Origin of the sequence: Lacunisphaera limnophila, assembly GCF_001746835.1 — a bacterium.
Taxonomy (GTDB): domain Bacteria; phylum Verrucomicrobiota; class Verrucomicrobiia; order Opitutales; family Opitutaceae; genus Lacunisphaera; species Lacunisphaera limnophila.
On sequence record NZ_CP016094.1, the window covers coordinates 3,297,855 to 3,355,525 of the forward strand.

The 57,671-nt window shown below is 66.2% G+C and carries 49 protein-coding genes (2 of these 49 cut by a window edge); 9 read left to right on the forward strand and 40 right to left on the reverse strand.

Going from position 1 to position 57,671, the window contains the following annotated elements; genetic code table 11:
• The 5 genes from Verru16B_RS13765 to Verru16B_RS13785 form a co-directional block, all read right to left on the reverse strand.
• On the reverse strand, window positions 1-387 hold the beginning of the coding sequence (locus Verru16B_RS13765) for an MBL fold metallo-hydrolase (RefSeq protein ID WP_069962819.1). 435 nt of this gene lie to the left of the window's left edge; the window shows 387 of its 822 coding nt (coding positions 1-387); its start codon is at window positions 385-387; the stop codon falls past the left edge of the window.
• A gap of 121 nt (window positions 388-508) precedes the next feature.
• The gene (locus Verru16B_RS13770; RefSeq protein ID WP_069962820.1) at window positions 509-1,036 is read right to left on the reverse strand and encodes an SLOG cluster 4 domain-containing protein; all 528 of its coding nucleotides are present in this window, start codon (window positions 1,034-1,036) and stop codon (window positions 509-511) included.
• Window positions 1,033-1,329, reverse strand: coding sequence for a hypothetical protein (locus Verru16B_RS13775; RefSeq protein WP_069962821.1), 297 nt, complete (start codon window positions 1,327-1,329; stop codon window positions 1,033-1,035). The genes Verru16B_RS13770 and Verru16B_RS13775 overlap by 4 nt, the downstream gene beginning before the upstream one ends.
• Before the next feature lie 10 nt (window positions 1,330-1,339).
• Window positions 1,340-2,569, reverse strand: a complete 1,230-nt coding sequence (locus Verru16B_RS13780; RefSeq protein WP_069962822.1) for an RsmB/NOP family class I SAM-dependent RNA methyltransferase — start codon at window positions 2,567-2,569, stop codon at window positions 1,340-1,342.
• 111 nt (window positions 2,570-2,680) lie between these two features.
• Complete coding sequence (locus tag Verru16B_RS13785; RefSeq protein ID WP_069962823.1) at window positions 2,681-4,774, reverse strand: LPS-assembly protein LptD; 2,094 nt, start codon at window positions 4,772-4,774, stop codon at window positions 2,681-2,683.
• A gap of 247 nt (window positions 4,775-5,021) precedes the next feature.
• Between Verru16B_RS13785 and glgB the strand changes: the two genes are divergently transcribed.
• A complete protein-coding gene (glgB, locus tag Verru16B_RS13790) occupies window positions 5,022-7,256 on the forward strand; it encodes a 1,4-alpha-glucan branching protein GlgB (RefSeq protein ID WP_069962824.1) in 2,235 nt (744 codons plus the stop codon).
• A 134-nt stretch (window positions 7,257-7,390) separates the two neighbouring features.
• Window positions 7,391-8,041, forward strand: a complete 651-nt coding sequence (locus tag Verru16B_RS13795) for a 3-keto-disaccharide hydrolase (protein ID WP_069962825.1) — start codon at window positions 7,391-7,393, stop codon at window positions 8,039-8,041.
• A gap of 93 nt (window positions 8,042-8,134) precedes the next feature.
• On the opposite strand, the gene Verru16B_RS13800 is transcribed toward Verru16B_RS13795, so the two are convergent.
• The 8 genes from Verru16B_RS13800 to Verru16B_RS13835 form a co-directional block, all read right to left on the reverse strand.
• Window positions 8,135-9,565: a TolC family protein gene (locus Verru16B_RS13800; protein WP_069962826.1), complete on the reverse strand. Its 1,431-nt coding sequence runs from the start codon at window positions 9,563-9,565 to the stop codon at window positions 8,135-8,137.
• A gap of 239 nt (window positions 9,566-9,804) precedes the next feature.
• Window positions 9,805-10,209 carry a YciI family protein gene (locus Verru16B_RS13805; RefSeq protein ID WP_083270352.1) on the reverse strand — a complete coding sequence of 135 codons (405 nt, stop codon included), beginning with the start codon at window positions 10,207-10,209 and terminating at the stop codon, window positions 9,805-9,807.
• An 83-nt stretch (window positions 10,210-10,292) separates the two neighbouring features.
• Window positions 10,293-10,649 (reverse strand): sulfite exporter TauE/SafE family protein, encoded by a 357-nt coding sequence (locus tag Verru16B_RS13810; protein WP_069962827.1) that lies wholly within the window; start codon window positions 10,647-10,649, stop codon window positions 10,293-10,295.
• A gap of 108 nt (window positions 10,650-10,757) precedes the next feature.
• A complete protein-coding gene (locus tag Verru16B_RS13815) occupies window positions 10,758-11,501 on the reverse strand; it encodes a nuclear transport factor 2 family protein (RefSeq protein WP_069962828.1) in 744 nt (247 codons plus the stop codon).
• 91 nt (window positions 11,502-11,592) lie between these two features.
• Entirely contained in the window at window positions 11,593-12,255 is a 663-nt protein-coding gene (locus Verru16B_RS13820; protein ID WP_069962829.1) for an ABC transporter ATP-binding protein, read from the reverse strand.
• 81 nt (window positions 12,256-12,336) lie between these two features.
• Window positions 12,337-13,338, reverse strand: a complete 1,002-nt coding sequence (locus Verru16B_RS13825) for a small ribosomal subunit Rsm22 family protein (RefSeq protein ID WP_069962830.1) — start codon at window positions 13,336-13,338, stop codon at window positions 12,337-12,339.
• 129 nt (window positions 13,339-13,467) lie between these two features.
• Entirely contained in the window at window positions 13,468-14,646 is a 1,179-nt protein-coding gene (locus tag Verru16B_RS13830) for a class I SAM-dependent methyltransferase (protein WP_069963758.1), read from the reverse strand.
• Between the two features lie 32 nt (window positions 14,647-14,678).
• Window positions 14,679-16,274 carry a lipase maturation factor family protein gene (locus tag Verru16B_RS13835; protein ID WP_069962831.1) on the reverse strand — a complete coding sequence of 532 codons (1,596 nt, stop codon included), beginning with the start codon at window positions 16,272-16,274 and terminating at the stop codon, window positions 14,679-14,681.
• A gap of 410 nt (window positions 16,275-16,684) precedes the next feature.
• Between Verru16B_RS13835 and Verru16B_RS13840 the strand changes: the two genes are divergently transcribed.
• The 4 genes from Verru16B_RS13840 (at window position 16,685) to Verru16B_RS13855 (ending at window position 23,747) form a co-directional block, all read left to right on the forward strand.
• On the forward strand, window positions 16,685-19,327 hold the full coding sequence (locus Verru16B_RS13840) for a TonB-dependent receptor plug domain-containing protein (protein ID WP_069962832.1): 2,643 nt from the start codon (window positions 16,685-16,687) through the stop codon (window positions 19,325-19,327).
• A gap of 66 nt (window positions 19,328-19,393) precedes the next feature.
• Window positions 19,394-20,809 (forward strand): hypothetical protein, encoded by a 1,416-nt coding sequence (locus tag Verru16B_RS13845; RefSeq protein ID WP_157772415.1) that lies wholly within the window; start codon window positions 19,394-19,396, stop codon window positions 20,807-20,809.
• Window positions 20,810-20,829: 20 nt separating this feature from the next.
• Window positions 20,830-22,272 carry a hypothetical protein gene (locus tag Verru16B_RS13850; protein WP_069962834.1) on the forward strand — a complete coding sequence of 481 codons (1,443 nt, stop codon included), beginning with the start codon at window positions 20,830-20,832 and terminating at the stop codon, window positions 22,270-22,272.
• Between the two features lie 20 nt (window positions 22,273-22,292).
• Window positions 22,293-23,747, forward strand: coding sequence for a hypothetical protein (locus Verru16B_RS13855; protein WP_069962835.1), 1,455 nt, complete (start codon window positions 22,293-22,295; stop codon window positions 23,745-23,747).
• A 319-nt stretch (window positions 23,748-24,066) separates the two neighbouring features.
• Here Verru16B_RS13855 and Verru16B_RS17930 read toward each other — a convergent pair whose 3' ends face one another.
• The 5 genes from Verru16B_RS17930 to Verru16B_RS13875 are packed head-to-tail and all read right to left on the reverse strand — an operon-like array spanning window position 24,067 to window position 30,850.
• Window positions 24,067-24,552: a molybdopterin cofactor-binding domain-containing protein gene (locus Verru16B_RS17930; protein ID WP_083270354.1), complete on the reverse strand. Its 486-nt coding sequence runs from the start codon at window positions 24,550-24,552 to the stop codon at window positions 24,067-24,069.
• A complete protein-coding gene (locus Verru16B_RS13860; RefSeq protein WP_083270355.1) occupies window positions 24,483-26,324 on the reverse strand; it encodes a xanthine dehydrogenase family protein molybdopterin-binding subunit in 1,842 nt (613 codons plus the stop codon). Before Verru16B_RS13860 ends, Verru16B_RS17930 begins: the two co-directional genes overlap by 70 nt.
• Window positions 26,321-26,803, reverse strand: coding sequence for a (2Fe-2S)-binding protein (locus tag Verru16B_RS13865; RefSeq protein WP_069962836.1), 483 nt, complete (start codon window positions 26,801-26,803; stop codon window positions 26,321-26,323). Before Verru16B_RS13865 ends, Verru16B_RS13860 begins: the two co-directional genes overlap by 4 nt.
• 13 nt (window positions 26,804-26,816) lie before the next feature.
• On the reverse strand, window positions 26,817-29,927 hold the full coding sequence (locus Verru16B_RS13870; protein WP_069962837.1) for an efflux RND transporter permease subunit: 3,111 nt from the start codon (window positions 29,925-29,927) through the stop codon (window positions 26,817-26,819).
• Window positions 29,928-29,932: 5 nt separating this feature from the next.
• On the reverse strand, window positions 29,933-30,850 hold the full coding sequence (locus Verru16B_RS13875; protein ID WP_157772416.1) for an efflux RND transporter periplasmic adaptor subunit: 918 nt from the start codon (window positions 30,848-30,850) through the stop codon (window positions 29,933-29,935).
• Between the two features lie 317 nt (window positions 30,851-31,167).
• Here Verru16B_RS13875 and Verru16B_RS13880 point away from each other — a divergent pair, with 317 nt between their 5' ends.
• From Verru16B_RS13880 to Verru16B_RS13890, 3 genes are all read left to right on the forward strand, one after another.
• Window positions 31,168-31,854, forward strand: coding sequence for a hypothetical protein (locus Verru16B_RS13880; RefSeq protein ID WP_069962839.1), 687 nt, complete (start codon window positions 31,168-31,170; stop codon window positions 31,852-31,854).
• Window positions 31,855-32,249: 395 nt separating this feature from the next.
• Entirely contained in the window at window positions 32,250-32,567 is a 318-nt protein-coding gene (locus tag Verru16B_RS18360) for a hypothetical protein (protein ID WP_157772417.1), read from the forward strand.
• An 87-nt stretch (window positions 32,568-32,654) separates the two neighbouring features.
• Window positions 32,655-33,671, forward strand: coding sequence for a LysR family transcriptional regulator (locus Verru16B_RS13890; protein ID WP_083270357.1), 1,017 nt, complete (start codon window positions 32,655-32,657; stop codon window positions 33,669-33,671).
• A 166-nt stretch (window positions 33,672-33,837) separates the two neighbouring features.
• On the opposite strand, the gene Verru16B_RS13895 is transcribed toward Verru16B_RS13890, so the two are convergent.
• From Verru16B_RS13895 to Verru16B_RS14000, 22 genes are all read right to left on the reverse strand, one after another.
• On the reverse strand, window positions 33,838-35,217 hold the full coding sequence (locus tag Verru16B_RS13895) for a dihydrolipoyl dehydrogenase family protein (RefSeq protein WP_069962842.1): 1,380 nt from the start codon (window positions 35,215-35,217) through the stop codon (window positions 33,838-33,840).
• A 60-nt stretch (window positions 35,218-35,277) separates the two neighbouring features.
• Window positions 35,278-36,741, reverse strand: coding sequence for a hypothetical protein (locus Verru16B_RS13900; protein WP_157772418.1), 1,464 nt, complete (start codon window positions 36,739-36,741; stop codon window positions 35,278-35,280).
• Between the two features lie 46 nt (window positions 36,742-36,787).
• Window positions 36,788-38,158, reverse strand: a complete 1,371-nt coding sequence (locus Verru16B_RS13905) for an exopolysaccharide biosynthesis polyprenyl glycosylphosphotransferase (protein WP_069962844.1) — start codon at window positions 38,156-38,158, stop codon at window positions 36,788-36,790.
• Window positions 38,159-38,202: 44 nt separating this feature from the next.
• The gene (locus Verru16B_RS13910; protein ID WP_069962845.1) at window positions 38,203-39,405 is read right to left on the reverse strand and encodes a glycosyltransferase family 4 protein; all 1,203 of its coding nucleotides are present in this window, start codon (window positions 39,403-39,405) and stop codon (window positions 38,203-38,205) included.
• Window positions 39,402-40,244 carry a glycosyltransferase family 2 protein gene (locus tag Verru16B_RS13915; RefSeq protein ID WP_069962846.1) on the reverse strand — a complete coding sequence of 281 codons (843 nt, stop codon included), beginning with the start codon at window positions 40,242-40,244 and terminating at the stop codon, window positions 39,402-39,404. The genes Verru16B_RS13910 and Verru16B_RS13915 overlap by 4 nt, the downstream gene beginning before the upstream one ends.
• Before the next feature lies 1 nt (window position 40,245).
• Window positions 40,246-41,688: an O-antigen ligase family protein gene (locus Verru16B_RS13920; RefSeq protein WP_157772419.1), complete on the reverse strand. Its 1,443-nt coding sequence runs from the start codon at window positions 41,686-41,688 to the stop codon at window positions 40,246-40,248.
• 26 nt (window positions 41,689-41,714) lie between these two features.
• Entirely contained in the window at window positions 41,715-42,836 is a 1,122-nt protein-coding gene (locus tag Verru16B_RS13925) for a glycosyltransferase (RefSeq protein ID WP_157772420.1), read from the reverse strand.
• A gap of 8 nt (window positions 42,837-42,844) precedes the next feature.
• Window positions 42,845-43,411: an LbetaH domain-containing protein gene (locus Verru16B_RS13930; RefSeq protein ID WP_069962849.1), complete on the reverse strand. Its 567-nt coding sequence runs from the start codon at window positions 43,409-43,411 to the stop codon at window positions 42,845-42,847.
• Between the two features lie 30 nt (window positions 43,412-43,441).
• Window positions 43,442-44,587 (reverse strand): glycosyltransferase family 4 protein, encoded by a 1,146-nt coding sequence (locus Verru16B_RS13935; RefSeq protein WP_169829295.1) that lies wholly within the window; start codon window positions 44,585-44,587, stop codon window positions 43,442-43,444.
• Window positions 44,588-44,630: 43 nt separating this feature from the next.
• A complete protein-coding gene (locus tag Verru16B_RS13940; RefSeq protein ID WP_069962851.1) occupies window positions 44,631-46,181 on the reverse strand; it encodes a hypothetical protein in 1,551 nt (516 codons plus the stop codon).
• A gap of 48 nt (window positions 46,182-46,229) precedes the next feature.
• Window positions 46,230-47,540, reverse strand: a complete 1,311-nt coding sequence (locus Verru16B_RS13945; RefSeq protein ID WP_157772421.1) for a glycosyltransferase — start codon at window positions 47,538-47,540, stop codon at window positions 46,230-46,232.
• Window positions 47,541-47,556: 16 nt separating this feature from the next.
• On the reverse strand, window positions 47,557-48,186 hold the full coding sequence (locus Verru16B_RS13950) for a class I SAM-dependent methyltransferase (protein WP_069962852.1): 630 nt from the start codon (window positions 48,184-48,186) through the stop codon (window positions 47,557-47,559).
• Window positions 48,187-48,190: 4 nt separating this feature from the next.
• Window positions 48,191-49,018, reverse strand: a complete 828-nt coding sequence (locus Verru16B_RS13955) for a PIG-L deacetylase family protein (RefSeq protein ID WP_069962853.1) — start codon at window positions 49,016-49,018, stop codon at window positions 48,191-48,193.
• Window positions 49,019-49,053: 35 nt separating this feature from the next.
• On the reverse strand, window positions 49,054-50,178 hold the full coding sequence (locus tag Verru16B_RS13960) for a glycosyltransferase family protein (RefSeq protein ID WP_069962854.1): 1,125 nt from the start codon (window positions 50,176-50,178) through the stop codon (window positions 49,054-49,056).
• A 2-nt stretch (window positions 50,179-50,180) separates the two neighbouring features.
• Window positions 50,181-51,422, reverse strand: a complete 1,242-nt coding sequence (locus tag Verru16B_RS13965; RefSeq protein WP_069962855.1) for a glycosyltransferase — start codon at window positions 51,420-51,422, stop codon at window positions 50,181-50,183.
• The gene (locus tag Verru16B_RS17935) at window positions 51,419-51,937 is read right to left on the reverse strand and encodes a glycosyltransferase (RefSeq protein ID WP_083270360.1); all 519 of its coding nucleotides are present in this window, start codon (window positions 51,935-51,937) and stop codon (window positions 51,419-51,421) included. Before Verru16B_RS17935 ends, Verru16B_RS13965 begins: the two co-directional genes overlap by 4 nt.
• Before the next feature lie 481 nt (window positions 51,938-52,418).
• On the reverse strand, window positions 52,419-53,411 hold the full coding sequence (locus Verru16B_RS13975; protein WP_069962856.1) for a glycosyltransferase family protein: 993 nt from the start codon (window positions 53,409-53,411) through the stop codon (window positions 52,419-52,421).
• The gene (locus Verru16B_RS13980; RefSeq protein WP_069962857.1) at window positions 53,408-54,439 is read right to left on the reverse strand and encodes a hypothetical protein; all 1,032 of its coding nucleotides are present in this window, start codon (window positions 54,437-54,439) and stop codon (window positions 53,408-53,410) included. Before Verru16B_RS13980 ends, Verru16B_RS13975 begins: the two co-directional genes overlap by 4 nt.
• Entirely contained in the window at window positions 54,423-55,514 is a 1,092-nt protein-coding gene (locus tag Verru16B_RS13985) for a glycosyltransferase family protein (protein ID WP_069962858.1), read from the reverse strand. The genes Verru16B_RS13980 and Verru16B_RS13985 overlap by 17 nt, the downstream gene beginning before the upstream one ends.
• A gap of 5 nt (window positions 55,515-55,519) precedes the next feature.
• Window positions 55,520-56,614 (reverse strand): glycosyltransferase, encoded by a 1,095-nt coding sequence (locus tag Verru16B_RS13990; RefSeq protein ID WP_069962859.1) that lies wholly within the window; start codon window positions 56,612-56,614, stop codon window positions 55,520-55,522.
• Complete coding sequence (locus Verru16B_RS19170) at window positions 56,611-57,192, reverse strand: acyltransferase (protein WP_069962860.1); 582 nt, start codon at window positions 57,190-57,192, stop codon at window positions 56,611-56,613. Before Verru16B_RS19170 ends, Verru16B_RS13990 begins: the two co-directional genes overlap by 4 nt.
• Window positions 57,189-57,671, reverse strand: the 3' end of a protein-coding gene (locus tag Verru16B_RS14000; RefSeq protein WP_069962861.1) for a glycosyltransferase family 2 protein. The gene runs 600 nt beyond the window's last position; 483 of the gene's 1,083 nt are visible here — the last part of the coding sequence; its start codon lies beyond the right edge, outside the window — the gene reads right to left on this strand; the stop codon is at window positions 57,189-57,191. The genes Verru16B_RS19170 and Verru16B_RS14000 overlap by 4 nt, the downstream gene beginning before the upstream one ends.

Consider the following 57,671-nt stretch of genomic DNA (forward strand, 5'->3'; position numbering starts at 1 on the left):
CTCGGCGGCGATCGTGTCGAGCATCGACACGGCGCTGGCCCCGGTGTCGAAGGCGGCGGCGTGGCGGGTTTTGACGTCCCAGACGAGATAGGAGTTCACGGTCATGTCCTCGTGCGGGGTGTTGAACATGACGAATCCGCGCGGGAAGATGGGCTGCTCGGGATACCACTCGCGCCGGGCGTGGGCGAGGAGGCTGTCGCGTCCGAGATTCAGGGCCTTGGCAATGGCGCGGAGGGCTGGTTCGCGGATCTCGCCGCCCTTGACGGCCTGCACATCGGCCAGGGGGATGCCGGCCTTCTGGGCGAGGGCGTCGTCGGTGAGTTGGTGGCCGCGTTGGGCCTTGCCGATGACGTCGGTGAAATTGTCCTCCAGGGGGATGCGGGGCATCCGGTCAGCCAATCGGCCCGGCGCGGGTTCGCAAGCGCGGGGTTCGGGAGGGGTGAATCAGTCCGCGACGCGCTGGCCGATGGGGCGGGGTCGCCCACGCTCCAGAAGGAGATGAAATTTTCTACTGCGTCACCAAGCCGAGCGCCCGGAGCTGGCTTTCGAGGGTGGCGACAGAATTCCAGGGCAGGATGGGGGAGTTGCCGCGCTCGTCGGGCGGGTCCTGATCGAGGCGGTCCGACCAGCCGCCGCAGCCGGTGAGAGGGAGGAGCGGGCGACGGTGGAGCCAGGCGAGGCAGACCTCGGATTTCGTGCCGGCGCGGCCGCCGATCACGAGACAGGCGTCGCCGGCCAGGGCCATCAGCAGGTTGCGGGCGTCGCCCATGCCGCAAGGGATCAACACGGTGCAGGGCCAGTCCTTGAGGCCGATGTCGTCGGAGGGCACGATGCTGACCACCGTGCCGCCGGCCGCGAGGGCGCGCTCGGCGGCCACGCGAGTAGCCGGGCTGCCGCAGCCGCTGACGAGCGTGAGGCCGAGTCGTGCGATGAGCTCGCCGGCGGAAGCGGCCAAGTCATACGCCGGGGAACCGGGTTCGGCGCTGCCGAGGACGCAGACCTGGCGGGGGCGAGCGGAAGCGGGAGGGGTGGTCATTTCTTGAAGTAGTAGGTGAGCCCCGCGACGACCGCCATGAAAAGCACCGTCCAAAAAGCGGGGTGCTTCAGGGGCCAGGTCAGGGCAACGATCTTCACGCAGCGGTCACACCACGCGCCGGTGTAGGGCAGCGGACCGGGGAAGTGTTGGGTGTGGCCCGGCTGGCCGCAGCGCTCGCAGATGCCGCAATAGCCGACGGGGATGTGTTGCTTCTGTCGGAAATCGGCGTCGAGCGAGGCGCAGTAGCACTGACGTGGGGGCTTGGCGGGCTCGCTGGCGGGCTTTGCGTCCATATCGGAGGGGTTACGTTGAGCGCCGGAGCGTGGCGGCGTAGAAGCCGTCGGTGTTGCGGGTGCCGGGGAGCAGGGTGGTGCCGAGGCCGTCGAAGGTACCGCCGTGGGTGTCGGCCGCGGGCTCGGGCTTGAAATCCGGTTGGGCCTGGAGGAACGCGGCGACCACGTCGTGGTTCTCGTGGCGGCTCATCGAGCAGGTGGCGTAGATCAGGAGTCCGCCGGGCTTCACGCGCGGGGCCTGGGTGGTGAGGATCTCGAGCTGGGTCCGGGTGAACGAGGCGATGGTCTCGGGCTTCACGTACCACTTGAGGTGCGGCTGGCGGCGCCAGGTGCCGGAGCCGGAGCAGGGGGCGTCGACCAGAACGCCATCGTAGGCAGCATCGGGGCTGTTCGTAATCCGGACATTCGTCAGGCGGGCACGCTGGGCGCGGTCGCGGAGTTCCTCGAGGATTTCCAGGCGGATGTCGGTGGCGTCGACATGGCCGTGGTCGCCGAGCAGGCGGGCGAGTTGCAGGCTCTTGCCGCCGGCGCCGGCGCAGGCATCGAGCCAGCGGCCGCCGGGCGGGATGGGCGCGGTGGCGAGCACGAGTTGCGAGCCGAGGTCCTGGATCTCGATGAAACCGCGGCGGTAGGCATCGGTGTTGGCGACCTCGGCGTTGGGCGGCAGGCAGAGGGCGTCAGGGAAATCAGGGGCGGTTTCCCAAGTCCACTGCTTGCCGCGGAACTCGTCGAACACGAGGTTGCGGTCGATGCACTGGAGGCGCACCCAGACATTGGCGCGGGCGTTGAGGGCGTCGAGGTGGGGCGACGTGAAGGCGGCGGGGCAGTGGTCAGCGAACCAGGAAGGAAGCAACTCAGAGACCTGAAACTTCAGACCTGAAACCTGAGAGGTTAAGAATTCGGCTTTCTCGGCGAGCGTGGCCGGGACGGCGGGCCAGTCGGCGCAGAAGGCGGCGCGGTAGGGCGACGTGGGTTTCAGCTCGGGCGCGAGCCAGGCGATGACCTTGGCCGCCGTGACCGGATCGGAATCGAGGAGCGGATCAGTCCACGGCAGGAAGCGGAGCCAGGTGTAGATGAGCTCGCGGTAGAGCTTGCGGTCGCGGGAGCCGATGGCGCGCTGGCGGGCGAGGAGTTCCTTGATCCGCCGGGGCAGGGCGCTGTCGCGGCGAACATGGGGACGCAGCTCGGCGACGAAGGCGAGGAACAGGCGCTGCTGGTTGGCCGCGATACCGGGATGCATGGGATTAATTGAACCACAGAGACACGGAGGACACAGAGCAAGGCCGGGAAATGGTCGCGGAGCTCACGTAGCCCGCCGTGTCCTCTGTGTCTCTGTGGTTCAAAACGGATCTCAGAATTTCAGCAGCTCGACCTCGACGCTGAGGGAGAAGGAGCTTTCCCGGCGGGGGCCGTCGTAGAAGGAGACCTCGTATTTCGCCGCCCAGGTCTGGCCGATGCGGTGCCACACGCCGTAGCTTTGCTCGTTCAGGCGGCTGTTGCGGGCATCGTAGCGCCAGAGAGCCTCCACGTCGAAGGTTTCGTTGAGGCGACGGCGGTAGGTGACCAGGTATTCCTCGTAGTTGGATTTCAGGAAATGCGTGCTGAGGCGCAGTGACCACCACTCCTGGTCCATCAGCACAATGCCCGTGTTCAATTCCTGGGTGCTCGGCTGGTGGGGATTGAGCCGGTGGTAGGCCTCGAAGCGCAGCCACGGGGCCGGCGTGAGCGCGAGTTCGGTGTGCACGTCGGACAAGCTCCGGACCCCCGGCGCCGGGTCGAGGGCGTAGTCGGCGGCAAAGGTCAGGGCCGCGAGGTTGCGCGAGCCGTACGCGGCGTCGCGGGTCTGCAGCACGTTGCCGAGGGAGAGACGGGCGGTGTTCAGCGCGGACAGATCGTCGATGAACCGGGAGTCGGCGATCGAGAGCGGCTGCAGGTAGGTGGAGAAGGCGCGGCGGTCGATGGGCGGGATGTAGGCCCGGCCGCGGGCGGCCTCGGGGGCGTAGCGGTAGGAGAGGCGGGGCTCAACGAGGTGGCGCAGGCCGTTGATTTCCCAGATCGCGTTGTCGTAGTCGAAGGTGCGGCTGGCGAGCAGGCGGGAGTCGAAGCCGACCTCGCCCAGGGAGCGGGTGTAGTCGCGGCGGGCGCCTAGGGCGTCGGTGTAGTGGGTCACGCGGGCACCGGCGACCGGAGTGAAGGTGAACCAGGGCGTCGGGGCGATGGGCCGGGCCAGGCCGTAATACGCGTCCAAACGCGACGTGCGCAGCGCCGGGTCGGTGCCGAAGGCGTCGGATTCGAGCACCGCCGCACTGGCGTTCAGGCGCTGGATCACGCCGAGGGCGGCGGGCGAGGGCAGGAGGTCGAAACGAAACTCGGGCAGGCGTTCCTGGACGCGGTGGTAGCGGTTGGGGTGGAAGCGACCGAAAAGGCTGAGGGAAGTGTTGTCCGTGGTGTAGGCGGCCTCGAGGAAGGAGTCGGGCTCCTGGATGCGGCGGAATTCCTTGCCGCGGAAATCGCGCAGCACCTCGGAGTCGCTCCAGTAATTGAAGGTGCCGTCGAGGGTGAAGTGTTCCCCGACGGTCTGGCGGTGTTCCCAGGTGAGGAACTCGCGGTCGCGGGGCACGGGCCGGCCGAGTACGTCGGTGCGGCGGGCGCCGCTGTCGTTGATGTAACCGGAGCGAAAGAAGCCGCGGAGCGTGCCGTCCGCGTCGTTGTGCCGGTAGCTGCCGGCCGGCCCGATCATGACCCCGCGGGCGGAATAGAGGCCGACATCGGCGCCGAGTTTCACGCCCTCGGCCACGGGCAGGTCGAAGCCCAATTCGGCGAAGACCCCGAGGCGTCCGCGGTAGCCGACCTGGGCGGTGACGTAGGAAAGGAAGTCGGTGTCGAGCGAGTGCTCAAAGCGGGGCAGGCTGAAGATCTGGCGGCCGCGCAGGCCGACGCCGAGACCGTCGGCGCTGACGATGCGGTCCTTGGTGTAGGTCAGGCGCGAGGCGGTGATGGCCGGGGTGTAGGCGGCGTCCTCGCGGAAGAATACGGTGGCGTTGGTGAAGACGAGGGCGTCGAACGTTCCCTCGACCGTCTCGCCCGTCACATAGACCGGGAACTGGCCGACGCGGAGGTTGCGCGCGGAGATCTGGCCGGTGGTGGTGTTGTAGGTGCCCTCATCGGCCACGAGCCGCCGGGAGTTGGCGGTGAGGACGAGATGGCCGCGGGCGGTCGCGGTGCGGGTGCCGGTGTTGAAACGAATCTCGTCGGCGGTGAGCACGACCCCGGGGTAGGTGAGCCGGGCGTCACCGGTGAACACGGCTTCCTGGGTCGTTGCGTCGAAGGTGAAATCCCGGCCGGTCAGGTCGGGTTGCGCGGCCTGCCCGAACGCGGCGGCCGCACCTAGGAACAGGGTGGTCCCGAGGAGGAGCAGGCGGTGGACGGCGCGGACGGATGGCATGGAATGGAAGTGGCGGCGGGGGCGGGCTGGTGCAATGAGATTTCCGGGAGCGAAGGCAGGACAATTTTCCGGTCGCGCGGCCCCACAAAGACACAGAAAAAGGGAAAGTGTTCGCCGCCGGGCAGTCCCCGGGAAGCCGTGCTCGAAAGTGTCGCCGAGCCGGGTGTCGGGACTGGTGGACTGAAGCTCCGCAGATTTTGTCCTGCGCTCCTTTCGGCTAGACGCGGGGGGGGATCGGGTCAGTGTAATGTCCTACCCCGTGATCATTCCGGAAACAGAACTCAAAGCGTTCCTCCACAATCATCAGGCCAACCCCCACGGGTGGCTGGGGATGCACCCGGCGAAGGTCAAACGGAAGGCCGGCGTGATCGTGCGCGCCTTCCGGCGCGACGTCGCGCGTTGCTCCGTGATCGAGCTGGATGCCCCCGGGCAGCCGGCCTGGCCGATGGAGCGACTGGCGGACGAGGGCTTCTTCGAGGTGTTTATCCCGGGGAAGAAGATTTTCCGTCACCAACTGCGCTACGAGACAACCTGGGGTGACATCCACCAGATCTACAACGCCTATTCTTTCCTGCCGACGCTGTCGGAGCAGGACCTGTATCTCTTCAACGAAGGCAACGAGCACCGCATCTACGAGAAGCTGGGCGCGCATCCCCGGAAGCTGGGCGATGTGCCGGGCACAGCTTTCGCGGTCTGGGCGCCGGCAGCGTCGCGGGTGTCCCTGGTGGGCAATTTCAACGGCTGGGATGCGCGTTATCACCCGATGCGCCCGCTGGGCGGCTCGGGCGTGTGGGAGCTCTTCGCCCCCGACGTCGGCGAGGGCGAACTCTACAAGTTCGCGATCTGGGACCAGCAGGGCAACATGCGGCTCAAGACCGACCCGTATGGCACGCGCTTTGAGGGCCCGCCGAACAACGCCGCGATCGTGCACGCCACCAACCGCCACCAGTGGGGTGACGGGGACTGGATCGCCCGCCGCGCCGCCCTGGCCGGGCAGGCCGACCGGCCGATGTCGATCTACGAGATCCATGTCGGCTCGTGGAAGCGCAACCTCGACGAAGCGGGCCGCGCCTACAATTACCGCGAACTCGCGCCGTTATTGGCGGACTACGCGGTGGAGATGGGCTTCACGCACATCGAGGTCATGCCGGTGGCGGAGTTTCCGTTCCCCGGCTCATGGGGTTACCAGGTCACCGGTTACTTCGCGCCCACGCACCGCTGGGGCACGCCGGAGGATTTCCAGTTTTTCGTCGACCACCTGCACCAGCGGGGCCTCGGCGTGATCGTGGACTGGGTGCCGGCGCATTTCCCGCGCGACGCCTTCGCCCTGGCGGAGTTTGACGGCACGCACCTCTACGAGCACGCGGATCCGCGGCTGGGGGCGCACCAGGACTGGGGCACGCTCATCTTCAACTACGGCCGGCACGAGGTACGCTGTTTCCTGATCGCGAGCGCGCTCTCGTGGCTCGACCGCTACCACATCGACGGCCTGCGCGTCGACGCCGTCGCCTCGATGCTGTACCTCGACTACTCCCGCAAGGAGGGCGAGTGGATCCCGAACCGCTACGGCGGCCGCGAGAACATCGAGGCCATCAGCTTCCTGCGCCAGGTGAACGACCTCGTGCACCATTATTATCCGGGCGCGCTGACGATCGCCGAGGAGTCCACCGCGTTCGCCAAGGTCAGCCATCCCACGGCCGAGGGCGGCCTGGGCTTCGACTACAAGTGGAACATGGGGCTGATGCACGACACGCTGCTCTATTTCCAGAAGGACCCGATCCACCGGAAGTGGTCGCACGACAAGCTGACCTTCGGGATGATCTACCAGTATTCGGAGAAGTTCATCACGGTGTATTCCCACGACGAGGTCGTGCACCTGAAGGCCTCGATGCTGGGCAAGATGGGCGCCGGCACGCTGGCGGACAAGGCCGCGACGCTGCGCGCCCTGTACGGCTACGTCTGGATGTACCCGGGCAAGAAGCTCCTCTTCATGGGCAGCGAGTTCGGCCAGCGCTCCGAGTGGAACTACGACACCGGCCTGGAGTGGCAGTTGTTGCAGCACCCCGAGCACGAGGGCCTGCGGGTGCTGGTGCGCGACCTCAACCGGCTCTACACCAGCGAACCCGTGCTGAGCACGACGGATTACCGGCCGGAAAGCTTCCGCTGGGTGAACGCCAGCGACGGCGACCACAGCACGATCAGCTTCCTGCGCACGGATCCCTCCGGCCGCACGGCTTGGCTCGTGGTCTGCAATTTCACGCCGCTCACCCGGACGCGGCATCACGTCGGCGTGCCGCACCGCGGCTACTGGCGCGAGGTGCTCAACACCAATTCCGCCTACTACGGCGGCGCGGGCTTCGGCAACCATGGCGGCCGCACGGCGTCGACGATCCCGGCGGATGGCTTCGAGCAATCGCTCAGCCTGACGCTGCCGGGCCTGTCAGTGCTGGTGTTCAAGTGGGCGGCCGAGCTGCCGGGCTGAGGGTGGGGGTTGTAGGGCGGGATCGCCGAATCCCGCCTCGCCTGTGGCATTGTGATCGAACCTAGGCGGGATTCGGCGATCCCGCCCTACAGCCAGGCATTGACCGGGCAGGATAGGGCGAACATATTCCTCGCATGAACTACCCCCGGCTGTTGCTCGCGGCCTGCGCCCTACTGGGCGCGACAGCGGTCGCGCAGGAAAAACCGAAGATCACGGCGGTCGAGCGGTCCCAGGGCTGGCGTTTTCTCTTTGATGGCGGCTCGCTCGCCGACTGGCGCGGCTACGGGCAGAACCGGGTGCCGAAAAACTGGACGGTGCTTGACGGCTGGCTGACCTCGACTGGCGGACCGGCGCTGGTGTCGGAGGAGGAATTCAAGGATTTCGAACTGCTCTTTGATTGGAAGGCCGACGAGGGCGGCGTGTGCGAGGTCTACCTGCGGGCCGACGAGGATCGCGCGATGCCCGAGGAATCGGGCCTGCTCGTAGAGCTGGCCGGCGGGACCGGCATGGGCGGCAACGGCGGGCTCACCGAACTTTGGCGCACGATCACCCCGCAGCCCGGACTCTGGCATCGCAGCAAGGTGACCGTCTACGGCAACCAGGTGGAGCACTGGGTGGATGGGGAGCGGGTGCTGACCTACATGGTCGACACGGCTGCCTGGCGCGCTGCGGTGGCCGCGAGCCGGTTCAAGGATGTCCGGGCCTATGGCATGCACCGCGAGGGTCGCATCGTGTTGTCGGGCAAGAACGCGTCGTTTCGGAATATCAAGATCCGGCCATTGTGAGTTGTAGGGCGGGATCGCCGAATCCCGCCTCGGCTGTGATGGAGTTGTCGGGCAAGGGGGATTTGAAAATCCCGCCCTACACGCCTAGCCCCGTTACTTTGGCGTATCCAGCGTGACGTTGAGCTTCTCGAGGGTGAGGCCGAGCTGGCGGTCGTATTCGGCGAGGGCTTTGTGGTAGTCGGACATCGCGGCGGCCTCGCGGACCTCGGCGATGGAAAGGAGCTCCTGTTGCTGGGCGACGAAGAAGGTGCTGCTCTGGCCGACGCGCAGGCGCTTCACCTCGGCGTCGAGGGTGGCTTGGGCGAGTTCACGCGCTTCGCGGTTGGCCGAGATGCGTTTCTGGGCGGTCTCGATCTGGCCGGCGGCGTTGCCGACGGAGACGACGATGGCCTGCTCCACCTGCTCAAGCGAGGTCGCGGCCTGGCGCTGCTGGAGTTTGGCGGCGCGGTAGCGGCCGCGTTCGGTCGTGAAGGTGAGCGGGACGGAAACGACCACGCCCCAGCTGTAACTGCGGTAGTCCTTGTCCTCGACCTGCCGGCGGCTGGCGGAACGGTCGGCGTCGAGGCCGTTGTACCCGTAGCTGCCGACGAGGTCCACGCGGGGGAGGAGCTGATTGCGCTGGAGGCGGGAGTTGAGGTCGCTGCGCCTGAGCGAGAGCTTCGCCTGCTGGTAGTCGGGGCGCTTTTCCAGCGCGACGCGGAAGTCGGCGGCGGCGTCCACCACGACGATCGGCGCCGGGGCGGGCGGCTCCAGGGCGAGGCGGCGGCCCAGCAGGGCGGGGGTGCGGTCGTCCGAGATGAGCTGTTTCAGGAAGTTCTCGGCGTTGCGCACCTGGCGCTCGGCGGAGAGGAGATCCTCCTCGCGGCCGGCCACGCGGGAGCGGGCGGCGGTGACGTCGTACTCGGACATGGAGCCGACCTTGAAGCGCTTCTCGTTCTCGTCGAGCAGGCCGGCGGCGAGATCGCGGGAGCGGGTGGCGGTGCGCAGGGCGGCGTAGGCGAAGTTGAGGTCGTGGTAGGCGTAGGTGACGCCGGTGATGACATCGATGACGGTCTGGCGGTATTGCCATTCGCTGATGGCGCGGTTGGTGCGTGCGATGCGGATCGAGGCGAGGGTCGGGCCGAAACCAAAGTCGCGCAGCAGCGGTTGGGTACCGGAGAAGCCGGCGAAGGAGTCGTAGTTGTCGGCGTAACCGTTGAAGGTCCCGCGGGCGTTGGTGGTGCTGGCGCCGAGCCGGTAGGTCAGGCCCCAGGGAAGGAGTCCGCTGACGCCGACGTCGTACGAATCGGCGGTGTCGTAGGTCGTGTTGCGATCACCGGAGGTGGGATCGAAGGTGAGCAACGGGTTCCGATTGCCGCTGGTGGTATAGGCCCCGCTGAGGACCGGGTCGAATTTGCCGAGCGACTCGGTCACGCGCGCGGAGGCGATGGCGGCATCGTAGCCCTCGACCTGGATGGAAAAGTTCTTGGCGAGGGCCAGTTCGATCGCGCGGGCCAGGGAGAGGGGCTCCGCGTTGGCCGGCATATCATCGGCCGCAGCCAGGGACAGACAGGTTCCAATCGAGAGGCAAAGGGCGAAAATTAAACTCCGGAGGTTCGACATCGAGAATAGGGATGCCGCCTCTTTGCAACCCTTGTGCCAGCCATCCGAATAAATGCAGCTAGCTATCTATCAGTGAGTAACGATAAATCAAAGCCGGCGCGCAGGGGGTGGTTTGGTCGGGGTCGGGATTTCGCCATCCCGAAAATGGGAACGCCGGGTGGCTACATTTTCCGCATCAGGACCAAGGCGAAGGGGCGCACTTCGACGGTCATGATGCCGCCGGTGACGGCCGGGTCGCTCTCGGCGAAGGTTTGGGCGGCCTCGGGGCTGTCGGCCTCGAAGATCACGAGGCCGAAAGTCTTGTCGCCCGCCTCGAGGGTGCGGCCGACGACGATGGCCTGGCCTTGTTCGGTGGCGGCCTTCAGGTGGCGGAAGTGGCGGCTGATGATCTCCTCATCGGCCTTGGTCCAGCCGGCGTCCGTGTGCAGGCGCTCGACGAGGCTCAGCAGGTAGATGAAGCGGGGGCGCTGGGTTTGGGCGGCTTCCTGGGCCGGGAGGGCCGGCAGGGTGACCGAGGCGAGCAGCAGGGAGAGAACCAGGGCCAGGCGGGGTAAGGGCGGGGTCATGCCGCACCAGCCAAGCCGGCGGCCGGACGCAGCACAATTCCAATTCCTCGGGTGGGGCCCGGGCCAGGTGGCGTCAGGCCGGTTTACTTCGTCCACAACCGCGCGGCGGCGTAGAGCAGGAAAACCGCGAAGGCGCGCTTGGCGTACAGGGGCGGGATTTTCTGGATGAACAGGGAGCCGAGCACCGCGCCGACGGCACCGGCGACGGCGCAGGCCCAGAAGATCGGCCAGTTGATCTTGCCGAGGCTGAAATTGGCGGCGCTGCCGGCCAGCGAGATCGGGATGATCATGGCCAGGGAGGTGCCGACCGCCACATGGTAGTCGACCTTGAAGGCCAGCATCAGCACTGGCACGATCACGATGCCGCCGCCGATGCCAAAGCAACCGCTGGCGAAACCGGCGACAAGGCCGAGAAGAATGTAGCCGAGGGTCGGAATCATGGAAGAGGAGCGTGACCGGCGGGACGCATCGCCACAAGCCGCAGTTCGGAAATGTAGCGCGGGGTTTCCGAACCCCGCCAGCCGGCATGCGGAGACGCCGACCGACAGCTACTTGGCTGAGGCGGCCCCGGGCGCGTCCTTCACCGAGGGAAAATACCAGACGCGGCGTATGTGGTTGTCGCGGATCTCGTAGACGCCATGGGCCTGCTGGGAGACGCGTTTGCCCTCCTTGTCATCCCACGAGGGGCGCTCGCGGACGGTGAGGTAGGGCCCGGTCTGTTCGACGGAGAGAAATTCGGAGCGCACGGTCGGGAAGGATTTGAAGTAGCCGACGAGCCAGTCGCGGAGCTGGGCGCGGCTGGTGGCATCCGTCGAGGTCTGGCCGCCATCCACCGAATAACACGTGAAATCCTCCGCGCAGAAGGCGGCGACGGCGACGGCGTCGTGGCGGTTGAAGGCCTCGAGGTAGGCGCGCAGCAGGACGGCCTCGGGCGTTGTGAGCCAGGCGGTGGTGCCGTGGGCGAAGGGGGTGAAGACGTCGATCTGGACCTTGAACACCCCGGCCGCGATGGCCGGGTCGGGTGCGAGCTGGGACTGGACGGCCGCCTCGTCGGGCAGGCGCAGGACCAGCAGGCCGAGTTCGCCGAAGCGGGCGCCGAGAACGAGCAGGCTCTCGCGGCGCAGGCGGGCGATGTTGGCGGAATGCTCGCGCATGCCGGCTTGGTCGTGGGGCGGTTTGGCGGCATCCCAGGCCGGCCCGGTGGTGAGGCGCACGGCGTAGAGCGTCGGGGGAGTGGCGGGCTGGGCCAGGAGGAACAGTGGGAGCAGGATGAGGAGGAGCAGCGGTTTCATGGGCGGGCGCGGGTGGCTGTTTCCAAGCAAGGCAGGACAGGCAGTGGGATCGGCCCTGGCCGGCCAGCCGATCCCTCAGGAGAAAGGGGGACTAAGGCACCATCATGCCGTCGGCCAGACGGATCACGCGGGAGCCGAAGGTGGCGTTCTCCGCCGAGTGGGTGACCTGGATGATCGTCGTGCCTTCACTGTTCAGCTGCTTGAAGAGGCGCATGATCTCGCGGCCCTGGTCGGAGTGGAGGTTGCCGGTGGGCTCGTCCGCCAGGATGAGCGAGGGCTTGGCCACGAGGGCGCGGGCGACGCCGACCAGCTGTTGCTGACCGCCGGAGAGCTGGTTGGGATAGAGGTCCTTCTTGCCGACGATGGCGAAGCGGTCGAGGACGTCGCACACCACGGACTCGCGCTCCTTCTTGGGCATGTCGCGATAAGAGAGGGGAATTTCCAGGTTCTCGTACACTGTGAGGTCGTCGAGCAGGTGATAGCTTTGGAAGACGAAGCCGATGTGTTTCTTCTGGAGTTCAAACCGCTTCTTCTTGTCGAGTTGGTGCACGGGCTGTCCCACCAAGTCGTACTCGCCGTTCCAGGCGCTGTCGTGCAGGCCAAGAATATGCAGCAAGGTGGATTTGCCGGATCCGGACGGGCCCATGATGGACACGAATTCTCCTTCTTGAATCGTGAGATTGATGTGGCGGAGGGCGTAGAACACGCCGCCCTTGAGCGGATAGACCTTCTCGATATTGCGCAGGGTGATCATGGGAGAAATGGGAACGGCGGTCATGGGTTTGGGTTCCGGGGAAGGCCGCTCCAGTTAGGAACACGCAGGCATGGACAATAGTTACGGCGACTCAATCCGGGTTATCCGGCCGTTTTCGTGGGACCAGTGGTGCAGGGAGGGCCCGGCGCCATGCTTGAGTTCCTTGAAGAGGAGGGGGGCGTCGCGCTTCTGCAGCATCAGCTCCGCCACGCCGCCGGCGTCGCAGTTGAAGATCTTGGCGTAGCCTTTGTAGTGCCTGGCTTCGCCAATCATGACCGAGGGGGCGGGGATGGGTGGATTGCCGAGGGCAACGGGCGTTTTCCGCTCCAGGACCAGGAAGGAATAAGGCAGGGAACGGAGGTCGATACCGGCGCGCTGGCCGAAACGCACCCAGCCCGAGTCGGCGTAGACGCCCACGGGCGGGGGCGCGAAGAAGTGGCACCAGTGCCGCTCGTTGCCGGCCGTGAGCACGCCGCAGGTGGCCTGATGCGGGCAGGGCGCGATGACCTGAAATTGATCCCGGAGCTGTTCGCGCCAGCCGCCAAGCAAGCGGCTGACCTCGTGGGTGCCGGGTTCGACCCAAAGCACGGCTTGGGCGCGGGCGCAGAGCGCGGTCAGTTCCGCCCGGGCGATATCGGTCAGCTCGTTCACAACATGGCTGACCACAAGGAGGCCGATGGGCTCGTCACCGTTGAGGTCACGGTAAGTGGCCCGGTCCACCGGCAGTCCCGGGAAGGCCTTGCGGCCGTAATGCTCGGCAAAATCCATGGCCAGGTCCGAGTGATCGTGGAGTTGCAGCCGGGTGAAATTCTGCGGGCCGAAAAAATTGACCACCCGCCGGCCCGCGATGCCGCTGCCGCAGCCCCAGTCGAGCACGGTGCCGCCGGTCGGGGCGGACCAGCCGCGTCGCTTCAATTCCTGGAGCATGGCGTCCCATTTCCAACCGATGCGCTCGCCATAGGTGAAGTCGTAGCACTCGAGGTCGGTGATCGTATGCCAGTAGGGCCCGCCGGTTTTGTCGCCGGCGAGAAAGGTTTCACGGAGGCGATCGAGCACCTCCCAGTCGAGGGATTCCCAATTCATGCCGGCCAAGGGGCGAGTTTTACGGTGGTGAGCATCGCGCCTAATTCGACACGGACGCAAAGGAGTTGGGCTGGGCGGTCGTTGCGGCCTTCGCGCGGGACATCAAGGGACGCCAGGGTGAGGTCCATGTCAGAAATCAAAGGACAAGTGCCGGGCAAGGGCCTGGGTCTTGATGCCGTAGAACGCGGCGAGGTCGCGGACCTTGGCAGCGGTGGCCTCATCGCGGGCGAGGCCGGGGCGCTTGGTGGCCGCGATCATCAGGTTTCGCGCGGTGTGCTCGGTCGAGATGAACTCAAACACCTTGGTCTCGTAGCCGGCCCACTCGAGGAGCAGGGCGCGGAGGGCGTCGGTGACGAACTCGGCGTGGCGTTCCTGCCAGATGCCGTGGCGCAGGGCGGGGGCGAGCACGGGCGCGGCGTGCAGCTGCGGACGGAGTTCCTTCTGGCAGCAGGGCGAGACGACGAGGAGTGTGGCACCTGCCTTCACGCCGCGGGCGAGGGCGTCATCGGTGGCGGTGTCGCAAGCGTGCAAGGCAATGAGTACATCGGGGTCCGGGAGCTCGGCCTCCTGGATGGTGCCACCGACAAAGGAGAGCTTGGTGCGGCCGGTGTCGTGGGCGATGCGGTTGCAGAGCGTGACGAGTTCGGGGCGGGCCTCGACGCCGCAGATGCGGGCGGAGCGCTGCAGGGCGCGATCAAAGTAGTCGTGGGTGGCGAAGGTGAGGTAACCCTTGCCGCAGCCCATGTCGGTGATCTCAACCGGCCGGTCGGCGGCCAAAGGAGCCTCCGCGACGAGGTGGCTAAGGATTTCCGTGAACTTGTGGATCTGACGGTGTTTGTCGGTCATGCCCTCACGGACGATGCCGGCGGCGTTCGTGACGCCCAGCGCCTGCAGCCAGTCCTGCGCATCGGGTGCGAGCAAGCGGGGCTTCGCGCGGTCGTGGGCGGTGTCGGGCGGCGGCTCGACGGCCCGGCCGAGGTGCAGGCGGGGTTCACCCTTCCGGTTGAACTCGAGCTGGGCACTTTGCCGGGTGGTTGCCAGGTGGGCGCTGTGGAACACGGTGCCGATCAGCCGGCTGATCTCGCGGACAGCCTCGGCGGGCGGAAGGTTCTTGGTCAGGTCGCGTGTATCGTGGCGCCAGACGAAGGAGAGATGCGGCCCGGATTTCAGGGTCACCGGCCGGACGATGAGTTTCTGCAGCGTGGGGTCCTCGCCTCGCGGCTTGCCCAGGGTGATGCGCGCGAAGGTACCGTCGCTGACGGCAGCGTCGAGGCGGGTAGCGAAATCTTCCTGGGGCGTGACCGTCATCCGCACCATCAGACAGCGCCGGAAGCCATTAGTCAACCGGCGGGCGGAGCGGGTGGGGGCGGACCGGTGAGATTGCCGTCCGCGTCGAGGGAGAGGGGTTGGGTGAAGTCGGCGACATAGCCCTTGGTCCAGAACCGGCCGGTTTCCCGCCACGTGGGCAGGTCGGTGAATTTGAATTCAAAGACCACGATGCGGATCATCGTGGCGGGCCGATCCTCGAACGGGTCGTCGCGGAAGAGGCCCATCACGTCGGGGTTGCGCCGGAGCAGTTGCCGGGCGACCCCCGGCAGCACGGGGGACTGCTCGTAGAGCGCCAGCTGCAGGGACGATTCGAAGCGGGCGAAGCGCGGGGCGAGGAACGGCGAGATCCGATCTTCGAGCTGTGGTTTGTAATGGAAAAGGTAGGGGCGCCAGGTGGCGCCGCCGTCGTTGGAGCCGGCGAATTCGACCTCGAGCTTGGTGGCAGGGAAACTGGCGAAGGGCACGTAGGCGTTGGCGAGGCGGAAATCGCGGAACAGGTAGTCGACGGGGCGTTCGCGAGGGTCGGGCTTGCCGATCACGGTCCGGCCCGTGGCCTCGACCACGAACGCATGGAGGCCCAAGCCGAAGTGCAGCCAAAGCAGCGCGGTCAGCCCATGGTGCATCCAGCGGCGGGACGGCGCCACCTTGGCGGCCGGGGCGCCTTCGAACCAGGCGGCCAGGCGTGACGCGCGCAAACGGCGGGCGGCGGCGGCCAACATCTGGTCGTCGAGCAGCAACAGGCCAAGGGCGATGGCCGCGGTGTTGAGCCAGCCGAAATTCCCGGTCAGCTGGATGCCGCCCTGCAGGGCGACCCAGAGCCCCAGCGCCACCCAGCGTCCCCGCGCCCCACCGAACACGGCGAGCAGCGGAGCCAGCAACTCCGCGGCGAAGGTCAGGCCGATCTCGCCCACGTGCCAGGCATGGGGCAGTTGGTGGTCGAAAAAGCCGAGGATCGTCGGGGCCGGGCTGGTTTCGTACATCACATCCAAGGCAGTGAAGTCGCGCCAGTGGGTGTCGCCGGCGAAGGCCTTGATCAGCCCGGAGCCGAACATGATGCGGAAAAGCAGCCAGCGCATCATGAAGACCGCGAGGGCACTGGGCGGGCGGGACGCGCCCAGTCCGGGCCGCAGCCCGGCGGGCGCAAAGACGATGGCCAGCAGCGCGGTCTCCAGCATCAACTGGTCGATGATGGTGGGGGAGAACAAGCCCCAGGTGGAAACGAAGGATAAGAAGCAGGCCCAGCAAGCAAACAGGGCCATGCGTGGCCACAGGTTCAGCACCAGTGCCGCCGCCGCGCCGAGCCCGGTCCACGTGAGCAGGGTGATCATGCCGGGGCCGGAGCTGACCCAGAAGAGACTGGGGGCGCGGATGAACCGCTCGAGCGGGTGGGGGAATACCTCGCGCAGGTGCGCGCAGAAGCGTTCGACCGGGGCCAGTCCGTCGGGACCGATCAGGGCGCGGCCCTCGGTGTGAATGCCCCAGAAGATGAGCAGGTACACGATACCGATGGCCCGCAAGACCAGCCAGCGGGGCCAGAGGTAGGTGGCGCGGCCGTCGCGGGCCGCGAAGTTGCCGAGTTCGAGCCAGGCGCGGCGAAGGAGAGTCATCGAGGGGCGGGGCGGGGTCGCGCCAGCACAAACCCGACCGGCGGCAAGTCAAGGGAGGAGTGCCCCCGCCGCCGAGGGAACGGGCAGGGTGGGTGAAGTTCCCGGCGTCACCGACATGGTTCCATGGCGTCGTCGCGCTCCGCACCCGCCGGCGCAGCGGCGCAAAAATGGCATTGGTCATCGTTGCGGATGCCGGCCGCTCGCGCCGCGCCGCGCGCCGGTGCGCGTCAAGCCGTTGCGCTGGCTGGGTTCCATGGGTCCTTAAGAAAAGAATTCATAGCGAGGCGCGCCGGCTAGCGGTGGCACCGCGGGTGCTAAACAAGAGCCTGTCAGACACTACACACCAAACCACCTGCGAAACCATGAAGGCTAAGTCTAGACCCATCCACGCGTTGTTCGTTTCAGCCCTGATGCTGTCCCCCGCGGCGCTCCTTGCCCAAGTGAAGCCCGCCGACACCACCAAGCCGGCCGAGCCGATCCTTGTATTGGAGAAATTTGTCACCGATGGAAATGTCAACGATCCCCTCGGCGTGATGCCGACCACGCCGAACGGATCGGCCTTCGGATTCGACAAGACCATTTTGGATACTCCGCGCTCGGTCTCGGTCATTAGTGCCGACGTAATCGACAAGATGTCGCTCTCTGCCGTCGAGGACCTCGTGCGCGTGGTGCCCGGCGTCTTCACGGTCACCCGTTTCGGCATCCAAGGCGCGATCGACGTCCGAAACGTCCCAGCCGACACCTATTTCCGCGGCATGAAGCGCATCAACCTCCAGGGTCACGGTCGCTCGGTGCTCGCCGCTATGGACCAGATCGAGGTCGTGAAGGGCCCGCCCTCGCCGATCTACGGCATGGGCAAGATTGGCGGCTACACCAATATGGTGCCGAAGGCCGGCCGCGCCAAGACGGGCGCCTATCTCACCGAGAATGAGGGTACCATGCAGCTCACGCTGGGCAGTTACAACAAGTTCGAGGCCACCTTTGGCTATGGCGGCCCCCTGTCGGTCGCGGGTAAGAAGGGTGGTTTTTATGTATATGGCCTGGTGGAAGATTCGGACGCCTTCGTGCAGGATGTTGGGGTGACGCAGAAGATCATGCAGGCCGCGGTGAGTCTCGATGACGCCGTCGGCAAGATGCGCCTCGAATCCGGATTCAGCTACCAGCTTGGTGGTACGGCGGGTGGTTTTCCTGGCCGCATCACGCAGGACTGGATCGACAACGGCACCGTCATCACCGGTGTGCCGCTGAAGAATCTCGACGCGAACGGCAACGGGTCCGTCGGTTACTACGAACTCTACCGCGGTTCCCCGGTGCGGGGCAACCTGAGCGGCAACAACGCCCCGCTGAGCCAGCGCTTCAACTGGCCGCGTGATCCCAACGGCAACTACTACGCGCTCGGTTCCTTCCCGACCGTGGCCGGCATCCCGCGGACCATGTACGACTACCTCGTCGCCAATCCCGCAGCTGATCCGACCGGTCTGTTGCGCGCCCAAGGCGTGGGTTCGCCGCTGCCGACTTCCGCCCAGCTCCCGATCGGCTTCGTGCTCGATCCCCGAACGGTGGGCACCGCCACCGTCGACTATAGCCGCGCTAGCGCCTACGAGCGCGACCTGGAGGCCGAGTTCATCGTGGGTTACATCGACCTCATCTACGATCGTGACCCGGACTTCGGTTTCAAAAACCAGCTCTTCTTCGACAGCCAGGACCAGTACAAGGTCTCCAACACCCCCAGCGGCGGCAAACAGGACGTCTACGTGATCGAGAACAAGTTCACGATGACCAAGCGTTTCACCCGACTGCCGGACTGGGTTGAGGTCAACAGTCTTGTGTCCGCCAACGTACGCGGCACGCGTTCCACCGGCTACCGCTGGGGTGGTGACTTCGGCGGCGGCTACCGGGTCGACGCCACGCTGCCAGTCGCGGTGTACGACAACTTCACGCACGCCTTCGAGAACAACGACATCAACAATGACGGTGCCCCCTGGACAAGCCGGTATCGCACGCTGTACACCGAGGTTGGCGGCGGCGTGCTCCTCGACATCGACCTGTTCTCCAAGCTGAACGTCATGGTCGGCGGTCGTATCGACGGTTCAGAGGCTGAGAATCTCAACGTCGCTTCTTTCAACGCCAACACTGGCACTTCTGCCAATCCCGGCCGCATGAATACGGCTGACGAATACGCCAAGGGCTGGGACCGCGGCGGCTCTTGGAGCGCCAGTTTGAGCTACAAGGGCATTCCGAAGGTCGTGCCTTATGCGACCATCGGACGGTCCAGCCTGACTCTGGAGTCGAACAACAATAGCCTCGACAACGCGGTGATCAACGCCGGCCACATCGGTGAAGGCGAAATCCTCGAGGCTGGCATCAAGACCAGCCTCCTGAAGAATACCGTCTTTGTCACGGTCGCGGCGTTCGAGCAGACGCGCACCGACGTCAGCCCTAATTCCGATTCTTCCATCATTAGTGCCGAAGTCTCATCGACGAAGACGCGAGGCACCGAAATGGAAATCAAGTGGGTGCCGAACAAGGCATTCTCCGCCTCGGCCTATGCCTTGGTGCAGCGTACCACCTATGAACCCATCACGGCCGGTACGATCTGGCTAAACGCCAGCTGGCTCGGATTCAAGGATGTCGTTGATCCCGCCACCGGTCAGATCATCTACTACGCCGACGCCTTCGGTTACGGCGGCAAGCTGAACTTGGTCGTGCCGCAGGAAGTAGCGGTGCAATACGATGTGAAGCAGGGCGTCCCGGAAAACCAGTTCGGCCTGAACACGATCTATACGCATGCGAGCGGCTTCGGTTTCACGCTGAGCGGAAACTACTTCGCCTCGACCTACTCGGGCCGCTTCAAGCTGCTCAAGCTCCCGCCGACCCGGACGGTGAACGTGGGCCTTTTCTACCGGCTCGGCGACTGGCGCGCCAAGGTCGACGTCTTCAACGTCACCGATGACGTCAGCTTCCGCGCCCGCAGTGGCGGCAACGGCAGCGAGACGCTGCTCACGGTCAATCCCGAGCGCCGCTACCAATTCACCATCAGCCGCGCCTTCTGATCTCCCGCGCCGGTCTCCTTCCGGGACCGGCGCGACTCTTTTTCAACCGTCCCTCGCTCCCTTCCCATGGCCCGTTTATCTACTTTCCTGACTTGTCCCGTGGTCGCCCTGCTGGCGATCGCCTCCCCGTTGCACGCCGATCCGGCGGCCGTGGAGAAAAAAATCCATGCCTTGCTCGACCAGGACAAGATCTTCGCCTCCTTGCCGGGGGCGGACTTCTTGTCCTTGGGCGTCGGCTTCGAATTGCCGGATGGGGGCAAGCAGGTCACCGCGCTCGCGCTGGCTGCTCCAGGCGGGGCGTTTGATCCGCGTGATCTGGAGAAGTTTCCCGCCGCCACCCTCGGTTACGAGGCCAAGTGGTGCGTGGAACGCTTCAAGTTCTACAATATGGATTGGGACATCACCGGTCTGCGCCTGACCTCGCTCGATCCGGAAGCGAAGAAGTACCCGTGGCTGGTGATCATGAACGGTGGCGCCGCCAACGTTTATGAGTTCTACGTGGACCTGAAGAGCCAGCCTGGCTGGGGCCAGTTTCTCGCCCAGAAGCTCAACGTCATGATCGTGTCCATTCCGGGCAATTTCAAATACGGCGGATGGAAAGAGCCGATCGAGAGCAATGACCGCCAGCCGGCCTACCTGTTGAACCAGGATCTCCCGATGGCCGAGAACAACGTCCGCCACGCCATCTATACCAACCGTCTCATCATGCACGGCCTCGAGCAGCTCATGATGAAGCACACGACGGGCGATCTCTTCATGATCGGCCATTCGACCTCCGGCGAACTGGCTTTCCTCTCCTATGAGTACCCGGCGCTGGCCGCCCGTTTGAAGGGCCGTTTCCTCGGCTGGGGCTCGGGTGGTCCCGCCCGCGTCCACGCCATCCGGGCCGTAAAGGAGCCGGAAAAGGGCCGCGGTTACGGCGGCGAGCGCAAGCCGCCGGCCCTGCACGAACTCAACCGCCGCAGTGCTTCGGGTTACAGCGGTGGCTACAGCCGCTGGCTCAACCCGCTCTACGTGGCCGGCGACTCCACCTACCAGATCGCCGAGAAATGGATGGCCGCCGAGGGTGTCCGTCGCCCGATGTTCAAGCAGCCCTTGCAGGACCTCGAGCATTCCGCCGCCGGCTGGAGCCGGATCGGGGATGTCACCCGCCAGATCGAGGTGCTCCTCGCCGAGGCCGGCAATCCCTGGGGCGTGAACATCGACGAGGTCCAGAAAGACCTGTTCTCCACCGCCTACACCCGCATGGACGGCTTCAACCAGATGGTGTGGTGCGTCGCGCACTACGACCGCAACCACTGGGTGCCGGAGACCCCGATGGACAGCTGGGAGGTCTTCCTTGCGAAGGAATTTCGCCTGAAGAACCCGGACGCCAAGGTCCGCATCATCGTCTGGGACCTGCCCATGACCCACTACGGCCACGTTGAGAAACCCCAGCAACTCGCGGCCGCCTTCTACAGCGTCGTGCGCTGGTACAAATAAGCCCCTTTCGCTCCACCACCATGAAATCCCTTTTTTCCGTCCTCACGCTGGCGCTCGCCGCCGGCCCGGCTCTTGCCGATTACTCGGGCGGCAAGATCGCCTCGCTGCTCGACCAGCCCACGAGTTATGTGATGCTCTCCGAGACCGACTTCCGCGCCCTCGACATGGGCGTGCTGCCCGACGGCGGTAAAACCGTCACGGACCTCGCCTTGGCCGCCCCGGGCGGCGCCTTTGACCCGCGGGATCTCGCGAAGGTCGACCCGAAGATTCTCGGATACAAGGCCGACTGGTTCGTCGAGCGGTACACCCGGTACAACCTGCCCTGGGACATCGGCGGGTTGCGCCTGACCAGCAACGACCCCGAGGCCAAAAACAAGCCCTGGGTCCTCATCCTCAACGGCGGCGCGGCCAACATCTACGAGTTCTTCATCGACCTGAAGAACCGGCCGGGCTGGGGCCAGTTCCTCGCCCAGAAGCTCAATGTGCTGATCGTTTCGATCCCCGGTAATTTCAAATATGGCGGCTGGGCCGAGCCGATCGCAACCCGCAAGCCCGCGTTCCTGCTCGACCGCGATCTCACGGACGACGAGGAGCTGGTCTACAACTCGGTCTTCACCTTCCAGGTCATCCTGCAGGGCCTGAAGCAACTGGTGGTCAACCACACGACCGGCGACCTGCTGATCGTCGGACACTCGACCGGCGGCGAGCTGCCCGCGCTGGCGGAGACCGATCCCGAGCTCAAGGCCCGCCTCAAGGGCCGCTACCTCGGCTGGGGCTCGGGTGGCCCGGTCAGCCTCAAGGCGGTGGTCTCCGCCCAGAAGGCCGCCAATCCCGACTACAAGGCTCCGCCCACGCTCACCGGGGGCGGTGGCGGCGAAGGTGGCGAGCGCAAGTGGACCGAGCCCGGCCCGTTCTGGATGAACGTCATGGCCCGTCGCACCCCCACGGTCTACGCCCGCACCTACAGTCGCTGGCTCAACCCGCTCTATGAGACCGGTGATTCGGTCTTCACCATCGCCACGAAATGGCTCGATGCGGAAGGTCGGCGCCGCGCGAATTTCAAGCAGCCGCTGCAGGACCTCGAGCACAGCGACAACTTTGACATGAAGGGTGAGGTCGAGGTCGCCATCGAGCGGGCCCTGGCCAAGACCGGCAATCCCTGGAAGATCAACGTCGAGGATGTCCAGAAGGATCTCTGCTCGACCAGCTTCGCCCCGACCACCGGGTACAACACGATGGTCTGGTGTGTCGCCAAACTCGACGGCCATTGGAACGCGCTTTACCCGGGGCAGGGGGGCGACGTCACCCTCGCCAAGGAGTATCTTCGGCGCAACCCGACGGCCAAGGTCCGGGTGATCGGCTGGGACCTGAACATGACCCACTATGGTCACGTCGAGCTCCCCGAGCAACTCGCCGCCGGTGTCGTCGATGTCGTCGACTGGATGATGAAACAGGGCTCCTGAACCGCTCGCAACACTCTAACATGAAATCACCCTTCCGTATTTTTACGCTGGCCGCCATTGGTTGCCTGCTGGCCGGCACCGCCCTCGCGACGCCTGAAGTTGAAAAGAAGATATGGGCACTCCTCGATGACCCGAAGTCCGTGTACGTGTCATTGGACACGCCGTCCTTCATGTCGCTCGGGGCGGGCTTCGAGTTGCCCGACGGCGGCAAGCAGGTCACCGCCCTGGCCCTCGCGGCCCCCGGCGGGGCCTTTGATCCGCGGGACTTGGAGAAGATCCCCGCCGCCTCGCTCGGCTATGAGGCGAAGTGGTGCGTTGAGCGCTACAAGCACTATAACCTCGATTGGGATATCACCGGCCTGCGCCTGACCTCGCTCGATCCCGAGGCGAAGAAGTACCCGTGGCTCGTGATCATGAACGGCGGTGCCGCCAACGTGTATGAGTTCTATGTGGACCTGAAGAACCGACCGGGCTGGGGCCAGTTTCTCGCCCAGAAGCTCAACGTCATGATTGTGTCCATCCCGGGCAATTTCAAATACGGCGGGTGGGATGAGCCGGTGAAGAGTGAGCTGCGCCAACCGGCCTACCTCTTGGACAAGGAGCTCTCGATGGAGGAATACGAACTCCGGAACTGTCTTCTCACGAACACCAACGTGATGAAGGGCCTGAAGCAGCTGCTGATGAAGAACACGACGGGAGACCTTTTGCTGATCGGTCACTCGACCTCCGGTGAAATGGCAATGCTGGCCAACAACGATCCCGAACTGCGGGCGCGGACCAACGGGAGGTACCTCGGCTGGGGGTCAGGTGGCCCGGCCCGTCTGGACCGGGTTCGTGAGGCTCGCGAGGGAGTGTCAGCCGGTGAAGATTCCGCCCGTCCGGCCCGGGCGGTCGCGGCCGGGAGCACGCCGCCCGGACCGCGCGAGCGCACGCCCTTGCACAAGCTTTCCCGTCGAGATGCCAAGGGGTACTCGGGCGGGTACAGTCGCTGGCTGAATCCGCTCTACGAACCCGGCGACTCCACCTACCAGATCGCGGAGAAGTGGATCGTGGCCGAGGGACGCCGCCGGGCGCAGTTCAAGCAGCAGATTCAAAGCATCGAACACGGCGGCGGAATCGACCTCAAGGGCTGGATCGAGTATTCGATCGAGCAGATCCTGGTAAAGACCGGTAATCCCTGGGGAGTGAACCTCGAGGAGGTCAGCGCCGAGCTGTTCTCCACCCATTACACCAAGATGGACGGCTATGACCGCATGGTCTGGACGGTCGCCCACTACGACCGCAACCACTGGGTGCCCGAAGATCCGATGAAGAGCACCGAGGTCTTCTTCGCCAACGAATATCGCCGGGTGAATCCGAAGGGGGAGATCCGCCTCATCGTGTGGGATCCGCTGATGACGCACTACGGCCACGTCGAGCTGCCGCAGCAACTGGCCTCGGCTACCTACAGCGTGGTCCGCTGGCTCGACCGGTGAGTTCCGCGCCGACGGGGTACTTTGTTTGAGACATTTACTGGGTTTCAGGCGGTGGTCGCAAGACCACCGCCTGTTTCTTTTGACCACCGGCCGCGGGTCCGACGCGCGGGAACAGCACGAGCTCGTCATGTTCGTATTACGAACATGGGGTTCGAGGCCGACGCCTATTCCCCTCAATCCTCGGGTTGGGGATTCCGGTTGAGTAGAGCGTGCTTGATCCTCCGTGCGTTGTCGTTGGTTCGCCGCTGCGACGACCGTGCGCCTCAGGTCGGTGGAAGCACCACCCCGACAGGCCATCAAGCCGGCCAAACCTCCGGATCTAAGCGGGAACTGCGCCGGCGGCCTGGAAAGCAGCGACGAGCGCCGGGCGGGTGAAGGGAATCGTGCGGACGCGGACGCCCGTGGCATCGAATAGGGCGTTGCCGATCACGGCCGCCACGGGGCGGGTGGCGGGCTCGCCCGCACCGTACAATTTGGTGTCGGGGCGGTTGTTCAGCATGACCACGTCAACGGCGCCGGGGGTTTCGGTGCTGTTCAGGATCGGGTATGTCACCCAGTCCCGGCTGAGGACCTCGCGTGCATTGAACTGCACCGCCTCGTGCAGGGTGCGGCTCAAGCCCTGCACCAGGTTGGCCTCAATCGTGCCGAGCAGGCTGCTTGGGTTGATCACGTGGCCGCAGTCGTGGGCCACGACAAAGCGCTTCACCTTAAGCTCACCCGACTCGAGGTTGACGGCTACTTCCGCGACGAGCGCCACCATCGTGCCATTGCGCGGCGCGTAGGCGATGCCCGGCCGGTGCGCCACGGGCCGCTCTGGTCCGGCTTGGGCGATGGCCGCGTGTCCCAACCGGCCCGTTCCGCGGCGGCCTGCACGACCGCCCGGTCGCGGGCACCCTTCAGATATTTCAGACGGAAGGCAACGGGGTCGGAGCCCGCGATGGCCGCGAGTTCGTCGATGAAACCCTCGCTGGCGAAACACACAGCCATGCCATCCGGGTCACGCAGGTGTGCCGTGCGCAGTCCGGTGCTGAGCGTGTGTTCCCACGGGATGAGGTGGGAAACCTTCCGCTTGTGGGGGAAAGCGTAGGACTCGGCGGAGAATTGAAAACGGTCGGTGCTCTTGGTCGGCAGACCGCCGATGAGCTGGGCCGACAGGGCATCGCCCGGTTCCGACGTGCTGGAGGGGCGCACCCGGCCGGAAAAGCCGCGGGCCTCGTAGTCGAAGGCGAGGACCGCGCCCTGTGCGTCGAGTCCACCGCGGAGGCGCACAGTGATGGGCGGTCCTTTCGGATCCCACGCCGTGCCGTCGGCACGCATGTATTGCACGCGCACCGGGCGGCCAACGGCCTCGGATAGGATGACGGCATCCATCGCGGCGTCGTCGGCGTCATTCATGCCGTAGGAACCGGGCCCCGGCAGCCAGATCACGCGTACGTCGCTGGCCGGTCGATTCAGCCAGCCGGCGGCGGCCGTGCGGAGCGGGTAGGGCTTCTGGCCGCCCATCCAGACGGTCACACCGTCGGCGCGCACGTCAGCCACGCCGCAGCCCGGGCTCATGCAGGCATGCGATTGGAACGGATATTCGTAGATCGCCTCGAGCCTCGTGGCGGCCGCAGCCAGGCCGGCCTCAATATCACCGGTGGCCCCCTTCTCGGTCTGGGAGCTTTTCGGGGTTGCGCCAAGGAGGTGGGCATACAGGGCGGAGTAGCTTTCCGGGAAAAGCGCTTCGCCGTCGGTCCATTTCACCTGTAGTTGCTCGGCGGCACGCACCGCCTGGTATTCCTCGGTGCAGACGACGGCCACAAAGTCCCCGCGGGTTACGACCCGCACCAGGCCCGGGAAATCCTGGCCCGGGACTACCGCGACTAGGTGGGCGTTGGCGTGGGGCGGACGGATCACCCGGCCGTGCACCATGCCGTCCAGCTTCAGATCCACCAAGTACGTGTACGCGCCGGTTACCTTCGGCGGGATGTCCGTGCGCGGGACGGCCTGGCCCACGATCGTGTAGTCGGTCGGCGGTTTCGGTGTGGCGGTATCCGTGAGCGTCAGTTCGAAACGCTGGCCGCCGATCAGCTCGCCATAGGTCACGGAGCGGGACAGATCCGAGCGCAAGCGGATCACGCCGGCCGAGACAATGAGGGCGTCGGCGGAAACGCCCCAGCGCGCGGCGGCCCGGGCGATTAGTTCGCGGCGGGCCTCGGCCGCGGCCTGGCGCAACGCGGGCACACCCTGCATGATGCCATTGCTGGAGCCGGTTCCACGCTGGTCGACAGTGGTAGCGGTGTCACCCATGCGCAGGGTTACGTGGTCGAGGGGGACATCAAGCTCCTCGGCGACGATCATGGCGAAGGCGGTGCTGACACCCATGCCAGCCTCGATCTTGCCCACGGAGGCGAGCACGCGACCATCGGGTTGCACGGCGAGCCAGGAGTCGAGCTTCGTGGGATCGACCAACGGGCCACTGTCGCCGCCCTCGTCGTCTTCGGCGCCGCGCAGCGGAAGCGCAAAAGAGACGAGGAGCACGCCGGTGGCGTGCAGAAAGCCGCGCCGGGTCCAACGGGAATCGGGGGCGTTCATGATGCGGCCTCCGCCGCCAGCGTGGCGGCTGCTCGCTTGACTGCCCGCAGCAAGCTCATGTGCGTGCCGCAGCGGCACTGCAGTCCGCTGAGAGCCTCGGCCAACTCGGTGTCGGTGGCGCGGGGGTTGGTGCGGAGGAATGCCGCGGCGGTCATGATCCAGCCGTTGATACAGTAGCCACATTGGGCGGCCTGTTCGTCCACAAAGGCAGCCTGCACGGGGTGCAGCTTATCGTCCTGGGCGAGGCCTTCGAGGGTGGTTACTTCCGCTCCGCCGACGATGCCCACCGGGAGCACGCAGGAGCGCACCGCGACGCCATCGATATGGACGGTACAAGCGCCGCATTGGGCGAGTCCGCAGCCAAAGCGAGGTCCCTTCAGGCCGAGGGCATTGCGGAGGACATAGAGCAGCGGGGTGTCGGGATGGTCGGTCACCGGGCACGCGCGGCCGTTGACCTTCAATTCGAGGGGGAGGGACATGGTAGGTTCGGATTCAGGCGCGGTGTTCCGCGGGGGCCAAAGTGGGCAAGATAGGAGTGGTGGGAGCCGGCGCGGTGGCGGGCTGGTCGCACCCGGTCAACAGCAAGTAGACGGACGGAATGACATAGAGCGTCAGCGCGGTGCCGACGACGAGGCCGCCGATCACGCCGATGCCCATCGAGACACGGCTCTCGGCCCCGGCGCCCAGCGCGAGGGCGATCGGCAGCACGCCGAGGATGGTCGCGATGGTCGTCATGAGAATGGGGCGCAGCCGCAGGTCGGCGGCCTCGAGCACGGCCTCGCGGGGCGCGACCCCGGCGTGCTGGCGTTGCTGGGCGAATTCGACGAGGAGGATGCCATTCTTCGTCACGAGGCCCACCAACATGATCATGCCGATCTGGCTGAAAATGTTTATGGTCTGGCCGCAGGCCCACAGCGCACCGAGCGCCCCTGCGAGGGCGAGCGGTACCGTGAGCATGATGACGAACGGGGCGCGCCAGCTTTCGAACTGCGCGGCGAGCACCAGGAATACGAAGGCCAGGGCCAGACCGAAGCTCATGAGCAGGCTCGAGCGGCTCTCGGCATATTCCAAGGCGCCACCGGTTAGCGCGGTATTCAGGCCCGCCGGGAGCGTGGACGCGGCCACCCGGTTCATGGCATTGATACCGTCCTCGAGGGTGTAGCCCGCCGCCAAACGGGCCGACACGGTCGCTGCAATCTGGCGGTCGTAACGGAAGCGCTGGGGTGCGGCGATGGCTTCATCGACCTCGACCAGGTTGTCGAGGGTCACCAGCCTTCCTCCGGGAGCGTGCACGCTGAGCTGGCTGAGGATGCCGGGATCGGTGCGGAATTCATCCGCGACCTGCTGCACGACCTCGTACTGACGTCCGTCACGGTTGAAGTAGCCCACGCGTTGGGCTCCGAGTGAGGTTTGCAGCGTCTGGGCGACATCGGTCGCAGAGATTCCCATGGTGTGGAGGCGTTCGCGATCAAGGCGCACCTGCAATTCCGGCCGGGTGAACTTCAGATCCACCTCCACGCTGGAAAAGGCGGGCTCGTTCTCCAGCGCCTCCATGAATGTGGGCAGTCCGTCGCGCAGCTCCGGGAGGTTGGTGGCGCGGACCACGAACTGCACGGCGTTGCCGCCGCGGCGGTTGCCGATACTCGGCTCCTGGGAGACGCTGAAGCGCGCGCCCGGGGTGCGGCGCGTCAGACGGGTGAGGCGTTCGGCGATGTCCGCCTGGGAGGCTTTGCGTTCGGATTTCGGCTTCAGCACCAGCTCGATGAGGCCGGTGTTGGCGACCCCGGTGCCGCTGCGCGCGCCGGAGGCGGGCACCTGGCAGTTTATGAGGGCGGCCTCAGGGGTGTCCCGGTCGATGCGTTTCGCCAGATCCTCCATGAGGACCAGCATGTAGTCGTAGGAAGCGCCCTCGGGGCCGGTCGCGGAAATCGTCACGCGGTTGCGATCCTCCAACGGTGCGAGCTCAGACGGCAGGTTGCGGTAGAACAGCGCGATGAGCACAAAACTCCCCGCCAGCACGGCCGCGGTGACCCAGCGCCGCGGCAGGATCCAGACGAGGCTGTGGCGGTAGGCGTCGCGGAGCCTTTGCACGAGGGCGTTGAATCCACCGACGATCCGGCCCTGGCTGACCTGGGCGTGGCCCATGCGCGCGGCCATCATCGGGGTGAGGGTGAGGGCGACGAAGGCCGAGATGGCCACGGAGCCGGCGATCACCAGGCCGAACTCCCGGAACAGGCGTCCGGTTGCGCCTTGGAGAAACACGATGGGGGAGAACACGGCGATCAGGGCGAGGGAGGTGGCGATCACGGCCACAAAGACCTCGCGTGTGCCCTCGGCCCCGGCCTCGAGCGGGGCGAGCCCTTCCTCCTGCTTGCGGTGGACGTTCTCGACCACGACGATGGCGTCGTCGACCACCAGGCCGACCGCGAGCACGAGACCCAGCAGGGTGAGCACGTTCAGCGAGAAGCCGCAGACATACATCACGAAGCAGGCGCCGATCAGTGAAATGGGGATCACCACGGCGGGCACGAGGGTCGCGCGCCAGGAGCCGAGGAAGAGGTAAATCACGCCGACCACCAGCAGGAGGGCAAGGACGATGGTCTCCCGCAGCTCGGTGATGGCGTGGCGCACGAAGCGGGTGTTGTCGGAAGCGATCTCCAGGGTGACATCCGGGGGCAGGGATTGCCGGAGGGCCTCGAGGCGTTTGAAGGCCTCGTCGGCGATGGCGATCTGGTTGGCGCCCGGCTGGGCCCGCAGCGCGAGGCCCACCATGGGTACGCCGCGCAGGGTGAAGGAAATCCGCTCGTTGAGCGGGGCAAGCTCGGCGGTCCCGATGTCACCGAGGCGCACCACCTGGTCGCCGGACGTCCGGATGGCCATGCGGTTGAACTGTTCCGGCGTGGCTAGGCGGGCGACGGCCTGCACGGTCATCTCGGCCTGGCTGTTCTCGATGCGACCGCCGGGCAGCTCAACACTCTCGCGGCGCACGGCGGCCTGGACATCGAGCGCGGTGAGACCGTGGGCGGCCATCCGGTCGGGGTTCAGGCGCAGCTTCATCGAGTAACGTTTCTCGCCGAGGATGTCGACGGCGCCGACCTGGGCGATGGTCTGCAGCTGCTCCTTGACGCGGTCGGCTACGTCGGTGAGCGACATGAGGTCGCGACCGGCGCTGCGCAGCACGAAGGTAAGCACGGTGCCGCCGTCGGCGTCGGCCTTGGAAATGAAGGGAGGGTCGACGTCGCGTGGCAGGAGACGAACGGCGCGCCCCACCTGGTCGCGCACGTCGTTGGCGGCGGCATCAAGGTCCACGCCGAGCTCGAATTCGACGCGGATGCGACTGGCGCCGTCGCGGCTGGTCGAAGTGAGTGACTTCACCCCTGCGACCGTGTTGACGGCTTCCTCTATGGGTTCGGTGATCTGCGCCTCGATCGCCTCGGCGTTGGCGCCGCTGTAGTTCGCGTTGATGGAGATGACGGGAGAGTCGGTCGCCGGATATTCGCGGATCCCGATCAGGCGCAGGCCGATGAGGCCCAGGAGGGTCACTACGGTGGACAGGACGATCGTGAAGACCGGCCGGTGGATGCAGACTTCGTGCAGGCGCATGACGGTCAGCGGACGGGCGAAGAGTCGACGGCGGCGCCGGCGCGGACCAATTGCGTGCCGGCCACGATAACGACATCGCCCTGATGCAGGCCGGCGGTGATGAGCACCGAGTCCGCGCGCCGGAGGCCGGTCTGGACGACCTGACGCCGTGCCTTGCCATCCTCGACGACGAAAACCGATTTTTCCCCGGCCTCGGCCTCGAGCGCGGTCGTCGGGATCATGACGGCGTGCTCGTGGCGCATGATGGGCACGGTGACCCGGGCGAAAGCGCCGGGGATGAGCGATTCATCGGGATTGGGCGCGCGGGCCCGGATCAACCGGGTGCGGGTGACCTCGTCGAGACGTGGTTCGACGGCGTACACCTCGGCGGTGTAGACCCGGTCCGAACCGGCCACCGCGAAGGTCACGCGGCTGCCGGGGACGAGCACGGCGGCATGCTTTTCGGGCACGGTGAAGTCGACCTTCATGCGGCGCAGGTCCTGCAGCGTAGTGAGGCGCGTGGTGGGGGAGACCTGGGCACCCTCGCTGATGCTGCGCAGGCCGATGACCCCGTCGAACGGGGCGCGAATCTCGGTACGGGCGAGCTGGGCCTTGATGAGCTCGACCTCGGCCCGGAGCACGCTGACCTCGCTGGCGGCGATGTCGTATTCCTGCTGAGGTACGCCACCCCGGTCAACGAGGGCGGTAATACGCCGGGTCTTGAGTTCGGCAAGTTCCTGCCGATAGACGGCACGCTGGAGGGAGGCGCGCAGGTCGGCGTCGTTGATCACCGCGAGGAGGTCGCCGGCGTGCACGCGTGAGCCCTCGGCAAAATGGATGCGCAGAAGTTTGCCGGAGGTTTCGGGCTGCAGATCGACACTCTCCTCGGCGCGCACGGTCCCGGTTGCGACAATGGATTCCTCCACCGGGCCAGACTCGACCACGAGGGTCTGAACCGGAGTTCCCGCGCGTGGGCGCGGGGCCGACGGCGTGGATTTCGCTGATTCGGGCTGCGGAAAAAACAAAGCGAAGGCGACGCAACCTCCGGCTGCCAATCCCAGTGCCGTGATAAGAAATCTCTTTTTCAAGTGTGCCCGTTGCTGCAGCACGAAGCATGCGCAAGTGCCACGCACCCAATGAAATCTTTTCATCGGCTGCCGGCTTTACTGTCGGCCCTCCGGTCCTATCGTATTAGAAATACCTCCTGCTGATCCGTGGCAGGATTAACCCATCTGTCAGCTAGCACCCTCAACATACCCCCATGAAAAACGCCAAACTCCTCATCAGCGGGCTGAGCCTCGCTCTCACCCTGGCCGCCGCTGCGCCGGTCGCCGCCGCCACGACCGATTGGTCGGGCTGGATGGAAAACTATTATCTTAATCCGGAGGCCGACAAGGTGGTCCCGGCGGTCTACGCGCTGAGCCGCTCGGGCCACTTCGAGCAGGAAGGCCAGACGGCCGCCGCCATCGGCTTCTTGGGCGCGGTTTTTGCGCAAAACCCGGACCGGGCGGCCGATTGGATGTATCAATTCCGCCAGCTGCCGGCCGCCCACCAGCGCCTGGTGGCGGCCGCGTTGTGGTACTCCGGCCTGCCGGAGGGCGTCGAGGTGGTTCGTCAAGCGGCCCAGGGCACGAGTGCCGACATCCGCACCGATGTGGAGAACCTGATGGCCTGGCAGCAGCCGGTGCTGAGCGAGACCCCGGTGCAGTCGGTCTCCTCCCTGAACCTGCAGTGGGGCGCATTCCTCGCCAGCGGTAACCCGCAGCACATCGTCAAGGTGCTCGCTGCGCTGGGTTCTGATCAGCCGGTGCTCGGCACGCAGGTGCGCATGGCCCTGGCGGAAAAGGCCCTGGCGCATCCGCGCGTGTATGAGATCTGCCAGAGTGAGATCGCCCGTCAGCCCGAGGGTGTGCGCGAGCAGCTCCGCACCGCGCTCGGCACCCGCTGAGGAACTCGACCCGTTCGTTTGATTCACGGCCGGACCCGCCCCGCGGGACCGGCCGTTTTGCTTATGGGGGAACGCAGCCGGAGAAGCGGAAGTAATGGGTGAGGCACCGCTAGGAATTTATTTCATAGCGCATCGGTGCACCCTCCCGCGGCACATGAGATGCTAAGGGGGGGGCTATGCGCTCTTCATCCAGGTACTTGTTCGCGGCCGGCCTCGCGCTGGGCCTCGCGCTGGTGGCAACCGCTGGCGAAGTAGGGACAGCACCACAGGTTCATGTAGTGCGGACGTCGGGCTGGTCCCAGGGTGATCCAGTCAAAGAAGGTGCGGCTGAGTTTGTCATCTTGTTGGAGATAGCGCGACTCGGCCGGACCCCGGCCAACTGCGGTCTGATTGGCGTGGGCGATCGGCGTGGACTTTTTGCCCCCGGCGCCGAGCAGGCGATGCAACGCGCGGTGCTGCACGGCCTGCCGGTGGTGAAGCTGGCCCCCAGCGGACGCGTACTGCCGGCCCCCCACGGGCTGTTTCTCGATGGCACCGGTTTGAACGAGCAGGAGGCAACCGAGGTCCTGGCCCGTTGCATGGAGACGCACGGGGCTCTGCCCATCGTTCGTGAACCCTCCGCCACGGCCGAAATGGCCGCGTTGCGCCAGCGCCTCAGTTCTTACCAGCAGGAATTTACCCTGGCCGCCGCCACCCGGTTGGCCGTCCGTTAACCCCAAAACGAAACACTCCGTCGGCATGCTCCATCTTCTCACCTAAACCAGACCTCATGCTGGATCACACTTAATCACGGGCCAGTGATGAACTCAGTATTGGACAGCAGACAATTGCTCGCCGCCCGTGTGTTGGCGGACACCGGCAGTTTCACCCTGACCGGGCAACAGCTTTCGCTGACGCAAAGCGCGGTCAGCCATGCGATCAAGGCCTTGGAGGAGGAGGTGGAGTGCCGGTTGTTTCATCGCACTGGGAAGGGGGTCAAGGTGACGGCGGCGGGGAAGCACTTTCTGGAGTACACCGACAAGATCCTCGCCCAGATGGAGACGGCGCGGACGCTGGTCAGCTCCCGCACCACGCACGGCAAGGAAAGGCTGCGACTGGGGGTCAGCAACCGGGCCCGGCAGATCATCCTGCCCGTGGTGCAGCCGTTGTTTCACCGGGAATACCCGAACCGGCTCGTGCTGATCGCGCCCGGAGAATACCGGCGGAACTTCCAGCTGATCGACTCCGGGTTGCTGGATCTCTCGTTCACGGTGCGGGCGGGCCACCGGCCCGACCTGGAATTTGTGCCGCTGTTCGAGGACGAACTCCGGTTCATCGTCGCCGCCACGCACCCGTGGGCGCGAAGTGGGCGCGCCTCCTTCGACGACCTGACGCGCGACACGCTCATGCTCTTCCAGGATTTCAACAACACGGCCGAACTGCTGAAGGAGCATCTCGACGCCGAGCAGGTCACGCCGCGCCACGCGGTACAGTTGCCCGACTATGAATCCATCAACGTGATGGTGCGCACGGGCCGGGCGGTCGGCGTTTTCTCCCCGTTTTTGGTCAGCAAGGAATTGCAGGAAGGCTCGCTGGTATCCCTGCAGCTGGGGGCGCGACCGCTGAGGCGGCAGTGGGGCCTGACCTACCTGGGTAACCGCCATCTGGGCGCGATGGAAAAGCGCCTGATCGAACTGTGCCAGCAGGCGGTCCCGGGCATTCTGAGCCGCTTGCAGGGGCAGACCGCACTGTCGCGCGAAAAAAAAGAGTCGCCGATCACACCGATCGGGCAACCGGCGGCGGTAGCCGGCGCAAACTACGCCCGCGTCGCGTTGTAAAGCTGGGTCGGATTCGTCGCCGGCCCTGACCCCGGAGATGCGGGCAGACGACGTCCCTTCGCAGGGCCAGTCACCAGGCCTCTGACGCGCTGAACAGGTTAGGCCGGTGCCCCGTCAGCACCACATGCCCAGGTCGCCGGTGGCGGTGTGGTCCACTCCCGTCGGCTCACAGCTTCCCGGCGATTTCCTCGAGAGGATACGTGATGATTTCCGCGAGGGTGGGGTGGTACCAGGGAGCGCGGAGCATGTCATGGACGGTGGCACGCATCGCGAGGGGAGTGGAGAAGCAGTGGATGAGTTCACCCGCGTCCTGGCCGACGATCTCGGCCCCGAGGATGCGGCCGCGTTTCGGTTCGGCGAGGACCTTCACGTAACCGTAGTTGGCTTCCATCAGGATAGACTTGCCGTGGTCGTTGAAGGGGTAGCTGGCCTTCAGGAATTTCTTGCCCTGCGCCTCGAGATCCCGCTCCAGCACTCCGATGGTGGCGAGTTGTGGCGTGGTGAAGACCACATTGAGCAGGAGCGAGTAGTCGACCGGTTTGAGCTTTTTCAACCCGGCGGCGTGGCGGGCGGCGAGTTCACCCTGGGCAATGGCGACGTGGACGATCTCATGCGGGCCGGAGCAGTCGCCCGCGGCATAGATATGGGGCGCGCTGGTCTGCTGCCAGCGGTTGGTGATGACCTGGCCGCCGGGGCGCGTGGTGACGCCGGCGGCGTCGAGGCCGAGGCCGACGGTGTGGGGTTCGCGGCCGAGGGCGTTGAAGAGATGGGCGGCGCGGCGGGTGACGAGGCGGCCGTTATGGCGGAACTTGACCGAGGCCCCGCGTCGGTCCGTGGTCACCGACTCGAGCTTCGTGTCGGTGAACAGCGCGATGCCCTCGTCGCGGAAGGCCTGTTGCACAACGCAGGAGGCATCATCGGAATGGTCGCGCAGGATGTTCGGGCTGCGCTGGACGAGGGTCACCTTGCTGCCGATGCGACGAAGGAATTGGGCCAGTTCGCAGGCGACAATACCACCGCCGAGCACGAGCACGCTCTCCGGCACGTAGTCGAGTTCGAGAACGTCATCGCTGGTCCAGGTCCGGGCCTCCTTCAGGCCGGGGATGGGCGGGGTGCTGACCTGGGAGCCGGTGCCGATGAGGAAATGGCGACCGCGGATCTTGCTGCCGTTGGACAACTGCAGGGTGTGGGGATCGAGGAAGCGGGCGTAGGCGGGGATGAGATCGAACTTGCCGCTGGTGAGCGCCTCCAGACGGTACCGGGCGAAATCAGCGATGATCCGCTTTTTGCGCGCATGGACGGCCTTCATATCGGCGCGGGCGCCGGTGACCTTCAGGCCGAAACGGCCGGCGTGCCGGGCGTGGTGGAGGACCTCGGCGGCGTAGAGGAGGGTCTTCGAGGGCATGCAGCCGCGGAGGATGCAGAGTCCACCGAGGAGGCGGGCGCCATCGACGATCGCGACCTTCAGGCCGAGATCGGCGGCGACGCGAGCGGCGTTGAACCCGGCGCTACCGCCGCCGAGACATATGAAGTCGTAGGTTTTCATGCGCAGGTATCACGGGATGGACGGAATCGGGGAAAGCCAGATTTAAACGCAGCCGATCCTTCACGGTGACGGGCCGGAACCAGGCGCGCCAGGCGTTGGCTCGACGAGGCGAAATATCCGCATGTTGCCCATGGTCTCTCCCCCGCGGTAGCGGTCGAGCCGCCCGCCGTCATAGACCTCCCCCGTGTCGCGCGGCAGGAGCAAGCTGCGGAAATAACCGCGGCTGATCAGTCCGCCGATGCCGTCGTCAGCAAAGCGCCGTCCGGCCTGCCGGTCCGCCTGATAGTTGTAGGCCAGAACGAAAGGCGGCGACGATGCGTTGAGCCAGGGCAGGTTGAGGTTGGTTCGGTGGGAGAATCGCGGTTCGGCTTCATTCTGCCAAACCTGCCAGATGGCGGCCAGTTCGTCGGCCTGCTCGTCGAGGGTAAGTCGGCCGACGCGGCCGGAAAGGAGCAGGAGTGACAGCGTGCCTGCCAAGGCGAAACCGGCAAGGCACAGCATGGGGCGCCGCGGGTGCACCAGCCCGCCCGTGGCGACCAAGCCCAGCATGGGCAAAACGGGTAAGTAATAATAGGAGGATGCGCCCAGCTTGCAGTTGGCGATGAATAGCAGCGGAAGGGTCAGACCAAGGCCAATCAGGCCACAGTGGCGGAGATCTTTTGCCAGCGGCCGATCCGCGTCGATCGTGGCTAGAAATCCGACCCAGCCGAGAAGCCACAGCGGGGCGGTCTTGAGCAGCATGTCACTCGTGTTGGTCAGGCCGAGGCTCAGGGAATAGGCGTTGGCCACCGTGGTTTCGCGGAAGGCTGCCTGGTAGGTGGGGCCAAGCAGCGCCAACGTCAAATGCCCAAGCAGCCCGCAGCCCCCGCTCAAAACCAAGGCGTGGCGGGGTAAACGCCGACTAAAAAGATACAGCACCGCGGTGCCGGCCCCAAACACGTAGGTCTGCTTGCATGCCCAGGCCCCATAGAAACATAATCCGCCGAGGAGCACGGCGGCCCAAGGGCGAGAGCGTGCCCCCAGTAGCACAATCGCCAAACCCATGGTCTCGAGCATCAGCGCGCCCATGTCCGGCCTGACCGTGTGCGCCCACCAGCCGCTCAGGGGTCCAAGAAAAACCAACGTGGCAAGACCGAGTGCAGGCAACCGGCCCTGCGGGGTCAGGGCACGGCCCACGACCAGAAAAAAAGCGCCGGCACCCGCCAGGGTAAAGGTCGCGGTGATCAGCCGGCCGGTGAAGGGAATGCACGCGTCGCCCCAGAGGGCCACGGCCGGACGGAGCAGCCAGGCGTAGCCGGAGTAGAACAACCAGTTGAAATAAGCGGAGGCGAAAGGCGGCCGCGCGGTGTCGGCGTAAAGCGGCTGGTCGTGCAAGACCCGCCAGAGGGCATAGTGGCTCTCCTCCTCCCACCCCGAGGTGAAAGCCACGCCCGGCGGGATCCCGGCGGCTTCGACGGCGGCGAAACCACGGACGGAAAACACCGCGAAGGCGAGAAGCACACTGGCGACAATGGCGATCGCCACCAGGGCCTGGCTCCGACCTGTGGGTGCGGCGGCGCGCGGGAGGATGTCAGCGGCCTTTGCCAAAGAGCATGATATGGATCGTCTTCAGGACGATCGAGGCGTCGAGGACGAAGGAGAAGTACCGGATGTAATAGAGGTCGTACTCCAGTTTGCGGAGGGTGTCCTCGAGGTTGGCGCCGTAGGGATAGTTGACCTGGGCCCAGCCGGTGATGCCGGGTTTGACGAGATGGCGGAAGTGGTAGCAGGGGATTTTTCTTTCGTACTCCTCGACGAGTTTGACCCATTCCGCGCGGGGGCCGATCAGGCTCATGTCGCCGACCAGCACGTTCCAAAGTTGGGGCACCTCGTCAAGCCGCGTGGCACGCAGGAAGCGGCCAATCGGCGTGATGCGCGGATCATTGGTGCCGGTGTAGAGCGCGCCGGTCTGGTGCAACCGCATCGTGCGTAACTTGTAGACATCGAAGAGCACCCGATTTTTGCCCACGCGGGGTTGCCGGAAAAAGATCGGGCCGCGGTCCGTCAGCCAGATCGCGGCGGCCACGGGAGGCAGGAAGGGGAGCACGAGCAGGAGACCGAGACCGGCGAGGACCAGATCGCTGACGCGTTTCAGGCGTTCAAAGACCGGTTCGCGGGCGATTTGGAACCCCTGCTGGAAGAGCCAGGTCTGGTTGAGGCGGTAGAGGGGGATCTTGCGCCAATAGACCTCATGAAAGAGCTCGAGGGTGTAGGTGGGGACACCCGAGAAGTGCAGGTGCATGAGTTTCTCCGCCACATCCGGCGGCAGGTCCTGGCTGGATTCGCGCAGGATGATGGCGTCGAGGTTGGATTCGTACTCCGCGAGGTAGTGCACCACATCGCCCATCGGCGGGGTGGAAACCCCCGTGCGTTCCGAGTCCGTGCGGGCGAAGGTTTCGTGGGTCGCGTACAGCACCGCCTGCGACATGCCGGACCGCCGGCATTCCTCCTTGAAGGCGAGGCAGCTTTCCGCGCTGCCCAGGAACAGAAAATAGCGCTGCTGCTTGCGCGCCTGCTGGCGCTGGTAGAATATTCGCCGGTAAAACAGCGTGGTCGGCATCAGCAGCACGGAGGCGGCGACCGGGACAAAGCGGCTGACCTGCAGGGGGAAACCCGAGGGGATGACCACGAAGGTAAGCAGGAGCGTGAGCACCGCGACCGCCAGCAGGGCGATCGCGTGCAGGCTCGTGTAAGTCACCGACATCATGTCGGAGCGGGAGCTGTAGCCGTCGATCAAGTAGACCGCCAGCACATGCATGAAAACGGGCAGGATCAACGGGGCCAGAATCGGCGCATCCCAACTGGCCACGCCGCGGGTCCACGCCACAAAATTGAAGACGAGGAAGACCGCCAGGATATCCAGCCCGAGAAGGGCAAGGGTGATGAGTCGGCCCTGGGTCATGTCAGACGATTAACTCGGAGGGGGAGGCGCATGGCAAACTGAACTTAGGCGACGGTCCCGGCCTGGCGCAGCGTTTGCTCCCATTGCGTGAGCGCCGAGTCGTAGGTGAAACGGCGGACGTAGACAGAACGGGCGGCGGCCCCAAGGTCACGGGGCAGCGCCGGGTCCGCGTGCCAGCGTCGGATGGTGGCGGCCAACCCGGTGCCATCGCCCGGGGCAAAAGCCGCGCCGCAGCCCTCCTGCCTGATCAGGCGGGCGATGTCGCCGCTGGACGGGCCGACATACAACACCGGCCGGGCGGCGGCGAGCACGCCGGCGAGTTTACTGGGGTAGACCAGGGCACCGTAGTCCGGTCGCAGCGTCACGCAATGGGCGTCCGGGGCGGCCAAGGCCGCGGCCAGGCGCTCGCGGGGCTCGGGTGGCAGGATCCGGAGATTGGTCAGCCCGCGGGCGGCGGCCGACCGGGCGACCTCCTCCAGGCGGGCACCGCGGCCGATGAGCAGCAGGATGATTTCCGGCGTGGACCGGAGCTGCTCGGCCGCGGCGAGCACGGTGTCAAATTCGTGGACGCGCCCGAGGTTGCCCGAATAGGCGACGACGAACTTGTCGGCCACGCCCCAGGCGCGACGGCGTTCGTCAATGGCAGCCCGGTCGGCCGATGCATCGAGTTCGCGCGGCGCCCAGTTAGGAATAAGGCAGGTCCGGTCCGGCGGCACACCCTGGCGCAGCAGCATGGCCCGCATGTCCTCGCCGAGGGTCACGCACGTCCGGGCGGCCAGCCAGGCGGCCGTGCGCCGCCTTTGCGACCGGGACAGGAGCCAGCCGGCGAGGCGTCCGAAATGGACCGCGGCGATCTCCGGGTAGATATCCTGGACCCAGGGAACGAGCCGCAGGCCGAGCCGGGCGGCGACTGGGGCCAGGCTGGTGACCAGCAGCGGGGGGTCGGTCATGACCACCAGCAGGTCACCGGGCCGCCCGAGGGTGGTGAGCCGGCGGCGCGCTGAAGCCTGAAAACGATGGAAGTTCCAAGCGCGCGATACCATGCCGCCGTGCTGTTCGCCCGGGCCGGTGCGGTGGATCGTCACACCGTTGCGCGGGCCGGAGTCCCCGCCCGCGGCGATGACGTGGACCGTCCAGCCGCGGGCGGCCAGACCCTCGGCGAGATCGGTCAGCAACTGGGCCGTGGCCTCGGTCGAGGGCCAGTAGACGCGGTTGACGAAGATGACCCGTGGCAGGGACTCGCTCACGATTTGCGCCGCAGTTCCGCGGCCTTGGTGGCGTTGAGAAATTCGTACCAGCCCATCAGGCGGCAGAACACGAATCCCCGGTACCCGTCGAGGAAGCCGGCGCGCACCACGTAATGATAGAGGAAGCGCAGCGTTGGTCGGAACGGCAGCCCCCAGGCCAGACGGCGCAGGCGGCGCTTGCGCGCGAGGGCCGGGTCAAGTCCGGCGGCGTCCGCGGCATTGCCCTGGGTCTGCATGCGGGCCTCCCAGCTGCTGTAGCGGTTGTGTTTCTCGACCCACGTGGCGATATCAGGAAACGCGTGGTGTTCCATCTCCCCGGCGAGGTAGCCGGCGGAACCCTGCAACTCGACGTGCTCGTGCACTTCGTTGTCGCCCGAGCCGGTGGCGGCGGCGCCCTCCGGCTGCTCGTAGCGGCCGAGGCGGTGGCGGAACAGGCGCAGATTCCAGCTGGGAAAATAACCGCAGTGGTTGAGCCAGCCGTCGAGGAACCAGAAGCGGCGGTTGACGTACCAGCCGGAGTGGGGGCCGGCGAGGGCGGCGCGCATGGCCTGCTCGAGCGGCGGCGTGACCCTTTCGTCCGCGTCGATGATGAAGACCCACTCGTTTTTCCAGGCCACGTTGGCCAGCGCCCAGTTTTTCTTCTTGGGAAAATGGCCGTCCCACTTGAAATCCACGACACGGGCGCCGGCGGCGCGGGCGATCTCCGGCGTGCCATCGGTGCTGCCGGAGTCGACGACCACCACATCGTCGCACCACGCGACGGACGCGAGGCAGGCGGCGAGGTTGGCGGCCTCGTTCTTGGCGGGGATCAGGACGGAGAGGGGGGCGTGGTCGGCCATGTCAGGGGCTGGTTTGTCCTGCTTCGCCGCGTTGGTCGAGCCCGGCGTAGCGGCACCCCAGATAGAGAGAGATCCAAAAACCGGTCATCACCGAGGGATTGGCAAAGGGAAACTCCACCCAGGCATACACCAAGAGGAGGCCGCACCCGGTGAGCAGGTAGCGAGGAATGGGCGAGCCTGTCTTGCGCCAGGCGGGACCGATCAGGGGCACAAGGCCGAGGAGGACCAGCAGGCCGGTGCCGACGAATCCGCTCTCCGCGAGCGATTGCAACCAGTCGCTGTGCGCCTCGCTGAAGCGCGCGCGGAAGCGATCGCGATAGGTGTAGTAGGATGAATCGTAGATGCGGAAAACGGTGGCGTAGCTCTCCAGCCCCCAGCCGGTGTAGGGCCGCGCCTGGGCCATGCGCCATGTGTCGCGGTAAACCCGGAGACGTGACGCCACATAGCTGTCCCGGTAGGTGCCAAATTCGGACAGGCCGCTGGCGGTGCGGATCTGCTGGTCGGTCAAGCGGGCGCGTTCGCTGATCACCCGCCGGCCCAGATAGCCCGTGGCCCCGAGGGCGAGGAGGGTGAAGAGCAGCAGGGCGGACACCGCCAGCCAGGTTGATTGGCCGCCCCGCCGCCGGTCGCGGATGATGCGGGCGCAGGCGTGCAGGAGAGCGCCAAGCAGCAAGGCGGCGCCGAGCACGGTGCAGGAACGGGAGGCGCTGAGGGGCAGGCTGATGGCCAGAATCACCAGGGCCAGCGCCCCGGTGAGCAGGGGGGAATGCCGCACGTTGCGATGGCCGCCCCGGCGCCAGGCGTCGAACAGCAGGGCGAGACCGGCCGTGAGGTTCAGCAGGGTAAACGCGCCCCAGTGGTTGTGGTAAATGAAGGTCGAGAAGAACAGCGGCTGCGGGGACGCAACCAGGCCGAACCACAGGCCATCGGCCCCGACCAATTTCTGGAGGGTGCCAAAGATCGCGAGCACGAGCGCATTGCCGGCAATCACCGCCAGCAGGGTGCGGATCCGGCGGCGGCGCTGCAGGAACAGGAACCCGTTGAAACAGGAGAGCACGATGCCATTGAACTGCCAGAGTTCGCGCAGGGTGAGATCGGGCCGGGCGCTGCTCGGCAGCCAGGCGTACAGCGGGTCGACGACCACGAACGAGGGGGTACCGAGGCGCATCACGCTCTGCATTGACGGGTTGAAGGCGCTCACGAGGGTCAGCAGATCAAAGAGGAGCAGCGGCCACAGGTAGCGGACGGCGGTGCGGAACGCCGTCTTCCCCGGCGAGAGAAATGCGCCGGTGCCGAACAGCAGCATGCCCAGCGTGCCCCACAGCATGAGGGCCTGTCGGGCGAAGGGGGATTGGCCGCCGAAGGCCCACGACAGACCGACGATGAGGATCGCCAGGTGAAAAAACACCGCGCGTTCCACGAGTGCCGTCCGGGGATCGCGCACCACTGACGAGGTTTGGGTTCGTTCGCTCAAGGCCTGAGTTCCCGGTAGAAATCGAGCAACCGGCGGGCGCTGCTGGCCCAGGTGAAGTCGCGGGACACCCAATCGCGGCCGCGGCTGCCGCGGGTGCCGAGCGCGGCCACGGGCTGCGCGAGCGCGGCGGTCAGGGCGGCCGGGTAATCCGGCCAAGCGACGCACCAGCCGGCCTGCTCGCGCTCCAGGCCGCGCCACGGGGTGGTGTCAGTGGTGAGTACCGGCACGCCTGCCGCCAGCGCCTCGGCAATGACCAGCCCGAAATTCTCTGAGTGGGAGGGGAGCAGGAACAGCGACGCGATGGCGTAGGGCGGCGGCCGGCCGGCCCCGGATATCACGCCGACGCGGTCCTGGGCACCGGCGGTGGTGACCCAGCCTTTCACCTCCTCGGTGGAGAATTCCTCAGGCAAGCCAGCGAGCAGGAGGTACCAACCGTCGCGCGGGGCGGCGAGCCAGAGATCGAGTAGTTCGCGCAGGCGCTTTTTGCGGTGAAAGCGGGAATAGAACAGGGCGATCCGCCGCGGCCCGGCGGCCGCCAGCATCGGCTGCCACGCACGGCGGGCGCCGGCCAGCGCGGCCTCGTCCGGCAGGACGACCCCATTGGGGGCGACACACACGGGTTGGGTAAATCCAAGGCGACGGACATCGTCCGCCTCCTCGGGGCTCGTGACGTGCCAACCCGTGGCCCGGGAAAAGGCGCCGGGATGGATCAGATAATTGGCGAGCACTTTGCGCCCCCGGTGATGACGATAGGCCCACTCGGTCAGCATCCCGCGGGGGGACAGCACCAGCGGGACCCGATGGGCCTCGGCGGCGGCGAGCGCGTACCGCACCGTGAGGATCCAGCAGGCGTGGCTGTGCACGCAGGCGTAGGGCGTGGTGCGGAGGTGGTCGCGCAGGCCGGACGAGCGATACAGCTGCCGCGGCCATTGGCGGGCAAAGTTCAGATTGCGCGCGGTGCCGGGCACGACCGGACCCGGCGTGGCGGGCGGAGGTTGGGTCGCCAGCAGGTCGACGTCCGCCCCGAGTGCCGCCTGCGCATCGGCGATCGCGCGCACGGACTTGGATGGCCCCCCGTGGCGTTCCTCGAGGCTGGGCACGATATGGCAGAAACGCATGGGCAGGGTCACACCGGTTCCGAGCGTGGGCGCAGCGGCCGGCAGGGATTGCCCGCACAGACCATGCGGGGGGGCAGGTCCTTCACGACCACCGAACGCGCCCCGACCACGCTGAGTTCGCCGATGGTGACCCCGGGGCCGACAAAGACATCGGCGCCCAGCCAGGCGTTTTCACCGACGATAATCGGGGCAAGCACGAGGGGCATCGCCCAGCGCTGAAAATCATGCGTACCGGCACAGAGGTGCGTGTGCTGGCTCAGGGTGGCCCCGCGGCGCAGGGTGGCGGGGGCGAGATTGTAGACGCGGACGTACGGTCCGATGACGGCGTGCGGCTCCAGAGTGAGTTTCCAGGGGAAGATGATCTCGGCGGTGGGATAGACCTTGATGCCCGTCAGATCGGGAATCTGGGCCCCAAAGCGACGCAGCAGTCCCAGGCGCCACCGGTGCAGAGGGCGCGGGCTCCACCGGAAGAGAGTAGCCTGCACGAGCGACCAGCCGAGTCGGCGGAGATGTTCGCCCCGGGTATACGGGTTCACATTTCCTTGGCCGAGGTGGGGTGAGGGGGCGGATGACATCGGGCGATGCGGAAGGATGGTGCCGGGGAATCAGCGGCGGGCAAGCGCCACGGTCACAGCCTCCGCCAGACCCGCGGCCGCGGTGGCGTAGGTGTAACCGGCGATGCGTTGGGCCCCATTATCACGAATCCGGGCCAGCGCGGTCGGATCAGTCGCCAGGACGCGGCCGAGCGCGGCTGCCAGGGCGCCGGGTTCGTGCGCCGAAAACACCCAGCCGGTTTCCCCCTCCGTAACCAGATCCTGCTGGCAGCCCACCCGGTCGCTGACGAGACAAGGCACACCGAGGTGCATGGCCTCGTTCACGGCCAGGCCCCAGGTCTCTTCCGGACCGCGGGAGGGCAGGACGAAAACGTCAGCGAGCAGGTAGCGCACCGGCATCTCGCTCTGATTGGCGAAAGGCAGGAAACGCACGGAGCGGTCCGGCCGCGTGGCGGCGAGGGTCTCGAGCGCGGCGCGTTCCTGGCCGTCGCCGACGAACACCAGCGCGGTGCCGGGCTGACCGGCTGCCAGAAAGGCCTCAAGCAATTCAAGCGGTTGTTTTTTCGGGATGAGTTTGCCCGCGAAAAGCAGGACCCGATGGCCGTCGAGTCCAAGATCCGTGCGGAGGCGGGCCGCTTGGGCTCGTCGCTCCGGGGTCGCGGTGAAATGCGCGGCGTCCACCGCATGGGGCGCGTGGACCAGTCGGGTCTCCGCGACCCCCAGCGCCCGGAAGTAAGCGCGGTTGGCCCGGCCGACATAGGTGACCGCGGCAAAGCGCCCGTAGATCAGGCCGAGCAACCAGCGTTTGGCGAAGGCGAGGTTCGGGGCGTCGAGGAGATGGGAGTCGCCGCGAAAAACCAACGGGTACCGGGCGCCGAAGATCAGCCGCAGGTGCGTGAGGTATTTGTAGCCGAAAAGCAGAACCACATCGGGTTGCCAGGCCCGCAGGCGGTCCGGCAGCGTGGGATTGTCGAGCCCGCGCAGGTGGTGGGTGCCGGGTTGCGCGGCCCGGTTGGGCATGAACTCGTGTTCATAACCGGACAGCAGGTCGACATCCCAGGTGAGCGGGCGTCCGAATTCGCGGTCGGTCCGGGGGACGATGCCAAAATCCCAGAGGTAAAAGACGCGGAGGTTCCAGCCGGCGGCGGCCAGCCAGCGAAACCAAGGGCTGTAATACTGGATCGGGTGGGAGATCACGATCGCCAAACGCGCGGTAGGCGGCCGGCCACTTTTGGGGGCATCAATAAGCATCGGGGCGGACCGTACTTTGCCTTTCCACGAAAGGACTGCAGCCAAGGATCACGGGGAACAGGGATTGGAAGACCGAGGTGACCAGGACGCTCGCCACCATCTCGTAGGAATTGAGGACGCCCATGAAAATGACCAAGCCGAGCAAGCCTTCCAGTGAGAAGAGTAGCTTGTTGGACGTTTGCACCTCAATCCACGCCGCCAGGGCGCCGAGGCAGATGCCTAGCAGAATGGCTCCGTAGATCGGTCCAAAATTCCCGCAGGCCTCGGGCAAAAGCCCCCAGGCGATATAGGTGCCGAAGGTAGCTTGGAGATCCTGGCGACCAAAATGCACGTTCAGTAGTATCTGTCCCTCGTGGGCGCGTGGCTTGTCCGGCCAAAAAAATCGCGGAATAAGCAAGGGTGGAATCAGAGTGTATGTTTCGCCATATAGCAGCGGGGCGTTGTCATATTTAATTGTCTCCATGACAAAGAGCAGATTCTGCATGTTGTTCACCCGGCTCAGGAGGCTTTGGCCTTCCTTCTCCTCTTTGGGGCCGAATCCGGTCTGCGACGCGGGCGAATCTGACGAGCCAGTCAGTAGTAGATAACTGGCTTCGGCCCACTCCGAATAGACGGCGGGCATATCGGCGAAGCCAACCTCCTGCATTCCACTCCCGGTCTGCGGATCCCAGTACTTTTCCCGCATGACGAATTTCCCAAAATTAAGAAAGGAGAGGATGATGGCGAGGAAAGCGAAGTAACGCCAAGGTACCCGGCCGCTCCCCCACAGCAGGCCGATAAAAACGGCTCCCATCAGCAGCATCCCAGCCGACAGGACGAATCCGGCCGAAAGCATGAGGAAGTTCAGGGCGAACATCAGCCAGAAGGCGACCCGCTGCCCGGAGCCCATACTGTTACCGCCAATGAGCATCGCGACCAGGAAGAAGCCACAGACACTGATGGCAGAGGTCAGCGCACTCACAATCGCTTGGCTACCCGAGGGCAGCGCGGCAAACAAGGGATCGGTCAGGTGCATCATTTGAGCCACCCGGTATACAGTAAAGACCGAGATAAGAGTGAGGCCGATACCGCGCAGCTTCTTTACCCCATCCTTTTGGAAACCCTGCAAGGCATAGCAGTAGGGTGCGCCCGGTTGTAGTTGGCGGATTAACAGCGCCCAAGTCCCGGTCATGGTCAGGCAAAACAACAGCACATCCAGGCCGGCCGGCAGGAGCAACTCGGCAGGATAGTGATCCAAGGTTTCGTTGCGGGTAATAATCGGCAGCGCAAAGGTGAACAGCGTCTGCAGGACAAGCATCGGCAACATGGGCAGACCCATGCCATGGGCACTCCAAACCGCCAGAGAGAGCCAGGCACCGAGGGCAATGAGGATGTAGCCCAAGAGGCCGGGATTATTGTCGTACCAAAGCGGGATCATGATGAGCACGCAGAGTGCCGCCAAGGGCAGGAGGGAGGTCCGCAGACGTTGCCGCAGGGGCAAGACGATTTCCTGAAAAGTGAGGTGCCGATCGAGCGTTTGGCCGTCGGGGTTGGTTTGCATGGGTTGCGCGTGGAGACTAGGCTGGGCTCAGGATCAGGACAACGGGTGTCAGATTCCGTGGTGCTGGGTCACGGCAGCCTCAAAGCTGGCGCTCAGCGCCCGGGTCATGCCCTCGGCTGTGTACGGAGCGAAGGCCTGAAAGTTCGTGGAGTGAAGCCGTTTCATCCCACCCTGCTCAAACCAGGTTGTGCAGATGTCCTCGGCTATCTGGCTGATATCGGCCGGACCGGTGAAAGCATACCGCAAGCCGCTATCGGTCTGCCGGGCGAAGGCCAGGATCGGACTTTGGTGGTTGAAGACGACCAGCATCGGCCGCTCGGCCAGGATGTAGGGAAAAATCTTGGACGCGCTGTAGGTTGGATCATTCGAACCCACGGCGAGCAGGGCGCCGGCATTGACCAGGTAGGAAAGCGCATCGAAATACGGTACGCGGTAGCAGTGCTCGCGAACGTACGCACCGAGACCCTCGGCATGGGCGATGGGCATGGCCCACTCCCGACCCAGCGGCGGCGGGGCGTAGTCTGTCCCGATGAAGTGAAAACGGATTTTCTCCGCCTCAGCGGGATGCCTCTCCCGAAACAGCTTGAAGGCACGGAAGATGATCGTGAGCGAGATGGACATGTCCGGCCCGCACCGGCCGGTGTATACGTGGTGAAAACAGCCATCACTGAAGTCGACCAACGGGTTCCGGGGCGTGTGCTGCCGGGCGGTCGCCAGGTCCGCCGCGGCCGCGCCGAAGGGCAGCAACTGGACGAACTCGGCGCGGAACCATGGATATTGGTTCGCCAGCGTGCGCCCGTAGGCGTCCGAGACCGCGATCACGCCCGCCGCCTCGCGCAGCACGGTGGGTTCCTGTCGCCGGGCGCGCCACTGGGAGAAGGCGAACTTCAGCCGGCCGCCGGGCGGGGCGGTGTGGGTGCGCGCATAATAATCGTTCACCCAGGGGTCCTGGTAGTCGAGCACGTAGGGCACGCCGAATTTTCGTTTCCACCGTGGTCCGAGGGTGAAGGCGTCGAACTGGGTGGTGCTGAAAAACACGAGGTCGAATTGCTCCCCGGCGAGCAGGCGCTCGCCCGCGAGCCGTAGGGCCCGGCCGCAACGCAGCCACAATCCGCCGAAACCGAACCGACGGGTGGTGGCGGGCGCGAGTCCCCGTACCCGGATGATCCGGACGTCTGCGGGGTAAGTGGTTTCGAGCAACGGGTCCATGACGCCGCCCTCAATGGACTCCGGCGCGACGGCCAGCACGACCGGTTCCCAGCCGCAGGCGCGCAGGTACGGCAGCGCCAGTCGCACGCGCTGCATGTCGGGAGCGTTGGTCGGCGCGAAGTGCGGGCTGACGATGAGGACTTTCTTCACGGGTGGTGGGTTGGATTCAGGCGCCAGGCGGGCGGGGACGGAGCACCTTGAGGTCCCAGACCTGACCTTGGTCATTGGTGGCGCTCGCGGTGGCGACGACCGTGAACTCCTTCTCCACGCTCCGCCAGATTTCCCGCCAGTTGCCCCAGCGGAAATGGGACACGATGAGCACGCCGCCTGGCGTGAGGTGCCGGCCGAAGGCCGCGGCCGTGACCGCGGGATGCCGGGCATAACCGAGGCACTCGTTGAAGGTGATTACGTCGTAAGGTTTCGCCGGGCGCCAGGTTTCGAAGTTGCCGGATTCAAACCGGGCGTGCGCCAGACCGAGCGCACGGGCGCGGGCGAGGCCCTCCTCGGACAGGTCGACCCCAAGGTGTTCGCTGATCCGGCGGGGATCCAGCATGGCTGCCAGCCGGCCGCTGCCGCAGCCGAGGTCGAGCAGCGTGGGTCCGGGGGCATGCGCGTAGATCAAGGCGACCAGTTGTTCATGGCGGGCCTGCTCGGACGGACCGGTGAAGTGGTCCCAGTGGCCGGAGCGATATTCCTCGTCCAGTGCCGTGGCCGGCACCGGTTTGCCTCCGCCCCGCGGGGCGTGGATCAAGCGGTAATGGATAAAGTTCCAGGCGCGTTGGAGCAGGTTGGGCATGGGATCAGTGGGGAAATTCGAGAAAATATTCCTCGGGGGCTTGGAACAGCTGGGCGAAGCCGGGCGGCAACACCGGTTGAGTCCAAGGAGGCAGCGGCGCGAACTGGGAACGGAAGACCCCGAGGGCGTCGTGCTTGAGGCCAGCCTCCCGGGGCGACAGGGCATGACGGAAGACCGTCGCCGGGGCGCGGCACGCGGTCTGCAACAGCCGTGGACTCCAGCGGGACCAGACCAGATATTCCAGCAGCCGCGGGCGGCCTGCCGGCAGGCCGGCGAGCGCTTCCTCCGTCAAGGCCTGGGCGGCCGTGTGCTCGCTGCTGCCATCCGTTCGCGCAGTGACCAGCACCTGGTCCGGACGCAGTTGGCTGATGAGAAGCTGCAGACGCTGGATCAGGCCGGTTCGCAATGCGGGTGGCAGGTGCGGCAACTGACCATCGGGGGCATGCATGAAAGTGAGCTGAGCCTCCGGCACACCCAGAAGGCCCGTGGCTCGCCGCGCCTCTTCTGTCCGCAAGTGCGCGATGGATGCTGGATCGTGCACCGGATGCCCGGGATGAGAGGCCGAGCCGTCGGTGAGATAGACGATATGCACGGATTCACCACCGGCGACCAGGTGTGCGATGAGTCCGCCGCAGCCCAGGACCTCGTCATCCGGGTGCGGGGCGATGACCAGACTCGTCGCCGTGTTTCGGGTGGGCAGCGGAGCGGCTCGCCGCTGCAACCGGGCATGCATCAGGCGGCCCAATTGCACCCTCAGCCAGAGCTTGGGGCGATGCCGCCAGCCGATCAGCGGCGTCGAGGCAAACGCGGTCGGGTGAGAGGGTGCAGGCATGGGGGCAGGTGCGAGAGGCAGCGAGGGGATTGAGGTCAACGCAGGGCGTGCTGCACCAGCCGGGCGACATCCTCCGGGCGAGGACTGTGGAGAGCAAGATTGTCCACCGCCGGACGCTGACGCCCAGCCTCGACCGGGTCAGCGAGCCGCCGGATGAGGGCGGCGAGTTCGACTGGCGTCTCCACCAGCGGCACCAGCGTCTCGTCCCAGTGATACCCGCGCGCGCCCGCCCGGGTGGTGGCGACGGGCAGGCGCCACTCCAGCGGCAGGGCCAGCTTGGTGCTGCAGCCGCGGGGGTAACAGAACAAGGGGTTGGCGAACGCACACCACGTGCGCGCCTCCTCGGCCAGCGCGGCATCACTCAGCGCTCCCAAGTAGTCGACGAAGGGAAATTGGCGGGCGAGTTCCTGACCAAGCGCCTGCGGGGAGCCAACCAAGCGGAGGCGCAGTCCGCGGACCGGCGTGCGCGCGAGTTCGCGGCCGAGCAGGACCAATCCTTCGAGATTGGGTTCATGGGTCAGCGTGCTGACCGTGCCGATCCGACCCGCGACCGGTTGCCAGTCCAGGCGGCGGTCGCCAATGACCCGAGGCACGACGGTCACCCGCCCAGCACCGAGCCATTGTTCCTGGACGCGGTCGGTTTCCGACAGGCAGAGCACGGCATCCACATTGCGGTGCTGCCGCTGTTCCTCAAAGAGGGTCAGCCCCAGCCACTGATTGTCGCGGTTGTTCCACGGGGCGCCCCGGTGGAGTTCCTCACGGATGCGCGCAACATGGATGTAGTCGGTGCTGTCCACGCCATGCGACAGCAGGGCGATGCGGCAGCCGGCCTGGCGCAGGTCGGCCAACTCGAGGGCGAGCGGGGCGGCCTCGCTTTGGTTGAGCAGGATCCAACCGGCTTGGTGGGTGAGGGCCGCCTCGCGGATGCGGTCGGCGAAACCGCGGGGCACGGCGTCACGGTACGGCTGCGGCCGGATCTTGCGCAGGACACGCACCCAAAGGCGGTGCTCGAATGGGTAAGGGGTAAGGTGGAGCTTGAAGCCGGCGGCACGCAGCACGGTGAGATACTCATGCGTGCAGCGCTGGACGCCGCCGCCCTCTGCGTTCAGGGCGACCTGGGCGGTGACAAAAATCGCGGACCGGGGATCGGGTGCGGGCATGGTCAGCGGGTGGCTGGCTCCGAGGTGTCGCGCAGGGCGTCGGCAATGAGGGCGACCCGGCGTGGCCCCTCCCGATCCCAGCAATAAATCCGTTCGGCCAAGCCCCGGGCAGCCTGGCGGCGCCGGGCGAGCGCGACCGGGTCGGCGAGCAGCCCGTCGAGGGCGCGGGTGAAGGCAGCCGGGTCCTGGACATCGACGATCACCCCGGCGGTGGGATCGTGGGCAAGCACCTCCCGCTGGCCCGCGGTATCGGAGGCCACGATGGCCAGCCCCGCGTTGAGGTACTGGAGGATTTTGTTCGTGATGGTGAGGTTCCGGCTTGGGATATCGCCCTGTTCCAACGCAAGGCCAACGTGGTGACCGGCGATCAGCGCGGGTAGATCGTCCGGAGGGACTAAGGCCAGGAACGCCACCTGACTGCGACGTTCCGGGGGCAACAGGGCGAGCAAGCGCTGATCATAGCCCGGGGTGGGCGTGCCCAGCAGGACCACGCGGCTCGGATGGGACGTCCGGCTCCACGCGGCGAGGAATTCCTCGAGCCCGCGGCCCGGTCCCAAGGTCTGGGAGAACCAGAAGAAAGCAGGCGGACCCTCGGGCTGATCAAGCGGCGGTCGGGACTGGAGCGGAAAGGAGTTGGTAATGACCGCCGCCTGGCGGCCCCCATAGCGGGTGAACAGCGCCCCGGCGAGGGCGTGAGACGTGGTGGTGGTGTGGACCGCGTCATGCAGCAGGATGGACTCGATGCGGCGGAGCAAGGCGACCGGCCGGCCGCCGCGACTCTCGGGCAGGAGGTCCTCGGAGTGCCAGTCTTCCAGGTCGGCGCACACCCGGCGCCCGGTGGCGAGGAGGCGCGTGCCGACCCAATGCGGCACCTCATTGTGGGTGATCACGAGGTCAGCGGGCAGGCGACGGGCCCGGGCGAGGAGCGCAGAGGCCGGACCGAGGGCGTGGATACTTTGCCAGCCGAGCGACCCGCAGGCCCGGCGGGCCGCCCAGGCCACCCCGCGACGCCACAGGACAGTGGCCGCGCCAGCGTCATATCCCGGGAGGATGTCGACGGTCTCGCGCCGGAAGGGCGCGGTTCGCATCAGGTCCCGGTCGATGGTCTCCGAGGGCCGATGGTTGCGGATGGTCAGGACAGTCACGTCGTAGCCGGCCTGCCCGAGGGCTGTCGCCTCCTTGAGCACGCGCGGATTGCGGCAGAGGTGGCCGTTGCTGATGATGAGGATCCGGGCCGGAGTCATGCGGGGACCGCCGGGTGGCGGATGCCGGCGCTCAATTTCAGGTAGGCGGCGGCCCGGTCAGCGAGCAGGAAATTTTCGACCACGTAGTCGCGGGGACGGAACTCGCGACGGGCGACTCCGGCCAGAAACCCGGGCAGCTCGTCCTGAAAGCCGGCGAGGTCCGCAAAGCGGCGGCCGCAGCGTTCATCGAAGTACGGCACGGAGCAGACCGGGGCAAATTGGACGAGGTGCGGGTAGTAGTTCGGATCCCGCCAGAGGCCGCCGCGATCCCAAGCGAGGATCGGCACCCCGGACGCGAGCGCCTGCAGGTAGGCGAAGCCCTGGGTTTCATGTTCGCAGAGGAACACCATCGCCCCCACGCGCTGCAGCAGGGCCCGGTAGTCCTCTTCCTGGTACTGGCCGTAGCGCAAGTGGTGCACCCGGCAGCCCGCCTGCTGGAGGGCGGTGAGGATCGGGGTGAGCAGGGTTGGTTCATAGTGCTCCCGTTCCCAATGAATTTTGTCGTACAGGAGCACTTCGGTTGCCGGGGCCGGGACCGCGGGGGCTGCCAGTGGTCGGTGTCGACGCCTGCGGGCCAGATGGCACGGGGGCCGGTCCAGGCCAGGTCGCGATCGTACATGGCCTTGAACCACGCGCAGGGTATGAGCAGCAGGCGGATGTCGGCGCGGCCGAAGAAGTCGCTGTCGCGCGGATGATCGGCGATGGCCGGACCATAGATGATGGGATGACCGGCCGGGATCCGGTTGATCACATGCGGCTGGCCGATCACGTGCGCCCAGGCGCCAGGCGTCTGCGCGAGGCCACGGTAATCGTTGACCCGGTAGGTGACGCCGAGGCGGTCCAGGCCGGCCCGCAAGTTGAGGTACCAGCGCATGACCCCGCCCGGCTTGTGCGGGCCGCGCACCAGGCGACGGACGATTCGCCGAAAATGGCGATCCCCGCGGAACCACCGGTCAGGGTCGGGCTCCTCATAAAAGAGAAACAGGGGTTCGTTGCTCATGCGATCGGGCCGAAGGTGGCGGACCACTGGTCGAGATAGAGCCGGGCGCAGCGTTCGAGCGTGAGGTTGGCCAGGATGTAGTCCCGGGGCTGGTAGTGGCCGGCTTGCAGCTGGGCCCAGAAGGTGTCAAAGGCGACGGGAAATTCCGCGCCCGTCGCAAAGGTCGCGCCGCACCTTTCGTCCCAGTAAGGGACCGAACTCACCGGGGAAAACTGCACGCGGGCGGGATAAAATTCGGGGTCTTGCCAGCAACCGCCGCGGTCCCACGCCAGGATCGGCACCCCGCAGGCCAGCGTCTGCTGGTAGGCGATGCCCTGGGTCTCGTGCTCGCAGAGAAAGACCATGGAGCGGGAGCGTTGCAGCAGGGCGGCGAAGTCTTCCTCGCGGTAGTAGCCGTAGCGAATCACGGCGACGCGGAGACCCCGGAGCGTGAGATGGGTGCGGATCGGATCGATCAGTTCCTGCGTGTAGCGGTCGTGCTCCCAGCGGACCTTGTCGTAGAGCAGCACATCGATATCGCGTTGCCCAGGCGCCGGGGACCAGGCCGCGGTATCAATGCCGACAGGCCAGACGTGGACGCGGTCGCCCCAGTGCGGGACGCACATGCGGCGCATCCATTCCCCGGGCACAAGGATGCGGCGGAGGTTCGGGTGGCGCGCAAGCAGGCCGGGGTCGGCCAGGGGGTGGGACATCACCGATGCACCGAAAAGAATCGGGTTGCGCCAGGGTTGCAGCTCGAGGACGTGCGCCTTGCCGATGATTCCCACCGGCATCCCGGGGTTGCGGCGGGCCGCACGGTAACGGTTGACGGTATAGGTCACGCCCAGCCGGTCGAGTCCCGCGCAGAGGTTGAGGAAGACGCGCTCCTGTCCGCCTGGGCGGCGGGGACCACGGATGATCCGCCGCAACCACCGCCGGGGATGCCGATCGCCGGGCAGCCAACGATCGGGATCGGGTTCCTCGTAGAAGAGTGAGAGCGGCGGGTTCATCGGGTCAGCTCGGCGAACAGCTCGCGCCAGCGCTGGGTCGCGGCCGCCATGCCGGACAGGCTGAGGAAGAGGTCGCGCGGGGTGCGTCCATCCGGCCAGATGCGCGGGTGGCGATCGGCGGCGGCGATGGCCTCGATCCACGCGTCAACGCTGCGGGGTTGGGCGATGGTCAGGTAAGGCTTGAAACCGTCGGGGAATTGGTAGCCCGCGCTGCTGTGGCCGGCCGGGGTGACCACCAGGGCATTCATCGCGAGGCCCTCGAGGAAGGAGGTCATGCCGGCCGAGGTCTCGGTATCGTCGGTGACGTTCAGGACCAGGGCGGTTTCCTGGTAGAAGCGCAGCAGCAGTTCCCAGCGCGCGTAGTAGTGGAGCTCGATGTTCGGGCAGGCCCGGTAGGCGGCCAGCACCGGTTCGGGATAGTAGCGCGACACGCGTATGATCCGCCGGCCCGTGCGGCGCGCGATTTCCAGTACCACGTCGTCCAGGCGTCCCCGGTCGCCGGGCACGAAGAGGGTGGCGGTGCGCGTCGGCGCGGGGACTGCAGGCCGGAAAAAGACATCGTCCACGATCCAGGGAAAGAAACGCGTGCGGCTGGCCCCGTGGGTGGCGGCAAAACTCGCCAAACGAAGTGTGTCTTGCACGAGGATGAGGCGGGCGCGCCCGAGTGTGTGGCGCACGAACAATCGTTTGAGCCAGGGCATGCGCTCGGGGGCGATGTTCTGGTAATAGACCGCCACCGGGACCCGGTGCGCGTACAGGCTCAGCGCGAGGACATCGTAGGCGCGGAGGCTGTACACGAAGATCATGGCCTTTTGTCCGGCGGCGCGCGCCGCGGCCAGGGCGCCGCGCAGTCGCGGCAGGGTGTCGCCGCGGACCACGTCGAAACCGGCCATGAGGGCACCGTGATGAAACTCGAGCGGGAACACACCGAAGCGCTCGATCAAGTCGGGCGTCGGCGGCTCGGGCAGTTCCGAGGTCCAGATGATGACCCCGCGGGGCGGGGCGGCCGGCTCAGCGGGAACGGACACGATTTAGCACGGAGTTGACCAGGCGCGTAAGGAACCACTTGGGTGGCCGGAGCAGTTCGCGCAACCAAATGATCCAGTAATCCAGCGAACCCCGGTCCAGCCGGCCGGTGCGGAAGAGCAATCGGCGGAAATCCGCGGTCAGCCGCGTGCCCGCGAAACGGGCGAACGGGTAGGGCACGGCCGGGTGCCCGCTCTCGTGGCGAGCGAGGCCCTGATGATAGGCGGTGAGCACGTCCTTGAACCACGGGCTGCGCTCCAGCAGGGCGTGGTTCGAAGAGTCCGGCATGTAGACGCAGGGGATGCCAGGCCGGGAGGTGCGGTAGCCGCTGAGGTGGAAAAAAATCACGGGCTGGCCGGCGACCGACCAGCGGCCAGGTCCGTCCGGCTGGACTGCGCGCTCATGAACGTTCCAGAAGGCGATGTTCAGGCGCGGATCGCGCAGGATCTTCACGGCAGCTGGATAATACTCGGCCAGCAGCGGCAGCAGCTTCTGGTCGACAAACATGCCGTGGGCGCGATCGGCGAAGCCGTAGACAGGGAAACGCGAGTGCATCCACGCCAGCATGCGGTCGGCCTCGGGCCCGCGGCGCCAGGCGGAAAAGCCTCCGTTAAAAAGCCCCATGTCGACGATATCGATCTCGGTGATATAGGGCAGATCCAGCGGCGGGGGCGCAAGCTGGTGCGGCGTAAGCAGGAGCGGGGCCTGGTCGAGTTGCTGCCAAACCGGGGCGAACGAGCCGGTGACAAAAAGATCGCAGTCGAGGTAGATGACTCTTTCGCAGCCGGTGCCGAGCAGGTGGGCGACGAGGAAGGGCTTGAGCGTGTTGCAGAGCTCGAAGGCATTGAAATAATATACCATCCGCGCCGGTGGCGTCGGCACGAGCTCGGCGAGCGTCACGAAGACCAGACCGTCCTCGCTGCGTGGGGGCAGGCCGGCGGGAGCGTCGGGGATCAGGACATGGAAGGGCTCCCGGTTGCCGGTTGCTTGCAGTGAATCGCGAAGCGCCCGCACGTAGGGCAGGTGGGACCAAGTGATGACCGTGGCGAAGCAGCGGGGAGGAGGGAGTTCGGGCATGCAGATCAGGAGCGGGTCAGGCGTTGCATCCGCCACGCGCGGACGGAACGGATCAGCGCGGCGGGCAGCAGCGAGGTGTGGTCGAGCCAGCTTCCCGGGGCGAAAGCCGGGCGCGGGCCGGCGGCCCGGGGGACGGCCTTGAGCTGCCGGAGGAATGCCTCGTTGAGCTCCGGGTGGTTGATGCGGCGCGGCGCGGGCGGTTCGCTGAAGGTGAACGTCTCCATGCGCGCGAGCAGGTCCGCGGGAGTGGAGTGCAGCAGGTAGTTCGCGCCCAGCACCTGGGCGCTCGTCTTGTCTACGTAGTTGCAGATCACACCCAGCCGGAAATGCATCGCCTCCGCGTAGGTGATGGGGAGTCCCTCGACGTAGGAGTTAAGGCAGAGGAACCGGGCGGCGGCCATCTCCTGCAGCACGGCGGCGCGCGGAATGCCGATGCGGACCTCATCGGGGGCGAGGGCAGCCCGCACGTCATCAGCCAGACTGCCGACCCCGATCATCCGCACGGTATAACCCTGCTGCCGGAAGAGGCGGAACAGCTCGATCGTTTCCAGGATGTTCTTGTCCGGCTCCAGGCGGCCGACGTACAGCACGCGATTTTCCTTCGTGGGGAGCGGGGCGACATCCACGAAAGTCGAGTACTGGAAAGCGCTGATGCGGCTGATGCCGCGTGCCCGCAGGTAGGCGGCGGCCGTCTCCGAGACGCAGAAGAAATGGTCGACACGCCCGGCGTGGCGGAAGGCGAGGCTGTAGGAGTGCTCGTGGTTGGTGTGCACGATGAACAGGACGGGGCGCGCGGTCCCGGTCCAAAGGAAGAATTCCAGCTCGAAGCGCTCATTGGCCACGAGCGTGTCGTACTGGTCCACCTGGATATGGGCAGCGAGGGTCCGGTAGACATGTGTGAGCGGATCGTAGACGCAGTAGTGCAGGGTCCGCGTCGCGGCGTCGAAGTAGGTGCGCTCACCCTCGGCAAAATACACGACGTCCACCTCGGGGAATTGCCGGCGCATGTTCTCCCAGAAGACGGCGACGCCGCCGACATGCCGGGCGACCAGCGAGAGGATGCGGCCCGTTGTCCGGGGGGGGAAGGATGCGGGGTTCATGCGGGACGGGCGGGGTTGCCGTGCCAGATCTGGCGGGCGGGCACGGATTTTGTCACCACGCTGCCGGCCCCGATCACGGCGCCGTCGGCGATGGTGACCCCGGGCAGGATGATGGCGCCGGCCCCGAGCCAGCAATCACGGCCGATCGCGACACCGGTTTTGGCTGGATCCCAGCGATCCGCGTGCACGCGTCCGTCCGCCCGGTCGATGAGATGGTTTGAGGCGATGAGGCTGACGTGCTGGCCTACCTGTGTGCCGGAACCGATCTCGATGGTGCCGCCGGCCGCGCGGAGGTTGGCGCCCATGCCCAGGCGCACGCCCGCGCCGAGGGTGAGCCGGCCGGGGATGGGGCTGAGAGGGGACTGACGCAGGACTACAATCTCGGAGAACGGGCCGATGAGTGACCCCGGTGCAATTGTCAGTGCGGAAAAATCGTCCACGACAAACTGGACCGGCCACTCGATCGCCACGCCGGGGTAGCGGGATTGAATCTCGCGGCGCTGCCAGTCCTGCTGGACCTGCTCTGTCAGAGTTCGGGCTAGGGCGCCCAGCGCGGCGGGGAGGCGGGTGAGATTCATCGGGAGGCAGCGCGCAGGAAGGATAGGAGGCGCAGGAAAGGCTCGGGGAGTAGGGCCATGAAGTGAAGCTTGGATATGCGCGTGCCCTGCAGACCTGGGTGGGCTTGCCGGAAGGCGCGGACTTCGCGCTTGAACCCGGTGTACTCGTGCCGGCGCCAGGCACCCTCGACCGTGCCGTTCCACCAATACTTGCGGGCGAGGAGTTCTTCAAGCCGGACGGGGTCGAGGGGGGCGGCGACCGGCACATACAGCAGGGACCCGTCGGCCGGCAGGTGGCGCAGGATCCGTTCACCCAGACCGGCGGCCCGGGCGAGGCCCGCCGCCACGCGTTCTTCCTCCGCAAAGAATTTGCCGGCGGACGTGGCGGTCTTGGCGGCGGCATGTTGGCGGAAAAAGGCAACCGGGGCGGACGATTCCTGCACCGAGGCGCGGCCGCCCCGCAGGAGCACGCGGGCGAACAGGTCCAGATCCATCACATA

Excerpts from the sequence above, each read along its gene's own strand:
- Verru16B_RS13770 (WP_069962820.1), bottom strand. The coding sequence starts at position 1,036 with ATGACCACCCCTCCCGCTTCCGCTCGCCCCCGCCAGGTCTGCGTCCTC.
- Verru16B_RS13775 (WP_069962821.1), bottom strand. The coding sequence starts at position 1,329 with ATGGACGCAAAGCCCGCCAGCGAGCCCGCCAAGCCCCCACGTCAGTGC.
- Verru16B_RS13780 (WP_069962822.1), bottom strand. The coding sequence starts at position 2,569 with ATGCATCCCGGTATCGCGGCCAACCAGCAGCGCCTGTTCCTCGCCTTC.
- Verru16B_RS13785 (WP_069962823.1), bottom strand. The coding sequence starts at position 4,774 with ATGCCATCCGTCCGCGCCGTCCACCGCCTGCTCCTCCTCGGGACCACC.
- glgB (WP_069962824.1), top strand. The coding sequence starts at position 5,022 with ATGTCCTACCCCGTGATCATTCCGGAAACAGAACTCAAAGCGTTCCTC.
- Verru16B_RS13795 (WP_069962825.1), top strand. The coding sequence starts at position 7,391 with ATGAACTACCCCCGGCTGTTGCTCGCGGCCTGCGCCCTACTGGGCGCG.
- Verru16B_RS13800 (WP_069962826.1), bottom strand. The coding sequence starts at position 9,565 with ATGCCGGCCAACGCGGAGCCCCTCTCCCTGGCCCGCGCGATCGAACTG.
- Verru16B_RS13805 (WP_083270352.1), bottom strand. The coding sequence starts at position 10,209 with ATGACCCCGCCCTTACCCCGCCTGGCCCTGGTTCTCTCCCTGCTGCTC.
- Verru16B_RS13810 (WP_069962827.1), bottom strand. The coding sequence starts at position 10,649 with ATGATTCCGACCCTCGGCTACATTCTTCTCGGCCTTGTCGCCGGTTTC.
- Verru16B_RS13815 (WP_069962828.1), bottom strand. The coding sequence starts at position 11,501 with ATGAAACCGCTGCTCCTCCTCATCCTGCTCCCACTGTTCCTCCTGGCC.
- Verru16B_RS13820 (WP_069962829.1), bottom strand. The coding sequence starts at position 12,255 with ATGATCACCCTGCGCAATATCGAGAAGGTCTATCCGCTCAAGGGCGGC.
- Verru16B_RS13825 (WP_069962830.1), bottom strand. The coding sequence starts at position 13,338 with ATGAATTGGGAATCCCTCGACTGGGAGGTGCTCGATCGCCTCCGTGAA.
- Verru16B_RS13830 (WP_069963758.1), bottom strand. The coding sequence starts at position 14,646 with ATGACGGTCACGCCCCAGGAAGATTTCGCTACCCGCCTCGACGCTGCC.
- Verru16B_RS13835 (WP_069962831.1), bottom strand. The coding sequence starts at position 16,274 with ATGACTCTCCTTCGCCGCGCCTGGCTCGAACTCGGCAACTTCGCGGCC.
- Verru16B_RS13840 (WP_069962832.1), top strand. The coding sequence starts at position 16,685 with ATGCTGTCCCCCGCGGCGCTCCTTGCCCAAGTGAAGCCCGCCGACACC.
- Verru16B_RS13845 (WP_157772415.1), top strand. The coding sequence starts at position 19,394 with ATGGCCCGTTTATCTACTTTCCTGACTTGTCCCGTGGTCGCCCTGCTG.
- Verru16B_RS13850 (WP_069962834.1), top strand. The coding sequence starts at position 20,830 with ATGAAATCCCTTTTTTCCGTCCTCACGCTGGCGCTCGCCGCCGGCCCG.
- Verru16B_RS13855 (WP_069962835.1), top strand. The coding sequence starts at position 22,293 with ATGAAATCACCCTTCCGTATTTTTACGCTGGCCGCCATTGGTTGCCTG.
- Verru16B_RS13860 (WP_083270355.1), bottom strand. The coding sequence starts at position 26,324 with ATGAACGCCCCCGATTCCCGTTGGACCCGGCGCGGCTTTCTGCACGCC.
- Verru16B_RS13865 (WP_069962836.1), bottom strand. The coding sequence starts at position 26,803 with ATGTCCCTCCCCCTCGAATTGAAGGTCAACGGCCGCGCGTGCCCGGTG.
- Verru16B_RS13870 (WP_069962837.1), bottom strand. The coding sequence starts at position 29,927 with ATGCGCCTGCACGAAGTCTGCATCCACCGGCCGGTCTTCACGATCGTC.
- Verru16B_RS13880 (WP_069962839.1), top strand. The coding sequence starts at position 31,168 with ATGAAAAACGCCAAACTCCTCATCAGCGGGCTGAGCCTCGCTCTCACC.
- Verru16B_RS13890 (WP_083270357.1), top strand. The coding sequence starts at position 32,655 with ATGAACTCAGTATTGGACAGCAGACAATTGCTCGCCGCCCGTGTGTTG.
- Verru16B_RS13895 (WP_069962842.1), bottom strand. The coding sequence starts at position 35,217 with ATGAAAACCTACGACTTCATATGTCTCGGCGGCGGTAGCGCCGGGTTC.
- Verru16B_RS13905 (WP_069962844.1), bottom strand. The coding sequence starts at position 38,158 with ATGACCCAGGGCCGACTCATCACCCTTGCCCTTCTCGGGCTGGATATC.
- Verru16B_RS13915 (WP_069962846.1), bottom strand. The coding sequence starts at position 40,244 with ATGGCCGACCACGCCCCCCTCTCCGTCCTGATCCCCGCCAAGAACGAG.
- Verru16B_RS13925 (WP_157772420.1), bottom strand. The coding sequence starts at position 42,836 with ATGCGTTTCTGCCATATCGTGCCCAGCCTCGAGGAACGCCACGGGGGG.
- Verru16B_RS13930 (WP_069962849.1), bottom strand. The coding sequence starts at position 43,411 with ATGTCATCCGCCCCCTCACCCCACCTCGGCCAAGGAAATGTGAACCCG.
- Verru16B_RS13940 (WP_069962851.1), bottom strand. The coding sequence starts at position 46,181 with ATGCAAACCAACCCCGACGGCCAAACGCTCGATCGGCACCTCACTTTT.
- Verru16B_RS13950 (WP_069962852.1), bottom strand. The coding sequence starts at position 48,186 with ATGCCCAACCTGCTCCAACGCGCCTGGAACTTTATCCATTACCGCTTG.
- Verru16B_RS13955 (WP_069962853.1), bottom strand. The coding sequence starts at position 49,018 with ATGCCTGCACCCTCTCACCCGACCGCGTTTGCCTCGACGCCGCTGATC.
- Verru16B_RS13960 (WP_069962854.1), bottom strand. The coding sequence starts at position 50,178 with ATGCCCGCACCCGATCCCCGGTCCGCGATTTTTGTCACCGCCCAGGTC.
- Verru16B_RS13965 (WP_069962855.1), bottom strand. The coding sequence starts at position 51,422 with ATGACTCCGGCCCGGATCCTCATCATCAGCAACGGCCACCTCTGCCGC.
- Verru16B_RS13975 (WP_069962856.1), bottom strand. The coding sequence starts at position 53,411 with ATGAACCCGCCGCTCTCACTCTTCTACGAGGAACCCGATCCCGATCGT.
- Verru16B_RS13985 (WP_069962858.1), bottom strand. The coding sequence starts at position 55,514 with ATGCCCGAACTCCCTCCTCCCCGCTGCTTCGCCACGGTCATCACTTGG.
- Verru16B_RS13990 (WP_069962859.1), bottom strand. The coding sequence starts at position 56,614 with ATGAACCCCGCATCCTTCCCCCCCCGGACAACGGGCCGCATCCTCTCG.
- Verru16B_RS19170 (WP_069962860.1), bottom strand. The coding sequence starts at position 57,192 with ATGAATCTCACCCGCCTCCCCGCCGCGCTGGGCGCCCTAGCCCGAACT.